The following is a 56,388-nucleotide window of genomic DNA, read 5'->3' as shown; positions in this document are numbered from 1 at the left end:
GAGGGCGGGGAGGCCGAGGAAGGAGACGGTACTGACGAGATAGATCGCGACGACGAAACGCAGGCCCAGCTGGGTGGTGAACACCGCGCGCAGGTTCGGCAGGATTTCGCGGAAGACCAGGTGCGGCAGGGACTCTCCGCCGGCGACGGCGGCCTCGATGTAGCCACTGGCCGCGATGGTGGCCGCCGCGGCGGCGAAGATCCGGGCGCAATAGGGGACGCCGAAGAGCAGCGAGACCACAATGAGCGCGGTGACGCCGCCCTGGGGCCACGCGGTGAGAACGAGCAGGATGCCGAGCACGGCCGGGAGCAGGATCACCAGATCGCCGCCCAGCTCGATCACCGCACCCGCCCGCGGGCGAACCGCCGCGATCGCGCCGAGCACCGCCGACAACACGGTGACGACCACCGCGATCACCGCCGAGACCGCCAGCAGCTGGGTGCCGCCGGTCAGCAGATGGCTCAGCACATCCCGCCCGAGCCGATCGGTCCCGAGCACCGCTCCCCCACCCGGCGTGGCGAACGGCATCCCCACCGCTCGCTCCGCCGGGTAGGGCGCGAGCAGTGGCCCCACCACCGCGACGAGCACCACCAGCCCCACCCCGGCCGCCGCCGACCACCGCCACCACCGGGCCGCGCGCATCATCGCGTGCCTCCCGAGGCCCAGGTGCGGACGAAGTCGGCAACCGCGAGCAGCACCATGATGACGATGGCCGTCAGCGCGACGACCGCGGCGACGGTGGCGGTGTCGCGATCGGCGACCGAACCCGCCAGGACCGCACCGACGCCGGGGTAGTTGAACAGTGTTTCCACGACCAATGCGCCGCCGAAGAGCATGCCGACGGAGGTGGCGTAGCCGGCGACGATGGCGGGGGCCGCGAAAGGCAGCATGTGCCGCAGCAGCACGGTGCGGGACGGAAGCCCTTCCAGCACAGCGTTCTCCACGTGCGGCGCGGTGGCGACGTCCTCGAGGGCGGAGCGCACGACCCGCGCGTTCCAGCCGATCTGCGGTATCGCCAAGGCCAGCACCGGCAGGATCAGCATCTCCGGCCCGGCCGGGAACCCCGAGCGATCGGTGATTGTGACGGCGGGCAGCCACCCGGTGGCCAGCGAGAACACCAGGATCAGCAGTGTGCCGCAGACGAATTCGGGCACCGCGACCGCGATCGTGCTGGCCGGTTGCAGCAGGCGCGCGCCGAAGGCCCGCGGGCGCATCGCCCACCAGCAGCCCAGCGCCAGCGACACCGAGACGGTGAGCGCCAGCGCGATACCGCCGAGCACCAGGGTCTGCGGGAACTTGTCCGCCAGCAGGTCCCCGACCGAGTTGCCGCGCGCGGTCTGCCCGAAGTCCCCGGTCAGCACGCCGGAGAGCCAGTGCCAGAACTGCACCGGGAGCGCGCGGTCCAGGCCGAGTTCGTGTTCCTTCGCGGCCAGTTCGCCCTGCCCGGCGTCGCGGCCGAGCGCCGAGGAGGCCGCGCTGCCGGGCAGCAGGTCCACCGCGACGAACACGATGGCCAGCAGTGCCACGAGCAGCGCGATCCGCCGGAGCAGCGGCAGGGCGAAGGTCCGCACGGCGCTCACGCCAGCCAGGCGCGTTCCAGCTGCACGCGGGCGAAGCCGCCGAGCGTCGGCAGGCCACGCACCGGCGCGGCGGCGATGTCGACGCCGTCGGCCATGCCCCACACCAGATAGCCGCCACGCTCGAATTCGATGCGCTGGATATCGCGGCAGGACTTCGTGTAGTCGTCACCGGAGGACGCCAGCGCCTTGGCGGTCGCGGCATCGAATTCCGGGTCGCGGAAGGCGGTTTCGTTGCGGTTTGTCGCCGAGGTCATCAGCTTGTCGGCGAAGAACAGCACCGAGTCGTTGGTGCCCCACGACACCGTGTAGAGCGGGGCGGTGAGCCAGGTCGTGTCGTAGAAGGCGGCGGGTTCGACCACCTGCACGTCGAGCCGGACGCCGATGTCGGCGAGCTGAGCGGCGATCACCTTCGCCGACTCGACCTCGCCCGGCACCTCGGCCTTGGTGACGAAGGGGTAGCTGCGCCCGGTGTCGAAATTCGCCTCGCGCAGCAGGGTCTTGGCCCGCTCGACGTCACGGTCGCGCCGCGCGAGCGCGGTGTCGTAGAGCGGGTCGGCGGTGCCGAGGATGTCGGCGGCGACGGTGCCGTAGCCGGAGTGCACCTGGTTGACCAGCGCGGTCCGGTCGACGCCGAGCCGCAGCGCGGTGCGCACGCGCGCGTCGGCGAACGGCCCGTCGGCCGCGCGCATGGCCACGCCGAGCATGGTGTCGTTCGCGCGCCGGACCACCTGCAGGTCACCGCGGCTCGCGGCGGTGCGGCCCGCGATCGCGCCGACATTGGAGGCGAGGTCGATCTGCCCGGCCAGCGCGGCGTTGCCGAGCGCGGTGACGCTGTCGAACATGGTCACCTCGATCGCGTCGAGCAGCGGCGGGGTGCCGTGCCACTGCTCGTTGCGGACCAGCCGGGCATTGCCGCCCTGGTAGGACTCGAGCCGGAACGGGCCGGTGCCGATGGCGGCGGCGAAGTCGGTGGTGCCCTGCGGCACGGTGAAGGTCATCAGCCGGAGCAGCAGCGGCAGCTGGGTATTGGGCGCGGCGAGGGTGAACACGACGCGGTTCGGCCCGTCGGCGACGATGTCGTTCTCGGCGACCGGCATCTTCGACGCCCCGCCGACCGAGCGCAGCCGCCGCATCGACCACACCACGTCGTCGGCGGTGACGGGCGCGCCGTTGTGGAACTTCGCGCCCTCGGCGATGGTGAACGTCCAGCGACGGTTGTCGGCGGAGGGTTCCCAGCGCGTGGCCAGGCGGGGCGCGACGGTCGGGTCGGCGCCGGGGACGGTCAGCGCGTCGTAGACGAGCGAGGCGATCAGGAAGTCGCTGTCGTTGCTGAGGTTGGCGTGCGGATCGCGTTCGATGCGGGCGGCCGTACCGAGCGCGCCGACGCGCAGTGTGCCGCCCGGCTTTGCGGGGCCGTCGGCCTCGTCGTCGCTCGTGCACGCGGCCACCAGCAGTAGTGCGGTGACGCCGAGCCCGGATTGCAGGAGCTGCCTGCGCGTGAAACCCATGGTGTTCCTCCCTCGAACCGCGTGCGCCGCACCACTTTTCCTGGCGCCGCAAACTAGGCGAGGCTAGCCTAAAACAGTCGTCGGCTGGGGAGCTTCCCGGCGACCGTCACCGAACCGCAGCACGTCATCCGGACCCCGGATGACGCCCGCTTCGACCGTTCCGGTAGAACTCTGCGTTATATGAATAGGCTATTTCTCAGCCAACACGTTAGGTAAGTCTTGCCTAATTAGAGTACAGGCACTACCTTCGCACTTCGAGTCTGAAGATCACCCGCGTTCGACCGATGCGAAGAAGGGAAGGCCGGTGAAAAGCGTTCTGTCCGAACGTATGACGCTTCACCTGCACGACATCGAAAATCGCGAGCTACCCCCCGACGCCGCCTCGGCCGTCCGTGCGCTCGCCACCGACATCCGGCACCGATTAGGTGACGAACCCCACACCGACACGCTGCACGACCCGGTCCTGCTGGCCCAGGTCGACGAGCGGGTCGGCGAACTGCCCGCCGCCGTGCGCCACGCCGTGCGACCGCCCGCCACCGCGGCGGGCGCCACCGTCGTGCGCGGCCTGCCCGTCGACGACGCCGAGTTCGGCCCGACGCCGCCGCATTGGCAGGCCGCGGCCGCGTCCGCCGCCGATCCCCGGCACACCGGCTCGCTCGATCTGGACATCGCGATGCTGCTGCTGGCGCGGTGCGCGGGCGAACCGTTCGGCTGGGCCGGCCAGCAGAACGGCAGGCTGGTCAACAACATCCTGCCCGCCGTCGGCCACGAGGACGAGCAGTCCGGCGCGAGCAGCTCCACCCTGCTCAGCCCGCACACCGAGGACGCCTTCCACGCCGCGCGCGCCAACCTGCTGATGCTGACCTGCCTGCGCAACCCCGACCGGGTGGCCACCACGGTGTCGTCGGTGCGGCAGGTCCGGCTGGCCGAGGCGGACCTGGCGGCCCTGACCGTGCCGACGCTGCCGATCCTGCCCGACGTGTCCTACGGCACCGGCTTCGATCAGCCCGCCCCCGCGCTGCCGACCGTGTGGTTCGACGAATCCGGCAGTGCCACACTGCGTTACGATCCCGCCTATACCCCGCTCGACGACGCCGACCCGGCGTTCCGGGCGGCTTATGCCCAGCTCACCGCCGAGCTCGCCCGGGTCTGCCACGCGCCCGCGCTCGCTCCCGGGGAGATCCTGCTGGTGGACAACGACGTCGCCGTGCACGGGCGGGTGCCCTTCCGTGCCCGCTACGACGGCACCGATCGCTGGCTCAAGCGGGTCAACATCCGGTTGCCCGAACGTCGCAGGCGCGCGAACGAGTCGTCCGAGAATGGGTATGGGCAAAGGGTGGTCGCGCCGTTCCGGGCGGCCATCGATCGGACGGCAGAGCGGGGCAGCACAGATGAACGAGGATCCGTTGAACAACCGTGACCGGAGCATCCCGCTGCGGGTGCTCTCGCGCAGCGACCTGGCCGACGTACCGATCACCCCCGCCGAGGTGGTCCGGGCCGTGGAGGAGGCGTATCTCGCCTTCGCGGCGGGCGAATCCGACAACCCGCGCAAGCTGAGCGTCGCCGATCCCGGCGGCTCCTCGGTGTCCTACGCGATGCTCGGACGCGACGGCAGGCGCCGGGTGGTGGCCATGAAGACCTCCTACAAGTTCGATCCCGGCCACGACCGCAGCACCAAGCGGTACTACACCACCATCACGCTCTACGACGACACCACCGGCGCGCCCATCGCGATGATGGACTGCGCCAGGGTCGGCGCGTTACGCACGCCGGCGGTCTCGGCGCTGCTGGTGCGCGAGACCGTGCGGCGCGGCGCGGAGAGCGCGCTGCTGATCGGCACCGGCACCCAGGGCCGCAACGCGCTGCCGCATCTGCTGGCGGTGAATCCGCAGCTACGCAAGCTGATGGTGTTCGGCACCCACCCGGAGGGACTGTCGGCCGTGCACGCGCACCTCGCCGACGCGGCGCCGCACGCGCTGCTCGAGGTGGTCGACGATCCGTACGCGGCGGCGGCCAACGCCGACGTGGTGCTGGCGACCGCCGGTCCCGGCACCGAGGTGGCGCTCGAATCCGCCCATCTCGCACCGGGTTCGGTCGCGGTGCTGGTCGGCTACGGGCTCGCGCCGTCGACGCTGGTCGAAGCCGATCGGGTGGTCGCGACCAGCGCCGCGCAGATGGCGCTCACCGGGACCGACATGGTCGGGCCGGACGGCACCCTGCGCAGCGTCGACGCCGAACTGCCGCAGATCCTCACCCGCGGCGCGGCCGCGCGACGCAGCGAGGACGAGAAGATCTTCGTCTACAACAGCGGGCTGGTGCTCACCGATATCGCGGTCGCGCACGCGCTGGCGGCCAGGGCCATCGCCGAGGGACGGGGTGTAGAGGTGCCGTTGTGGGACTGACGGACGACGCGTCCGGTGGCGGCGTCGGTGGTTCGTCCGCCGACGCCGCCGTCCTGCGTCGGGCGGGCCTGCCGCGGCCGGGCGGCATCGCCGATCGAGGCACGGTGCCCACGGCCGATCGGCCGACGCACTGCGCGCCGCCGATGCCCGCCCGGATCAGCGCGGTGGAACAGCGGCTGATCGATGATCCGCAGCTGCTCGGCGAGATCGCGGAGGTCGTCGGCGGGCCGTTCCATGTGCTGTTTCCCGAGCGGGTCGCGATGAATATCAACGCCTTTCACGCGGCGTTCCGCCGGGCCGAGGTCGACGGGTTCGTGTACTTCGGGAAGAAGGCGAACAAGGCGGCGTGCGTGGCCCGCGCCTGTGCCGAGAACGGGGCGGGCATCGATGTCGCCAGTACCGGCGAGCTGATCGCCGCCCTGGCTCAGGGCGTCCGCGGCGAGGACCTGATGGTGACCGGACCCGCGAAGTCCGACGAACTGCTGTGGCTGGCGGCGCGGCACCGGGCACTGATCGCGATCGACGCGCTCGACGAGCTCGATCGCCTGCGTGCCATGGAGCTGCCCGCCCGCATCCTGCTGCGGGTACTGCCCGAGGGATCGGCCAGCCGCTTCGGGCTCGACCCGATCGAGCTGGAACAGGCCGTGCAGGCGGTCGCCGGTCCGATCACGCTGTCCGGCTTCAGCTTCCATCTGTCCGGCTACGACGCCACGGCCCGGGCCGAACAGGCTGTCGCGCTGGTCGGGCACTGTCTGCGAGCACGGGCGGACGGGCACCCGGCCGACACGATCTCGATCGGCGGCGGATTCGGGGTGGACTACCTCGACGCCGACGCGTGGGCGCGATTCCAGGACTCCCTGAGCGAGAGCTGGTTCCACGCCGACCCGCCCACCGGCGGCTACTACCCGTATCACTTCCCGGTGCCCGGCGCGGACATGCTCGCTGCCGTCCTCGCCCACCACGACCTGGCAGGTCTGCTGCGCGACAACGACATCCGGCTCGCGGTCGAACCCGGCCGCGCCCTGCTGGACCGGGCGGGCAGTTCGGTCTTCCGGGTGCAGGGCGTGAAGACCCGGACCGCGCACGGCGCTCCGTACGACATCCTCACCGTCGACGGCACCAGCCTGAGCCTGTCCGAGCAGTGGTTCGCCAGCGAATACCTGCCCGATCCCGTGCTGTGGCCCGCGCACCCCGGCGACCGCACCCCCACCTGTGTCGGCGCCACCACCTGCCTGGAGTCCGACCTGCTGAGCAGGCGGCGCATCCCGCTGCCCCGCCGCGCCCGCGTCGGCGATCTGCTCGTCTACCCGAACACCGCCGGGTACCAGATGGACTCCAACGAGTCCCCGTTCCACGAACTCCCGCTCCCGCCGAAGGTCGTGCTGCGCGCTCGCGGCGACCGGTGGCGCTGGAGTATGGACGCCCGCTGATCCACCCGAGCTCCCAATCCGATGGAGGAACACCCCATGGCTCTCGTCACGCGCGTGACGGATCTGATCGGCCGCACCCCGCTGTTCGAACTCGCCGTCACCGACGCCGGAACCCGGCTGCTGCTCAAGCTCGAACAGTTCAACCCGACCGGCGCCGCCAAGATCAGAATGGCCCGTTCGATGGTGCTCGACGCGGAGCGGCGAGGTTTGCTGCGCGATGGCGGGCATATCATCGAGTCGACGTCCGGGAACACCGGACTCGGCTTGGCGGTGGTCGCGGCCGAACGTGGCTATCGATTCACCGCCGTGGTCGACAACCACGCCTGTAAGGACAAACTGCGCGCGATGCGGGCCATGGGCACCGACCTGGTGTTCGTCGCCGACGACGGTGACGACGAGCTGGCCACCTCGGCACGAGAGGATCTCGCCGAGGCGATGGCGGCCGCCCGCGACGACGCCTACTTCACCGAACAGCACAACAACGACGCCAATGCCGTCGGCTACTACGCGGTGGCCGAGGAGTTGCTGGCCGACGTCGAGCGGGTCGATATCCTGCTGTCCGCGGTCGGCACCGGCGGCTCGCTGTTCGGGACGGCCACCCGGTTGCGCGAACTCGGCGCGCCCGCCCGGGTGATCGGGGTGGAACCGGTCGGCTCCATCGCCTTCGGCGGCGAGGGCGGGCCGTACTGGCAGTCGGGCACGGGCACCCCGCCCGGCGCGACCATCGGCACCGCCGTTGACTACTCCCTGCTCGACGAGGGGGTGAAGGTCAGCGATACCGACGCCTTCGCCACCGCGCGCGCCGTCGCCAGGACACACGGTCTGCTGATCGGCGGTTCCGCGGGCGGTTCGGTGCACAATGCCTTGGCGCGGCTCGAGGAGTTCCCGGCCGGGTCGACCGTGGTGACCATCGTGTGTGACGGTGGCGAGAAGTATCTCGATACCGTGTTCGACGACGACTGGATGGCCGCGCGCGATCTGCTCGACCCCGCCGCCGAATGCGAGGTCACCACCCTGCTGCGCCGCTACTCGCCGCTGCGGCGACACGACGAACTGATGGAGGTCAGGTGAGCGCGAACGCGCGCGGGACGAATCGCGGAGTGGGTGGGTGAGCGCGCGGCCCACCGACAGCAGCGCGCTGGCCCGGCTGGCGACGCCGATCGCGCTCACCCAGCTGGCGCAGATCGCGGTCTCGACCACCAACCTGGCCCTGATGGGCACGCTCGGCGTGCGCGAGGTCGCCGCGGGCGGGCTGGCGCTGGTGCTGTTCAACCAGATCCGCACCATGTGCGTCGGGTTGATCACCGGTACCGGTAACCAGATCGCCGGGGCGATCGGCGCGGCGGGCAAGCGCGGCGACTCCGCCGACGACGAGATCCGCGGCGTGGTGCGCGCGGCGTTCGTCATCGCCACCATCGCGGGCCTGCTCGGCGGGGCCCTGCTGATCGGGCTCGGGTGGATTCTGCCCTGGCTCGGGCAGGACGAGGGCGTGCTCGCGCTCGCCCGGCCGATGATGATCGCGCTGGCGCCCGGTCTGCTGCCCTGCCTGTGGTTCCAGGTGCTGCGGCAGTACACCGTCGGCATGCAGCGCCCGCAGGCGCTGCTGCTGGTGACGCTCGGCTCGGTCGCGCTGAACCTGGTGCTCGCGCTGACCTTCATCCACGGCTGGGCGGGTATCCCCGCGTCCGGCCTGACCGGCGTCGGCATCGCGACCTCGCTGGTCTTCCTGATCACGTTCGGGGTGTTCTGGGCGATGGTCGCCCGCGACGAACGCCTCGGCCCGACCCTGCCGCGCACCCCGTGGCCGGTGCGCTGGTCGATCGTGCGCGAGGAACTGCGCCTCGGCACCCCGATCGCGCTGACCTACGGGTCCGAGGCGGGCATGTTCTCCGTGCTGGCGCTGGTCATGGGCAGTTTCGGGCCCGCCGCGCTGGCCGCGCACAATGTCGTCTACCAGATCATCTACATCGTGTTCCAGGTCGCGATCGGCATCTCGCACGGCGCGTCGATCCTGGTCAGCCATGCCGTCGCGCGCGACGAGTACAGCCACGCCAGGGCACTGGCCTGGCTGGCGCTGCGGCACGCGGGCATCGTCGCCGCGGTCACCGGCGCGGTCTACGTGGTCGCCCCAAACCTGGTGCTCGCCCCGTTCCTGGACTCCGGCGACACCGACACCATCGCGATCGCCCACACCCTGCTACTCATCGGCATCGTCCTGCAATTCTTCGACGCCGCCCAGAACATCGGCACCGGCCTCCTGCGCGGCCTCAAGGAAACCTCGGCGGGCTTCCGCCTGTCCGTGATCGGCTACTGGGGCGTCGGCCTCCCCGCCGCCCTCCTCTTCGCCTTCCCCCTGCATTTGGGCGCGGCAGGGGTCTGGTGGGGCCTCACGGCGGGCCTGGCCACCACCGCGGTGCTGATGCTGCGCAAGTACCTGTCGCTGCTCGACCGGGCGGTTGCCGAACAGCCAAGGCGCGTTCCGGCGACGCAATCGTCCTGACCGAGACTCGGCGGATGTGCGGCGCTCTCAGGTCAACGGGGTGCCGCGCAACCAGCTGGCCATCGTCTCCGCCCGCTCGTTTCGGTTGGCGAGACTGTTCTGGAACCCGGGTACCGCGTACATGAGGACGGCCCCCCGGACGGGATCGCCAGGGAATGTCGTGATGAGATTCCCGGTCTCGGCATCGCGCGTGATTTCCGGCCGGAAGAACTGATAGTTGGTCACGGACAGCCCTTCGACCGAATCGGCGAACTTGGTGTTCGCGGGCAATTTGTCGATGACGCCCTGAACGTCGGCGGGGGTGCGGTACGAGAGCAAGAAGTACGCACAGCATTTTCCGGTACCGCCCAGGCACCGCCACACCGATACCCAGTCCCCGAAGTCGATACCGTGACCGGACATCGCCTTCGGCACGATCACCTTCGATCTCGGCTCACACGAGGTACCGAGGTAACCGGCCTTCGAGTTCGCGTCCGCGGGGATCATCCGAGGAAAAGTGTTCCGTAGGAGCTCCACTGCCTGCTGGGCTTCGGCGGTATCCGCCGGAGTAACCGGCTTCGCTGTCGTCGCCGGCTTCGTGGTCGTGGTCGGGGATGCCGCATCGGCGCGCGAATCGGTCTCCAGCAGGCCGACCACAGCAAGACCGGATCCGACACCGAGGACGACGACCCCCGCGACAGCGAGCGCTACCTGCCATCGGCGAATCCTCACCACCCGCTTGGGCTCGCGGGCTGTCGATCGCGGCGTTCGCGGTCTGACCACGGGGTCGGTCGGTGCAGCGGCTCGCGGCAGCCCCTCGATCGTCGCGCGGACAGCCGACCTCGGCACGTCCACGGTGGCGGCGACAGCGGCCGCGAAGTCCCGACAGGACGGGAAGCGCTCCTCCGGTCGCTTGGCCAGCGCACGGCTGAGCACCGCGTCGAGACCCTGCGGCAAATCGGGTCGACAGGTACTCGGTGTGGGTGGGGCGAGGTGCAGATGGCCGGTGATCGTGGCGACCGGATCACCCGACTCGAAGGGAGTCCGGCCGGTCAGTATCCGGAACAGCGTGCACGCCAGCGAGTACTGGTCGGCTCTCCCGTCCAACGGCGAACCGACGAGCTGCTCCGGCGAGGCGTAGGCGAGGGTCGCGTTGATCGTCCCGGTCACGGTCAGCTGACTGGCGTCGCTACCCGCGCGGGCGATCCCGAAGTCGGAAAGAAGGGCGCGTTCGACAACGCCATCCAGGGTGGTCAGCAAGATATTGGCCGGTTTGATGTCTCGGTGGAGCACACCCATACCGTGTGCGTAATCGAGCGCGTCAGCGATATCGGAGATGATGCGCGCGGCCCGGTGCAGCGGGAGATCGGGGGCCCGCAGCTTGCTCGCGTCCGTCCCTTCCACGTAGCGCATGCTGATCCACGGCTGTCCGTCCACCGAACCACGATCGAACACGGTGACGATGCCGGGATGGTCCAGCGCCGCGATCAACTCGGCTTCGCGTTCGAACCTGCGCAACGACTCGCTGTCCGCGACGAGATCGCGGGCGAGCAGTTTCAGGGCGACGGTGCGCGGCAGGCGTGGATGCCGCGCGAGATACACCGTGCCCATCCCGCCACGACCCAGCTCCCGAAGGATCGTGTACCCGGCGAAAACACTGCCCTCTTCCAAGATCCGCCCCTCCCCGCAGCACAAACCGGGCCCACCGAGGTGCGGTGGGCCCGGTCGAAGAGTACCCGTCAGATATTGACGCCGTAGTCCCTGGCGATGCCTGCCAAGCCGGAGGCATAACCCTGGCCGATGGCGCGGAACTTCCACTCGGCGTTGTGGCGGTAGAGCTCGCCGAAGACCATGGCGGTCTCGGTGGAGGCGTCTTCGGAGAGGTCGTAGCGGGCCAGTTCGACGCCGGTGACGGCGTCGGTGACGCGGATGTAGGCGTTGCGGATCTGGCCGAAGGACTGGCCGCGGGCCTGGGCGTCGTGGATCGAGACCGGGAAGAAGATGTTGGTGATCGTCGGCGGGGTGGCCGCCAGGTCGACGTTGATCACCTCGTCGTCGCCGTCGCCGGCACCGGTCAGGTTGTCGCCGGTGTGCTCGATCGTGCCTTCCGGCGAGCGCAGGTTGTTGTAGAAGATGAAGTGCTGGTCGGAGAGCACCTTCAGGTTGGCGCCGGTCGCCAGCGCGCTGGCGTCGAGGTCGTGGTCGGCGCCGGTCGTGGTGCGCACGTCCCAGCCCAGACCCACCGCGACCTTGGTGAGATTGTCGGTCTGCTTCGACAGCGAGACATTGCCGCCCTTGGCGAGTGTGACGCTCATGGAAACCCTTCTATCTGATGATGTGTGTCAGTGCCCGTCCTCGGCCCAGGTCCGCAACGTCTCGACCCGGCCCTCCAGTGCGCGCAGTTCGGAGTCGTCGAGCACGGTGCGCTGGATGCCCCGGTCCACCGCGAAGGCCGACTGCCGGTGGTCGTCGATCACCTCGACATCGAGCTGCACGGCGGTGTAGTCCTCGGCCGACGGCATCTGCTCGGCGATCACCGACGCCCGCCCGCGCGCGCACAGCGCGACATTGCCGCCGCCCAGGATCAGCAGGGCGACCTCCGGCCGCGCCCGCAGCCTGGCCAGCGAGCCGCGATCGGACTTCAGGCTGATCAGGATTCGCCGGTCGCCGGCGCGCACCGGCCACGAGACGGGAATCGCGTGCGGCGCCGGATCGGTCGTGACCAGCACGGCGATCGTCTCCTGCGGCCACACCGGCAACACGTCGAGCTCGGGATGATCGGTCACGTAGTCCTGTTCCGCCGGATCCACTTCTGTTGCCATCTACCTCACCTCGACGATCGTCGGACATCACCGCGCCCACCGCGAACGGCGGGCCACCTCCGAGTCTAAATCGGTGTGCCACTTGCTCGCTGGCTCGCGCCGGATTGTCCGGCAGCTCTCAGCAACGTCTCAGCCGCCACCTGGGCGAACTGTCCGATTAACTGACCGATAACTCTTCCGGCCAGTACGCGCGCCACTCCGCCGCCGTCAGCGCGGCCCGCTCGCCCCGCGCGGCTTCGGCCGCGTCCTCGGCGGCGCGGATCGCGGCGGCGAAATCGATGGTGGCCTTGCGCAGTCGTTCCTCGGCGGAATCGGGGCCGCCGAGCTCGATCACGCGCAGCGCCGCTGGCACCAGATCCTCGGGCAGACCGGCCCTGGCGCTGCGCGCGCGCACCTTCTCGGCCAGGGCGAGCGCGGGCTGGGCCATGGCGATGCCGTCCAGGCAGGACCGCCGCGACTTCTCCGCGGATTTGCGTTCCTCCCAGGCCTTTTCCTGCGCGGCGATCTTGTCGGCCACCGAGGTGCCCGCGGGCAGATCGGCGTCGATCAGGTGCGGACTGCGGTGCACGAGCTTGCCCACCAGCGTCGCCGCCACCTCGTCGACGGTGAATTCGCCCGCGGCTTCGGCGATCCGGGAGTGGAACAGCACCTGCAGCAGCAGGTCGCCGAGCTCCTCCTTGATCGTCTCGTAGTCGCCCGCCTGGATGGCGTCGAGCAGTTCGTAGGTCTCCTCGAGCAGGTACGGGCGCAGCGAGTCGTGGGTCTGAGTGGTCTCCCAGCCGCCGAAATGCCAGAGCCGGTCCATCACCTCGACCGCACCCGCCAGCCCGGCCGCGACCACCGCGGTGTCGGCCGCCTCCTGCGCGCCGTCGGCCATCAGACCGGCGTCGCTTCGGTCGGCACCGAAAGATCCACCATGCCCTGGGGTTTCCCGTCGAGCGCGAGCAGCAGATCGGCGACGAACTGCAGCACGGCCACATCGCGCACCCGGTCGGCGCCGACGCTGTCGGTGACCCGCGGCAGCGGCAGCTGCACCAGGCCGCTGGCCGCGCGGTAGGTGGCGCTCGGGTAGAGCCGCTTGAGCCGGAGCTGTTTGGAATCGGGCAGCGTCAGCGGGGCGATCTTGAGTGTCGTTCCGGTGACCACGATCTCGGCCACGTCGTAGGCGCGAGCCAGCAGCCGCAGCTTGGCGACCGAGACGAGCCTGCCCACCTCCACCGGCAGCGGGCCGTACCGGTCGACGAGTTCCTCCACCACCGCGGCCAGCGCGGCGTCGTCCTGCGCGGCGGCGAGCTTGCGGTAGGCCTCGAGCCGCAGCCGGTCGCTGGCGACGTAGTCGGGCGGGATGTGCGCGTCCACCGGCAGGTCGATGCGCACCTCCTTGGTCTCCTCGGTGACGATCGGCTTGCCGTCGGCGGCCGCCCGATAGGCCTCGACGGCCTCGCCGACCAGCCGCACGTACAGGTCGAAGCCGACGCCGGCGACATGGCCGGACTGCTCGGCGCCGAGCACGTTGCCCGCGCCGCGGATCTCGAGGTCCTTCATGGCCACGGCCATACCGGCGCCCAGGTCCGAGTTCTGCGCGATAGTGGCGAGCCGGTCGTAGGCGGTCTCGGTGAGCGGCTTCTCCGGCGGGTACAGGAAGTAGGCGTAGCCGCGTTCACGGGAGCGGCCGACGCGGCCACGCAGCTGGTGCAGCTGCGAGAGGCCGAGCGAGTCGGCGCGTTCCACGATCAGGGTGTTGGCGTTGGAGATGTCGAGGCCGGTCTCGATGATCGTGGTGCAGACCAGCACGTCGTATTCGCGCTGCCAGAAGCCCTGCACGGTGCGCTCGAGCTGGTCCTCGTTCATCTGCCCGTGCGCGACGACCACCCTGGCCTCGGGCACCAGCTCACGAATCTTCTTGGCCGCCTTGTCGATCGAGGAGACCCGGTTGTGCACGTAGAAGACCTGGCCGTCGCGCATCAGCTCGCGGCGGATGGCGGCGGTGACCTGCTTGTCGTTGTAGGCGCCGACGTAGGTGAGCACCGGGTGCCGTTCCTCGGGCGGGGTGAGGATGGTCGACATCTCGCGGATGCCGGCCAGGCTCATCTCCAGGGTGCGCGGGATCGGCGTGGCCGACATGGTGAGCACGTCGACGTGGGTGCGCAGCGCCTTGATGTGCTCCTTGTGCTCGACGCCGAAGCGCTGCTCCTCGTCGACGATGACCAGGCCGAGGTCCTTCCAGCGCACGCCGGTCTGCAGCAGCCGGTGCGTGCCGACGACGATGTCGACCTCGCCCTCGGCCATTCCGGCCATGATCTCCTTGGACTCGGCCGCGTCGGTGAACCGCGACAGGCCCTTCACCGTCACCGGGAAGCCGGCGACCCGCTCGGTGAACGTCTGCAGATGCTGCTGGGCCAGCAGCGTCGTCGGCACCAGCACGACGACCTGCTTGCCGTCCTGGACCGCCTTGAACGCGGCGCGCACCGCGATCTCGGTCTTGCCGTAGCCGACGTCGCCGCACACCACGCGGTCCATCGGGACCGCCTTCTCCATATCGGCCTTGACGTCGGTGATGGCGGTCATCTGGTCGACGGTCTCGGTGAACGCGAACGCGTCCTCCATCTCCTGCTGCCACGGTGTGTCCGGGGCGAAGGCGTGACCCGGCGCGGCCTGCCGGGCCGCGTAGAGCTGCACCAGCTCACCGGCGATCTCGCGAACGGCCTTGCGCGCCTTGCGTTTCGTGTTCGCCCAGTCGGACCCGCCGAGCTTGGACAGGCTGGGCAGTTCGCCGCCGACGTAGCGGGAGAGCTGATCGAGCGATTCCATCGGCACGAACAGCCGGTCGCCGGGCTGACCGCGCTTGCTCGGCGCGTACTCGATGACCAGGTACTCGCGGCGCGCGCCGCCGATCGTGCGCTCGATCATCTCGACGAAGCGGCCGATGCCGTGCTGGTCGTGCACCACCATGTCGCCCGCCGACAGCGCCAGCGGATCGACCTGGTTGCGGCGCTTGGCGGGCAGCCGCTTGCCCTCGGTGGGGGCGGTGACCCGGTTGCCGGTGAGGTCGGACTCGGCGACGACGACCAGCCCGGCGTCGTCGAAGATCAGGCCGTCGTGCAGCGACCCGCAGAGCACCCCGACCACACCCGATTCCGGCACCGCGCCCGCCGCCAGCGCGGCCGCGGGCACCTCGGCGTCGGCGAGGCGTTCCAGGATGCGTTGCGCCGTACCGTGTCCGGTGACCACGACGACGGCGCGGCCGCCGGTGGCGACGTGCGCGCGCAGCGAGGCGAAGATGGTGGCGACCAGTTCCTCGGAACCGCGCGCGGTCGGACCGGCCAGCACGGGCAGGTTCACCTCGACCGGATCGCCGGAGCTGAGCGGGCTCAGCGACCACCACGGCAGCCCGAGTTCGTCGGCGCTGGTGTGCAATTCCGGCAGGGTGCGGTAGCCGGAGGCGGCCAGGTCCAGACCGTGCGCGCCCAGCGGCGCGTCGCTGCCGAACGAGGCCGCGGTCCAGGAGGCTTCGAGGAATTCCTCGCCGGTGCGCACGAGATCGGCGGCGCGGGTGCGGATCTTCTCCGGATCGCACAGCAGCAGGTGGGTGCCCGCGGGCAGGGCCTCGGTGAGCAGGCTCAGCTTGCCGGGTGCGAGGACCGGCAGCAGCGCCTCCATGCCGTCGACCGGGATGCCCTCGGCGATCTTGTCCAGCATCTCGACCAGGGCGGCGTCGGCGGCGTTGTCGGCCGCGACGGCGGCGGCGCGTTCCCGCACCGGCACGGTGAGCAGCAGTTCCCGGCACGGCGGCGCGACCACGGTGTCGACGGTGTGCTCGCCCAGCGAGCGCTGGTCGGCCACCGAGAACGGGCGCAGCTCGGTGATCTCGTCGCCCCAGAACTCCACGCGCACCGGATGATCGGCGGTCGGCGGGAACAGGTCGAGGATGCCGCCGCGGACCGCGAACTCACCGCGCTTGCCGACCATGTCGACCCGGGTGTAGGCGAATTCGACCAGGCGGGTGAGTAATTCGTCGAAGTCGTAGTCGGCGCCGGTGCGCAGCACGATCGGTTCGATGTCGCCGAGGCCCGCCGTCATCGGCTGCATCAGCGAGCGCACGGTGGTCACCACCACGCGCAGCGGCTCGGGGTAGACCGGGTCGTCGGGATGGGCCAGCCTGCGCAGCACCTCGAGCCTGCGGCCCACGGTGTCGGGGCCGGGCGAGAGCCGCTCGTGCGGCAGCGTCTCCCAGGACGGGAACATCGCGACCGAGGGACCGAGGATCTCGGCCAGCTCGACGGTGAGGTCGTCGGCCTCGCGGCCGGTGGCGGTGACCACCACCAGCGGCTGCTGGGCCGCGATCGTCGCGGCGACGAACGGTCGCACGGCCGACGGCGCGACCAGCTCCACCCCGGACTTGCCGACCAGGTCGGCAACCGTCCGCAGTGCGGCGTCACCCCCAGCCGCCTCGGCCAGACCGGCGAGCGGAGGACGAAGGGAGGACATGAACGCTCCTGAATACGCAGACGGGATGTTCCGGGTCGAGTCTAATCACCGGCCCCGACACGATCGGCGCACACCTCCTGACCGGCCCGGGTGCGCTCGGGCGCCACCTCCGGCGCGGCGTCGTCGGCCGGGCGCGCGTACCGTCGAGACCGTGAGTCTGGCTCAACGCGAACGCCACGCCCTGGTGGCGACAATGATCGAAGCTGGGCCGTCGGCGCCCACCCTGTGCGGTACGTGGACGGTGCACGATCTCGCCGCCCACCTGGTGGTCCGCGAGCGCAGGCCCGACGCCTCCCTCGGCATCCTGGTCAAGCCGCTCGCCGGGTACCTGGACGCGGCCCAGGACAAGATCGCCCAGCGGCCGTTCGCCGAACTGGCCGAGCTGGTGCGCACCGGGCCGCCGTGGTGGTCGCCGCTCAAGCCGGTCGACGCCTACGCCAACCTGACCGAGATGTTCATCCACCACGAGGACGTCCGCCGGGCCGAACCTGGTTGGACGCCACGGGAATTGGCGACCGCCGACGAGAAGCGGCTGTGGTCGGCGCTGCGCATGGTGGCGCGCACGGCCTACCGCAAGTCGCCGGTCGCCGTGGTGCTCGCGACGCCGGACGGCGACCGGGTGACCGCGCACCGCGCCGCGGGCCCGGAGGTCGTGCTCACCGGCAAGCCGTCGGAGCTGCTGCTGCACGCGTTCGGGCGCAACGAGGTCAGGATCGAGACCACCGGCACCGAGGACGACGTGCGCGCGGTGCTCGCCACCGACCGCAGCGTCTAGAGCACGTAGCGACGCAGACGGCGGGCGGCGAACTCGCGGAAGTAGGACAGCTTCTCCGCGGGCACGATCGAGGGCAGCAGGAAGTACCAGGCGCGTTCCATCCTGGACGCCATCTGATCCATCGACTCGGTGCCGACCGCGACGATGTGCACGCCCGCCGTCAGCTCGTGCAGCAGCAGCCCGACCACCTCGGGATCGAGGTCGGCGTGCAGATCGCCCTGGGCGATCGCCCGCTCGGCCAGCACCCGGTACGTCTCACTCCACACCTTGGCGATGTTGTCGCCCTGGGCGCCGCGATAGTCACCGATCTGGTGGGTGAGCTTGAGCATCGCCCCGACCATCGGATCGTTCATCGACAGGTCGGCCACCACGTAGGTGATGCCGATGCACGCCTCCAGCGCCGGCACCCGGGAATCGAAGAATCCCTGGCACGAACCGACCAGGCGCTCGTTGCCCTGGTCGACCACTGCCCTGGCCAGCTCCTCCTTGGAGCCGAAGTGAAAGTACAAGGCGCCCTTGGTCACATTGGACTGCGCGATGATTTCGCTGAGGCTCGCGTTGGCGTAGCCCAAACGGAGAAAGACATCGGCAGCGCCAGCAAGGACGGAGTCGCGGGTGATCTCCGCGCGCGCTTGCCTAGCCATCAGATCCGCCTGTCATCCAATAATCCAGCCATCCTGAAGTAGACCGACATCCCGAAGTTTGATCGACTTACCGCCCGGCAGCACCCAAAAGGATGGGTGAACCGTACCACCAGGCGGCTACGCGGCAGCCGAATCCTGGATTCGCTGTAGCCGCGGGCGCTATCGTCCGGTTACCCCGCCGATCCGCCTGCCTGTCCCGTATTCCATTCGGAGCTGAGCCCCGGTTCGGCTTCCAAGTGGCTCAATCCGTTCCAGCACAGGTTGACCAGATGCGCCGCGACCACTTCTTTCGACGGCGTGCGCTCGTCGAGCCACCAGGTCGCCGCGGTGGAGACCATGCCGACGAGCGCCTGCGCGTAGAGCGGGGCCAGGCTCGGGTCCAGATCGCGGCGCGCGAAGTCACCGGCGAGCAGGTGCGCGACCTGGTTGACGGCCTCGTTGAGCAGGCTCGAGTAGCGGCCGTCGGCATTCACGGCGGGCTGGTCGCGCACCAGGATCCGGAAGCCGTCGGTGCGCTCCTCGATGTAGGCAAGCAGGGCCAGCGCCACCTGTTCGAGCCGGACCCGGGAGCGGTTCTGGGTGAGCGAGGAGGTGATCATGTCCAGCAGCATCGACATCTCGCGGTCGACCACGACCGCGTAGAGCCCCTCCTTGCCGCCGAAGTGCTCGTAGACGACCGGCTTGGACACCTGGGCGCGCTGCGCGATCTCCTCGATCGATGTCGCGTCATATCCCCGTTCGGCGAACAACGCGCGACCGATCTCGATCAGCTGCTGCCGCCGTTGCGTTCCGGTCATCCTCGGTCTGGTAGGACGCCCCGACTCCGTCGACGACATGCTCCCCCGCCTCTCCGTGATTTCGGCTCACGAGATCTGTACGTGCGTTCCAGAAGGCTAACAACGGGCCGGGCGGGTGCTCGCGACAGGCGTACACAAGATTCGCCGGGTGGCGGGATCATGTGCGAGGATCATGCCGTGCCGTAGCACAGTGGTGGGCTCTCACGGCCCACTGGTGTGGCGATCCGCCGTAGTGTAATGGCAGCACCTCTGATTTTGGTTCAGATAGTTCAGGTTCGAGTCCTGGCGGCGGAGCACACGGACACAGTGACGTATCGTCGGCCCGCACCATCACCGACCGAACCCGCCACAGCACACTCGCTGACAGGCAGCCGAGGGAGATCCATGCCACCGCAGACCGCCGTCGTCGTTCTCGCCGCTGGTGCCGGGACGCGAATGCGGTCGAAGACTCCGAAAGTGCTGCACCCATTGGCCGGTCGGTCGATGCTCTCGCACGCGCTGCACGCCGCCGCCGAGATCGACCCCACCCATCTGATCACCGTGGTCGGCCACGACCGCGACAAGGTCGGCGCCGCCGTCGCCGAGGTGGGCAAGGAACTCGGCCGCGAGATCGTCTGCGCGGTGCAGGAGGAGCAGCTCGGTACCGGCCACGCGGTGCAGTGCGCGCTGGACTCGGTGCCTGCGGACTTCGACGGCGACCTGCTCGTCACCTCGGCCGACGTCCCGCTGCTGGACGGGCACACCCTCGCCGCGCTGCTCGACGAGCACCGCAGCTACGCCGAGCGCCCCGCGGTCACCGTGCTGACCTTCGTCCCCGACGACGCCAACGGCTACGGCCGGATCGTGCGCGATGTCGACGGCCAGGTCGCCGAGATCGTCGAGCACGCCGACGCCACCCCGGCACAGGCCGCGATCAAAGAGGTCAACTCCGGCGTCTACGCCTTCGACGCCTCGGTGCTGCGCACCATGATCGGACGGCTGTCCACCGCCAACGCCCAGCACGAGCTGTACCTCACCGATGTGCTCCGGCTGGCCCGCGAGGCCGGGCATCCGGTGCACGGCGCGCGCCTGGTCGACTCCAACAAGGTGACCGGCGTCAACGACCGCGTGCAGCTCTCGCAGGCGGGCGCCACCCTCAACCGGTACATCCTCGAGCGGCACATGCGGGCCGGCGTGACGATCATCGATCCGGCCACGACCTGGGTCGACGCGAGCGTGCGGATCGGGCGCGACGCCGTGCTGCGGCCGGGCACCCAGCTCTTCGGCGAGACCCACATCGGTGAGGACGCCGAGATCGGACCGGACACCACGCTGACCGACGTCGTCGTCGGCGCGGGCGCGAGCGTCGTGCGCACGCACGGCGAGCGCGCCGAGATCGGCGACAGTGCGACTATCGGCCCGTACAGCTACCTGCGGCCGGGCACCTTCGTCGGCGAGCAGGGCAAGCTGGGCGCCTTCGTCGAAACCAAGAACGCCTCGATCGGAGCGCACTCGAAGGTGCCGCACCTGACCTACGTCGGTGACGCGACCATCGGTGAGTACAGCAACATCGGCGCTTCCAGCGTTTTCGTGAACTATGACGGCGTCAACAAGCACCACACCGTGGTCGGTTCCCATGTGCGGACCGGTAGCGACACGATGTTCATCGCCCCGGTCACCGTGGGTGACGGCGCCTATACGGGTGCGGGTACTGTGCTGCGTAGAAGCGTTCCACCGGGGGCACTGGCCGTGTCGGGTGGACCACAGCGCATCATTGAGAACTGGGTGCAGCGTTACCGTCCAGGAACCGCTGCGGCGCGCGCGGCGGCGGATGCCATCGCGGCAAACGAGACGTCTGATCAGACAATCGAGCAAAAGGATGGCAACCAGCAGTGACCGCGTTCTCGATCGACAACCAGAAGAACTTGATGCTCTTCGCCGGCCGGTCACATCCTGAGCTGGCCGAGCAGGTCGCCAAGGAGCTGGACGTCGACATCACGCCGCAGACCGCGCGCGACTTCGCCAACGGCGAGATCTTCGTTCGGTTCGAGGAGTCGGTGCGCGGTTCCGACGCCTTCGTGCTGCAGAGCTTCCCGGCCCCGCTGAACCAGTGGCTGATGGAACAGCTCATCATGATCGACGCGCTCAAGCGCGGCTCGGCCAAGCGGATCACCGCGGTGCTGCCGTTCTACCCGTACGCGCGCCAGGACAAGAAGCACCGCGGCCGCGAGCCGATCTCGGCCCGCCTCGTCGCCGACCTGCTCAAGACCGCGGGCGCCGACCGCATCATCACCGTCGACCTGCACACCGACCAGATCCAGGGCTTCTTCGACGGCCCCGTCGATCACATGCACGCGCTGGTGCAGCTCTCGGAGTACATCCGCACCAACTACCCGTCCGACAACCTGGCCGTGGTCTCGCCCGACGCGGGCCGCGTGAAGGTCGCCGAGAAGTGGGCCGACTCGCTCGGCGGCACCCCGCTGGCGTTCATCCACAAGACCCGCGACCCGCTGGTCCCCAACCAGGTGAAGTCCAACCGCGTCGTCGGTGACGTCGAGGGCCGCACCTGCGTGCTGATCGACGACATGATCGACACCGGTGGTACCATCGCCGGCGCCGTCAAGGTGCTCAAGGAAGCCGGTGCGGGCGATGTCATCATCGCCGCCACCCACGGCGTGCTGAGCGACCCGGCCGCCGAGCGCCTGGCCAACTGCGGTGCCAGGGAAGTGGTCATCACCAACACTCTGCCGATCAGCGAGGAGAAGAAGTTCCCCACGCTGACCGTGCTGTCGATCGCGCCGCTGCTGGCCCGCACCATCCGTGAGGTCTTCGAGAACGGCTCGGTCACCGGCCTCTTCAACGGCAACGCTTAGCCGCCTCTCCGCGATTCTTGGCCAGACCTAGGTGCGGGGTGAGGTGGGGACGCGGCAAGCCTTCGTGCGTGGAGGGTTCGCTCGTGCCCGGTGAGTTACCCATGTTCTGACGTGATCGGTCAGCGCGCTTCGTCTTCGGACGTGGCGCGCTGACTGGTTTCGGGGCATGGTGGTGCTGTCGTAGTTCGGGACGTGGCAGGGGGTTGCATGAGTAGCGAGCCGGAGCGGCGGGTCGAGCTGGGCAAGGATCGGGTGGTGCCGCGGGTGCAGGATGCGCCTGCGCCTACCGAGCGGATGTGGACCGACGGCTTGCCGCCCGCCGAGTTGCCGCCGCCACCGCCCGCGCCCGCCGTGCCGCAGGCCGAGGCGCCGTGGGCCGGGGTCGCGCGGGCCGCGCCGCCGGTTGAACCGCTGCCGCCCGCCGTGCCGCAGGCCCAGGAGCCCTGGGCCGGGGTGGAGCGGGCCGCGCCGCCGGTCGAGTTGCCGCCGTATCCGGCGCCGCCACCGGTTGTCGGGCCGATGTTCCCGCGTCCGGCGTATCCGCCCGCCGTGGGGTATCCGGGGTATGCCCCGCCTGCCTACGGGCCGCCGCAGCCGCTGGCGCCGCGCTACGGCTATGTCGACAGCACGCCCATCTGGTCGATCATCAGCTTCTGCTGTGTGGCCGCCTCGGTGCTGGGCGGGCTGATGCTGTGTGGGCTGCCGGTGCTGGTCACCGCGCCGACCGGGATCGTGCTCGGGGTCGTCGGCCACGCCAAGGGCGAGCAGATGGGCAAGTGGGCGGCGATCGCCAACGGCGCGGTCGCCGCGCTCGCGGTGCTGCTGTTCGTGCTGTTCGTCGCGGCGATCGGCGGCGCCTGACCGGCGCGGACGATACTGGTACACCATGGACGCTTTCACTGGTTTTCCGCTGGCGGCCCTCGACTTCTACGAGGACCTGGAAGCCGACAACTCCAAGGCCTTCTGGACCGCGCACAAGCGCACCTACGACGAGGCGGTGCGCGCCCCGATGACGGCGCTGACCGCCGAACTCGAGGCCGAGTTCGGACCGGCCAAGATCTTCCGGCCCTATCGCGACGTCCGGTTCTCCGCCGACAAGGTGCCCTACAAGAACCATCAGGGCGCGGTCGCGGCCACCGCGCCCGGCGTGGGCTGGTACGTCCAGATCGGCGCGGCGGGGCTGTTCGTTGCGGGCGGCTGCTACATGATGTCGCCCGCGGCCCTGGCCACCCTGCGGGCCACCATCGACGACGACGTGCGCGGCGCCGAACTCGAGGCGATCCTGGCCACGGCCACCGCGGCGGGCTTCACCATCGACGGCGACCGCCTCAAGACCAAGCCGAAGGGCTACTCCGCCGACCATCCCCGGATCGAGCTGTTGCGGCACAAGTCGCTCACCGCGCACCGCGAGTTCGGCGCGCCCGACTGGCTGAGCACCCCGGCGGCGGCCACCGAGATCCGGCGCGCGTGGACCGAGCTGCGGCCACTGGTCGAGTGGTTCACCGGCGTCTTCGAGGGCGTCGCCCACTGACCCGGCGGGCGTGGCAGCGGTGACGGACGCCGACCGGAGGCCGATACTGGACTCATGAGCCGTGAACCACTGGACATGGACATGGGCGACGACGATCAGGCCGACGACATCGTCGAATACGAGCGGTACGTCGAGGACCCGCCGCAGGACTACGTCATCCGCAACCACGAGGCCGACGCCGACGGCTTCCTCGGCATCAACGAGGAGGTCGACGAGGAGTGGTCGGAGGCGGGCGCCGCCCGCGAGGCCATCGCGGAGGACGAACGCCCCGCCGAGGTGTCGGCGGTCCGGGTCGTCGGTGACGACGCCGTCGACGGCGACCTCTACGACGACGCGATCGACGGCGCCGAACGCGACCTCGAGGGCGACGAGAACCTGACCGACGGCGAGTACCTCGCCGACGAGCTCGACCTGTAGCCGCTCAGCGGCGCTCGGCCAGCACCAGGGCGAAGCGGTTGTCCGGGTCGGTCCAGGTGCGCGCGGTACTGAACCCGGCGGCGTCGAGTTCGGCGCGCAGGCCCTCGGGCCGGAACTTGGCGGAGATCTCGGTCCGCATCTGCTCGCCCGCCGCGAAGTCGACGGTCAGGTCCAGATCGGCGACGGTGGCCGTCATCGCCTCGGTCGCGCGCAGGCGCATCTCGATCCACTCGTGCTCGGCGTCCCACAGCGCCACGTGCTCGAACTTCTCCGGGACGAAATCGGCGCCGAGACGGTGGTTGAGCACGTGCAGCACATTGCGGTTGAACTCGGCGGTGACACCGGCCGCGTCGTCGTAGGCCGGGACCAGGACGGCCGGGTCGATCACCAGACCGGCGCCGAGCAGCAGCAGCTCACCGGGTTCGAGCACCTCGGTGATGCCGGCCAGGAACTCGGCCCGCTCGGCGGGCACCAGGTTGCCGATGGTGCCGCCGAGGAAGGCGATCATCCGGCGGCCGCCACGCGGCAGATTGTGCAGGGTGTCGGTGAAGTCGCTGACCACACCGTGCACGCCGAGCTGCGGATACTCGGCCGCGATCTCGGCGGCGGCGCCCCGCAGTGCGGAGGCCGAGACATCCTGCGGAACATAGGTTTTCAGCGACCCTTCGGCGGTGAGCGCGTTCAGCAGCAGCCGGGTCTTGGCGGCCGAGCCGGACCCGAGCTCCACCAGGACCTCGGGCCGGGCCGCCGCGGCGATCTCGCCGACGACGCGGGCCAGCAGGGCGCGCTCGGTGCGGGTGGGGTAGTACTCGGGCAGTTCGGTGATCCGCTCGAACAGCTCGCTGCCGCGCGCGTCGTAGAACCACTTGGGCGGCAGCGATTTCGGGGTGGCGGTGAGGCCGGTTCGGGCGTCGGCGCGCAAGGCCGCGGTGAGATCGTCGTCGGTGAGATGGATGTCCAGCAGCGGCGCGGTCATGAACGGACCCTTTCGGTGACGGGAAGCTCGAGAGCGGTGACGGTGCAGTGGCCGGGGGTGGCGATCACCAGCTGGTGATCGGCGATCGGCTGCCACCGCGGATCGGCGTCGTACGGTTCGGAGGAGAGCACGGTGTAGTCGTCGGCCACCAGGACCGACAGGGCATGCCAGCAGGTGGTCGCCCAGAGCTCGGTCCCGTTGCCGAGCAACAGGTTCAGCCGGGCGGTGGGCTGGTGGCGCAGGACGGCGGCGACCAGCAGGCGCAGCGCGTCGGCGGGCGAGGTGACGGGGCCGTCGGGGGTGATGGCGCCGAGCAGTCCGCGCAGCAGCACCCACAGGGCGGCGGAGTCGGTGAGCGCCTCGGCCCGCAACAGCACCTCGGCCGAACCGAACAGCGGACCCGCGGCCACCGGCACCGAACCGGCCCGCGACTCGGCGGCGGCCTGCGGCTGTGCGGCCGACGCCGGTGGCCACGACGCCCCCGTTCGATCGAATGTTGTTGGGGTGGCGAATATTTCGTCCAGATCCGCACGGACCCGCGCCAATGTCGTCCGCCAGTCGGGCACGACACCGTTGTGGCTGAAGGCCCAGTGCTCGTCGACGAACGGCGCGCACGCGGCCCGCTCCACCGGCATGCCGACCGTGGCGGAGCGCACCGCCGCGAGCACGGCGCGCGACTCCAGCTGCCCGAGTACCTCGGCCACGGCCGGGTCGGTCCAGATCGGCGCCGCGTTGCGATAGCGGGTGACCGTGTCGCGCGCGCCATCGGCCCCGCGCCACCAGGCGACGCCGAAGCCGTCGGCGTTGATCGTGCCGCCGGCCCGCATATCGGTGGGCGCCCAGGACTGCTGGTACAGCGAATGGGGGCCGCGCACGACCAGCTCGCCGACCGCCACCGGCGGGCCGACATACCCCAGGTGACGGCACATCAGCGGACCGCCGACCGGGTGTGCTCGGCATCGCCGGACTCCGACGAACCCCGCTGCCACGCGGACCGCGTCGGGCACGCGGCCGTTCCCGATCGGCGGGCCGAGCTCGGCCGCCGGTCGCCGGTGTCACCACCGCGCATCAGAGCTCGTCCTCGCGCAGGTCGCGGGCCAGCCGGAAGCCGGCGAAGATCTGCCTGCGGATCGGGTGGTCCCAGTTGCGGAAGGTGCCGCGGCACGCCACCTCGTCGGTGCCGAACGAGCCGCCGCGCAGGATCCGGTAGTCGCCGCCGAAGAAGACCTCGGAGTACTCCCGGTACGGGAACGCGCGGAAGCCCGGGTAGGCCTCGAAGCCCGAGGAGCACCACTCCCAGACGTCGCCGATCAGCTGGTGCACGCCGGTCGCCGAGACGCCGGCCGGGTAGGCGCCGACCTCGGCGGGTTCCAGGTGCCGCTGCCCGAGATTGGCCAGGTGTTCGTCGGGGGTGTCCTCGCCCCACGGGTAGCGGCGGGAGTCGCCGGTGGCCGGGTCGAACCGGGCCGCCTTCTCCCATTCGGCCTCGGTCGGCAGGCGCTTGCCCGCCCAGCGCGCGTACGCCTCGGCCTCGAACCAGCACACGTGCACGACGGGCTGACGTGGCCGCAGCGGGGTGCGCGCGCCGAACGCGACACGGGTCCACTGCCCACCGTCGCGCTCCCAGAACTGCGGCGCGACGAGCCCGGCTTCCCGCCGGTGCGCCCAGCCCCGCTCCGACCACAGCTCGGGGCGGTCGTAGCCGCCGTCGTCGAGGAAGGCCAGGTACTGCTCGTTGGTCACCGGCGCGACGTCGATGGCGAAGCCGGGCACGTGCACCGGATGGGCCGGGCGTTCGTTGTCCAGTGCCCAGGGGTCGGCGGAGGTGCCCATCAGGAATTCGCCTGCGGGAACGCGTACTTCGCCGGTAGCGGGGATCGACGCGGTGGGCGCGGGCGGCGCCGAGAGCACCGGTCCGCCGCGCCGCAGCTGATGGGTGGCGAGCATGGTCTCGTCGTGCTGCTGTTCGTGCTGGGCGATCATGCCGAAAGCGAAACCGTTGTCCACCAGTGGATCACCGGACAGATCACTGGAACCCAGCACGTCCCAGACCTTCTCGCGCACCGTGCCGACGTAACCGCGTGCCTGATCGGGATTCAGCAGGGGCAGCGCGGGCCGGTTCACGCGGGCGTGTTTGAAGGCGTCGTAGAGCTCGTCGATATCGGCCCGGACCGCCTCGCGGCCGCCGACATCGCGCACCAGCCACAGTTCTTCCTGATTGCCGATATGGGCGAGGTCCCAGACCAGCGGGCTCATCAGCGGCGAATGCTGGGCGACGAGATCGGCCTCGTCGACGCTGTCGGTGAGGACGGCGGTGCGGCGGCGGGCCCGCTGCAGGACCTCGGCGATGCGGTCGCGCATGCGGTCGCGGTCGCTGTGATCGGCGGGGGCGGAAAGGGTCACGGGATCAACTCCGAAAGGATGTGGGCGACAACGTCATCGGGCCTGCGGGCGCGGAACCTGTCACGAACCGCCCGACCCGTTGCGCGCACGCGCCACGGCGAGGGGACTGCCGCCGGTGCGACATCGGCGGGCGGCGAGCGCCAATTCCTGTGCGGCGGGCGCGGATCGGGCGTGCTGCGCGGCCAGCTCGAGCAGGTCGACCGCGACCCGGCGCACCTGCGGGTCGAGCAGGCCGGTGCGGGACGCGCCCAGCCACTCCCCCGCGGTCGGCGCGGCCAGGGCGGTCGCCTCGGCCACCACGGCGGGCGTGGACAGCAGCGCGTCGAACAGGTGGATCGGGGTGGTCCAGGTGTCGCCGGGCTGGGTGTCGAGGTAGCGCACCTCGAGGTGGCCGGCGGCCCGGACCGGCGGGAACAGGGTGGTCAGGTGGTAGTCCAGGTCGGCGGTGCCGGGGCGGCGGCCGACCTCGTCGTCGAGCGCGCCCGCCAGCCAGTCGGCGAAGGTGGCGCCGGGCGGCGGTGACCAGTCGGCGTCGCGCTCGGTGCAGCGCACGCATAGCAGCGGCACGTCCAGCGCCCAGTGCGCGTAGGCGGCGATCGGATCGGACCAGTCGGCGACCGGCGGGCGGGTGCGGGACGGGTCGAGCCGCAGCCAGGTGCGCATCCGCTGCGAGGCCCACTCCCCCGGTGGGGCGCCGTAGAGCCGGGGCGAGCAGGCGAAGGCGGCGATCAGCGCCGGCCCGAGGACGTAGAGCGCCGTCCAGCGGGCCCTGACCTCGGCGGGATCGGCACCCGCGTCGACGCTGACCTGGGTGGCCGCGGTATTGCACATCATGAGGGTGCCGAACGGTCCGACCCCGGCGAACCGGCGTTCCATGGCCGCGTAGCGGGGCAGCCGGAGCAGGCGTTCGGCCGGACGACGAGCGTCGGAGGCGAGGGATTCGATGCCGATGCCGTGGGCGGCGAGCAGGTCCCGCAAACGGGCCGCATCAGCCGCCAGCTGCTGCGTCAGCACCGCCGGATCGGCGAACGGGGCGCTGGAGAGTTCTATCTGACCACCGGGTTCGATGGTCACCCTGCTGCCGCCGGGCAGGGGTGCCGCGGCCGAGGCCGGGGCGATCGAGGTGGGTGCGTGGGGCCCGAGGGCCGCCGCCATGAGCTCGAGCGAGGGACGCGCACCGGTGGGCCCGGCGGTGAGCCACTCCAGTTCCGCGCCGATCAGCGCCGGTGGTCCCAGCTTGAAACAGACCCCGCCGACATAGGCCTCCGCCGCCGCCCTGGACGACAGTTCGCCCTGGTCGGTGGCGGAATCGGGCCACGAAGAACGTTCCAGAGTGACCGCCATGCCAACCTCCGCGTACTGGGTACCGCCGTGGAAACCGCGTGCTCGTGCAACCGACTCATTCCAGAGTAGCGATGGGCACCGACAGGAAAAGTGACGAAATGGGGAACAGCTCGGCGGCGGTAGGGTCGTCGCCATGATGGACCTCGCCGCGATCAGAGCCGACACTCCCGGACTCGCGTCCGGGCAGGTATTCCTCGACAGCGCCGGATCGTCGCTGTCACCGCGGGTGGTCACCGACACCGTGATTGCCCATCTGCGCCGGGAGGCGGAGATCGGCGGCTACCGTGCGGCAAACGAGCGCCTCGACGACCTGGCCGCGGTGAAGACCTCGATCGCGACTCTGATCGGCGCCACCGCCGACACCATCGCGCTCAGCGACAGTGCGAGCCGGTCATGGGCCGATTTCGCCTATTCGGTCGCGCTGCGTCCTGGCGACCGCATCCTGATCTCCGGTGCCGATTACGCCAGCAACGCCATCGCCGCGCTCCAGCGCGCCCGGCAGACCGGCGCGGTGGTCGAGCACATTCCCAGCGACGATACCGGCCGACTCGATACCGACGCCCTCGCGGCCATGCTGGACGAGCGCGTGAAGCTGGTCTCGCTCCAGCACGCGCCGACCAACGGCGGCCTGGTGAACCCGGTCGGCGAGGCCACCCGGATCGCCCACGAGGCGGGCGCGCTGGTGCTGCTGGACGCCTGCCAGTCGATCGGGCAGCTGCCCATCGATGTCGGCGCGCTCGGCGTCGACGCGCTCTCGGCCACCGGCCGCAAGTGGCTGCGCGGGCCGCGCGGCACCGGATTCCTTTATGTCCGTAACGAACTGGTGCGCACGATGGAACCGGGCCGCCTCGACCTGCACAGCGCGCAGTGGGTGAGCCCGACCGAGTACCGGCTGGCCCCGGACGCGTCCCGCTTCGAGTTCTGGGAGTGCGACGTGGCCGCCCGGCTCGGGCTCGGCGCCGCCGTGGACTACCTGCTCGACCTCGGCCCCGACGAGGTCTACGCCGCCGTCGCGGACCGGGCGGGCTACCTGCGCAAGGCCCTGCCCGGCGTCCCCGGGGTGACCGTGCGCGATCTGGGTACCGAGCACAGCGGGATCGTCTCGTTCACCGTCGACGGGCACGAGCCGGTCGCGCTGCGCGACCGGCTCGCCGAGCACGCCGTCACCGTGACCGTCAGCCACGCGGGCTCCACCCTGCTGGACATGACCGCGCGCGAGCTGCCCGCGATCGTGCGGGCCTCCCCGCACTATTTCGTCGACACCGACGACCTCGACCGCTTCGTCGCCGCGCTGGCCGAGATCACCCGCTAGCGCCCGAGATGCTCGCCGACGATCCGGTCGGCGAGCGCGCGCGGGTCCGCGCCGGGGGCGACGACCTCGAGGGTCCGGTTGGCGGCGACGGTGGCCATGCCGTGCACATTGGTCCACAGCAGCAGGGCCGTGCCCGCGGCATCCACGCCCGGCCGGGCCGCGGCGACCAGCGCGACGACCTGACCGTAGAGCGGCTCGGTCGTCGCACGCAGGTTCTCGCCGGCGCCCGCCAGCAGGTCGTGGCGGAACATCAGGGTGAACATCTCGGGCCGGGTGAGCGCGAAGTCGACGTAGTCGATCGCCATCCGGCGCAGCCGTTCGCGCGGGTCGTCGATGGTGGCGAGCGCGGCGAAGCGGTCGATCAGGTCGGCGAAGCCGCGCGCGGCGATGGCGGCCAGCAGCGCGCCGTGGGTGGGGAACCAGCGCCGCGGGGCGCCGTGCGAGACACCGGCGGCCCTGGCGATGGCCCGGAGCCCGAGTTCACCGAGGCCGTCGCGTTCGAGCAGGTCGACGCCGGTGTCGATCAGGCGCACACGCAACGATTCGGACATACCGGCAATTCTCACATCCGGCGGGCGACGCGCGTCCACACCTTCCGTAGACAGTGTCTACTATGGTCGAGTAGACACTGTCTACGTCGGAGGTCCTATGTGGTACCAGCTGTGCAAACACGTCCTGATCGGCCCGCTGCTGCGGCTGCTCGGCCGGCCGCGCGTCGAGGGGCTAGAGCACGTGCCGCGCACCGGACCGGTGATCATCGCGGCCAATCACCTGGCTTTCATCGACTCGCTCTACCTGGCGCTGGTGATCCCGCGCCCGCTCACCTTCCTCGCCAAACAGGAGTACTTCGCCGGCACCGGTCTGCGCGGGCGCGCCACGCGCTGGTTCTTCACCGCCGCCGGGCAGGTGCCGGTGGACCGGACCGGGGGCGACGCGGCCGCCGACGCCCTCGCGGCGGCCACCAGGATCCTCGACGCGGGCGGCGCCTGGGCAATTCACCCGGAGGGCACGCGATCGGTGGACGGCAGGGTCTATCGTGGTCGCACCGGGGCGCTGCGCGTTGCCATGGCTACAGGGGCGCCGGTGGTGCCCGTGGTGCTGGAGGGAACCGACCGCATGAACCCCCGCGGTCGGAAACTGTTGCGTTTCACCAAGGTGCGCATCAGCATCCAGCCGGCGCGGCGGTATCCGGCAGCGGTGCACCGCGCCCAGGTCAGAGTGGCAACTGACCAGCTGATGCGGGAAATTGCGCTGCAATCAGGTAGACCATATGTGGACCGCTACGCTGCCTCCTTTGCCGCCGAACGCTGATCGGCGAGGACGCTCGGTTGTCAGTCGGGGTTAACACCGGGTGGGCGGGGCGGGATTTTCTGTTGGGAGAGCACGGCCGTAACCGATCGTTGGCGTAAAGGGAGTCCGACGTTGAGCAGGTTCACCGACGAAATGTTTGCCACAGCGTTGACCAGCCACAGGGGGCTGGTCACCGGGGAGCCCGAGGCGCCGTTGCGGCAGACCTGGGGGGAAATCCACCGCGCCGCGCGGCGGATGGCGGGTGGCCTGGCGGCCGCCGGGATCGAGCACGGCGACGCGGTGGGCGTCCTGGCCGGTCTGCCCGTCGACATCGCCCCTGTCTGCCAGGGCATCTGGATGCGCGGCGCGTCGATCACCATGCTGCACCAGCCGACACCGCGCACCGACCTCGCGGTCTGGGTGCGCGACACCGAGACGGTGCTCGACATGATCGAGGCCAAGGCCGTCGTCCTCGGCGCGCCGTTCGCGGCCGCCGAGCCCGTGCTGCTGGAGCGCGGGATCACCGTGGTCAAGATCGAGGACCTGCACGACGGCCCCGACACCGACCCGGTACCGACCGGCGAGTCCGATATCGCGCTGCAGCAGTTGACCTCTGGATCGACCGGCTCGCCCAAGGCCGTCCGGATCACCCACGGCAACTTCAACGTCAACGCGCGCGCGATGTTCAATCGGGTGAAGTTCCAGCTCGACGACGACGTCATGATCAGCTGGCTGCCGCTGTTCCACGACATGGGCATGGTCGGCTTCCTCAGCGTACCCATGCAATTCGGCGCCGAGGTGGTCTGCGTGACCCCGCTGGATTTCCTGGCCAGGCCGCTGCTGTGGGCCGAACTGATCGACAAGTACCGCGGAACCGTCACCGCGGCACCGAACTTCGCCTACTCGCTGCTGGCCCGGCGGCTGCGCCAGGCCGAGCCGGGTTCGATGGACCTGTCCAGCGTGCGCTACATGTGGAACGGCGCCGAACCGGTCGACCCGGACACGATGATCGCGCTCGCGGAGGCGGGCAAGCACTTCGGGCTCAACCCGATGGCGCTGACCCCGGTCTACGGCATGGCCGAGACCACCCTGGCCGTCTCGATCCCCGACCCCGGCCACGGCATGGTGCTCGACGTCATCGACGCCGACCTGCTCGAAGCCGTCGGCAAGGCCGTGCCGGTCGCCGAGGACGGGCACCACGGCACGCCGCGCAGGCTGCCGACGCTGGGTCACCTCGTCGACGACCTGGAGGGCCGGGTCGTCGACGCCGAACGGCAGCCGCTGCCGGTGCGCACGGTCGGCGTCATCGAATTGCGCGGGCCCGCGGTGACTTCGGGCTACGTGACCGTCGACGGGTTCCGGCCCGCGCAGGACGCGGAGGGCTGGCTCGACACCGGCGACATCGGCTACCTCACCGAGGCGGGCATGGTCGTGGTGTGCGGGCGGATGAAGGACGTCATCATCATGGGCGGCCGCAACATCTACCCGACCGATATCGAGCGGGCCGCAATGCGGGTGCCCGGAGTCCGTCCCGGCAATGCCGTTGCGGTGCGCCTGGACGCGGGCGAGAAGCGCGAAAGCTTCGCCGTGGTGGTGGAATCCAACGACTACCAGGACCCCGACGAGGTGAAGCGGATGGAGCGCGAGATCGTGCACGAGGTGTTCGCCGAGGTCGGCGCCCGCCCGCGCACGGTCGCGGTACTCGGCCCCGGCGCGCTGCCCAAGACGTCGTCGGGCAAGCTGCGGCGCGCGGCCACCGCGGTCCACCTGCGCTGAACGCACTCGGCGCGCCCTGGCGAATTCGCCTGGGCGCGCCGGGAAGCCGGGGTCAGTGCAGCGAGTTCTGGGCGGTTTCCAGCCCGACCTTCAGCAGCAGTTCGACCGCGTCCGCGGCCTGCTCGACGATCACCGGGACCTCTTTGCGCTCCGGGGCCGCGAACGGCTTGAGCACGTAGTCGGCCGGATCCTGGCGACCGGGCGGGCGGCCGATGCCGATCCTGGTGCGCAGGTAGTCCTTGGTGGTCAGGGCCTGCGAGATCGAGCGCAGGCCGTTGTGGCCGCCCTCGCCGCCGCCCTGCTTGAGCCGGATCGTGCCGAACGGCAGGTCGAGCTCGTCGTGGACGACGATCACCTGATCGACGGGCACCGAGAAGAACTTGGCCAGCGCGGCCACCGGCCTGCCGGACAGGTTCATGTAGGCGCGCGGCTTGGCGATCAGGATCTGGCGTCCGTCCAGGCGGGCCTGCAGCAGGTCGGCGCCGGACTTCTTGTGCACGGCAAAACGGCCGCCGACGCGCTCGGCGAGCACGTCGGCGACCAGGAAGCCCACATTGTGGCGGGTGCGCTCGTATTCGGGGCCGGGGTTACCCAACCCGACTACGAGCGCGGGCCCGGAGGATTCGGTCATGCGCCGAACCGTAGTGCAGGAGTCTTACTCGGACTCGGGAGCCGACTCGGCGGTCTCCTCGGCGCCGGCGCCTTCGCCCTCTTCGTCGAGCTGCGCGGCCGACGGCGCGGCGATCACGTTGACGATCAGCGCCTCCGGGTCACCGGCCAGGGTGACGCCCGCGGGCAGCGCAATGGCGCCGGCCAGGATCTGGGTGCCCGCCTCGACGCCCTCGACCGAGACCTCGATGGCCTCGGGCAGCTTCAGCGCGTCGGCCTCGATGGACAGGGTGGTGGCTTCCTGGGTGACCAGGGTGCCGGAGGCGGCATCGCCGGTGACGGTGACGTTGACGTCGGTGGTGACGCGCTCGCCACGCTTGACGATCAGCAGGTCGGCGTGCTCGATGTAGCGGCGGATCGGGTGGACGACGACCGACTTGGTCATGGCGAGCTGCTGCTTGCCGTCGACGACCAGGTTCAGGATGGCGTTGGTGCCGTGCTCACGCAGGATGGCGGCGAAGGCCTTGGCGTTCAGGCTCAGGTGCTGCGGCTCGGCCTGGTGGCCGTACAGCACGGCGGGCACATTGCCGTCGCGACGGGTACGGCGAGCGGCGCCCTTACCGAATTCGGTGCGGACGGCGGCTTCGATCTGGTTCACGTCGGACATGACTGAATGCGCTCCTACGGCTCTTCCGGGCTGGTCATTGTGGCGACCCATCTGCGGGGTCAACGTCTACTCGTCGGACGAAGAACGAACGAGGACGACCGGGAAGGCCGAGCCGCGTCGATCACGGTGAGCACAACCACTGGGGGCAACTCACCCTCGCCGAGACAACCCGACAACCATACCGCATCCACATCGCCCGGAAAAACCGGGTCGGTTCGGCAGAACACCCCGTCGACCTCGCCGAACCGGCGACCTTTAGGCTCTATAAGTTGCCGACCACTGCGAAAGGTTCCGCGTTGACCGAGTCCGGAGAGAGCGCCGCCCCCACCCCGCGCGGACTACCCGCCGAGGTCGCGCGCCGCCGCACCTTCGCCGTGATCTCGCACCCCGACGCGGGTAAGTCGACGCTGACCGAGGCGCTGGCGCTGCACGCCAAGATGATCTCGGAAGCGGGCGCGATCCACGGTAAGGCCGGTCGCAAGTCGACCGTGTCGGACTGGATGGAGATGGAGAAGGCCCGCGGCATCTCGGTGAGCTCCACCGCGCTGCAGTTCAACTACCGCGCCGCCGGGTCCGACATCGACAATGTCATCAACCTGGTCGACACCCCCGGTCACTCCGACTTCTCCGAGGACACCTACCGCGTGCTCACCGCGGTCGACGCCGCGGTCATGCTCATCGACGCCGCCAAGGGCCTCGAGCCGCAGACGCTGAAGCTGTTCCAGGTCTGCCGTCACCGTGGCATCCCGGTCATCACCGTCATCAACAAGTGGGACCGCCCCGGCCAGGCGCCGCTGGAACTGCTCGACGAGATCAGCGAGCGGATCGGCCTCACCCCCACCCCGCTGTTCCTGCCGGTCGGCATCGCGGGCGATTTCCGCGGCCTGCTGCGCCGCGGCCCCGAGGGCGCGGCCGACGAGTACATCCACTTCACCCGCACCGCCGGTGGCGCGACCATCGCGCCGGAGGAGTCGCTGACCCCGGCCGAGGCCGAGGCGCGCGAGGGCGAGGCGTGGACGACCGCCGCCGAGGAGAGCGAGCTGCTCTCGGCCACCGGGCAGGACCACGACCAGGAGCTGTTCCTGGCCGGGCAGACCTCGCCGGTCATCTACGCCTCGGCGATGCTGAACTTCGGTGTGCGCCAGCTGCTGGAGACCCTGGTCGCCTTGGCGCCCGCGCCGGGCGCGCGCGCCGATGTGGCGGGCAAGGACCGCGCGACCGGCGATCCGTTCAGCGCGGTGGTCTTCAAGGTGCAGGCGGGCATGGACACCGCGCACCGCGACCGGCTGGCGTTCATGCGGATCGTCTCCGGTGAGTTCGAGCGCGGCATGGTCGTCACGCACGCGCAGACCGGCCGCCCGTTCGCCACCAAGTACGCGCTGACCGTATTCGGCCGCGAGCGCACCACCGTCGACACCGCCTACCCGGGCGATGTGGTCGGCCTGGTGAACGCGACCGCGCTCGCCCCCGGCCACACCCTGTTCGTGGACAAGAAGGTGGAGTTCCCGCCGATCCCGAGCTTCGCCCCCGAGCATTTCGCGACGCTGCGCGCGCAGAGCGCGGGCAAGTACAAGCAGTTCCGCAAGGCCATCGACCAGCTCGACTCCGAGGGCGTGGTGCAGGTGCTGCGCAACGACGCCCGCGGCGACCAGTCACCGGTGCTTGCCGCGGTCGGCCCGATGCAGTTCGAGGTCGTCACCGCGCGCATGCAGGCGGAGTTCAATGTGGAAACCCAACTGGATTTCCTGCCGTTCACGCTGGCCCGCCGGACCGACGCCGAATCGGCGCCGGAATTGGATCGCCAGCGCGGCGTCGAGGTGTTCACCCGCACCGACGGCGCGATCCTGGCCCTGTTCAGCGACAAATGGCGGCTGCAGTACATCGAGAAAGAGCACCCGAAGCTCACGCTGGAGCCCCTGGTGGCGACCGCCGACTAACTGGTCGACTGTCTGAGTCGGCCTCAGGCGGCCGGTCCGGGATTGCGCTCCACCGAGGAGATGTGGTTCTCCTGCGCGATCATGCCCCAGCGGCTCGCGGTCAGCCGCAGGCTGGGCAGGTCGCTGAGCGAGAGGACCACCTCGTAGGTGCGCTCGTACCCGGTGTGCGCGATGCGCCAGTGCCCGTCCTCGCAGCGGACGTAGCGATCGGTGTAGAAGGCCGCGCCGCGCAGGCACATGTTGTGCTCGGGGATGATCACCGTGTCGGCCAGATACCAGGTGCCGGTCGCGGTGTCGCCGTCGACATCGATCTCCGGATGGTCGCAGCGGTGCTCGGTGATGACGTGCGGTCCGAGGGTGTTGCGCAGGAAGGCCAGGAAGGCCTCACGCGACTCGAACTGCAGGTATTCGCTGTAGGTGGCGGTCGCCTCGGGGATCAGGGTGTCGGCGAACTCGTCCCAGGACTTGGTGTCGAGTGCCCGCAGATAGCGGAACTTGAGCCGGCTGAGCGCGATGAGGTCGTCGGGATGATCGGGCGGGCGCTGGACCGGCTCGGGCTGCTCGTCGTCCATCGCGTCCGCGTGCGGCACGTCGGCCATCCGGACCTCCCCCGTCTCCATCCCGGCGACCAGCGGTTCGTCGTCACCGGGCAGCAGCGGACCAGGCCGCGCCGAGGTGGGCGCGACAGGATCGTCGACGCGCACGTTCGGAGATCCGGACCCCTGCTCCATCCCTCCACGATCCCACTGAAACGAGCGCAGTGCCGGATCTGTATCTGATCGCTATCACTGCCGACACCGGAGCGTGACCTCCGGCGCCGACAGCCCGCGCTGTCTCAGCTACCCGATGGTGAAGCAGGTGCGGCAGAAGTCCTCGCCGAATTCCGACAGCCGCAGGCTCTTGCGGACGATCTTCGGCGCGCGGCCCGCCTTCTTGAGCGCGTCCTCGACCACGGGCTGCACTTCCAGCACCATGTAGCGGCTCAGCACCACCGGATCCTCGGAGGTGAAGGTCAGGCCGAGGCGATTGAGGTTGATCAGGTACGACCGCGCCCGGTCCGGGTAGCGCACGCCCGCCTGCTCGGGCACCGAGGTCAGATCGCCCTGCACCAGCTCCGAGCCGATGCCGAGCGGCCGGTTGGTGCGCACGTCGACCGAGGGCTGCGGACCGTTGAGGGCCATGAAGCGCAGGATGCGGGCCTCGTCGGGCGCGATCTCGTCGAGGATGCGGTCGTAGGCCGGGTGCACGTCCTCGGTGAAGTAGACGTCGGCCGAGCGGGCCAGCAGCGCGTCGCCGCGGCGGCGCAGGTCCTCGGTGCTGGCCGAGCGCAGGTAGGGGCCGACGGTGATGGCCTGCTGGGAGGACCCGTTGGGCGTCGGCACATAGCTGACGATCTCGCGCACCGACCCCTCGGTGACGCCGAGCGCGCTACGCGCGATCGAGCGCAGGGCATTGCCGGTGCGCTCGGCGATATCGGCCGAGGACTCGCCGTCCAGGGCCGCCTGGGCCAGCTCCTTGGTCACCTCGTAGGTGGTGCCGACCGCCCACTGACTGCCGCGCACCGCGGTGCCCGCCGCCAGTCCGGCGGCGCGGAACACCCCGCGGATCAACCGGGCTTCGTTACTGATCTGTCGCTGCTCGACGTCCGAGCTGCGCTCGACGGCGCGGGTACCGGCACGGGCCAGGTCCTGTCCGGTCCTGTCGTCTGTCACGTCCTACTCCGAAGTCTCGCATGGGAACGATCGCCCACAGATTATTGCCCGACCACGCTCCGAACACAGTGCGTACGCAGCGCGCCCCCTGAACGCGCTGGTTGTGGCCTGTCACCAAATGTGGTGGTGCTCATTGTTCCGACTCGCCAGGACGAATACGGCATTCGGGACAGGTTCTGTGACTGATGTCTCAGACACTACCCTGTGTCCTGGCACACGACGAATGGACCCAGTTCCGCAACTCACAGTAGGGTCACCGCGGCGCGGGGGTGCTAATTTTGGGTGCCGGTGAGGCGGTGATCACCGGATAACGGCAGGAGGGTGTCGTGTTGGAGAGTGCGTTCGGGTTGCATCCGACACTCCTGCTAGAAATTCTGACTATTCCTCTTTTCACAGGAATAATCGGCTACATCACGAACTGGACCGGCATTCTGATGCTGTTCCAGCCGATCAAGTTCCACGGCGTGAAGCTGCCCGGCTTGCGCGCGATCTTCCCGTACCTGCCCAAGCGGATCCAGGTGTTGCCGCTGCTCAGCTATGACGGGCGGATCGGCTGGCAGGGCATCGTGCCCTCGCGCGCGGACAAGATGGCCAGCATCGCCGTCGACAAGGGGTTGTCCAAGCTCGGCAGCGTGTCCGACTTCTACCGTGAGCTCGATCCGGAGAAGCTGGCCGAACATCTGGCCGAGGTCGCCGACGCCCAGATCAGCGACATCGTCGAGGTGATCCTGCGCCGCGAGCATCCGCAGCTCTGGTACAACCTGCCCACCCAGGTGCGCGAGATGGTGCATCAGCGGGTGCGCTCGCAGCTGCCGGAGATCCTGCGCGAACTCACCACCGAACTCGGCACCAATATCGATCAGCTGCTCGATGTGAAGCAGATGGTCATCCGCTATTTCCAGGCGCGGCCACAATTGCTCAACCAGTTGTTCCAGGTGCTCGGCGCCAAGGAACTGCGGTTCATGCAGAACTTCGGCTTCTATTTCGGCGCGCCCTGCGGTCTGCTGCTGGTGCTCGCGCTGCACACCACCGGCCTGTCGCCGCTGATCGTGCTGCCCATCGGCGGCATCATCATCGGCTGGGTGGTCAACTGGGTCGGCATCAACATGATCTTCGCGCCCGCCACGCCCAAGTGGTGGTGCCCGTGGCGGCAGGGTCTGCTGATCAAGCGGCAGCCCGAGATCACCGCCGGCTACGCCGAACTCGTCTCCACCGAGGTCGTCACCGTCGCCAACATCGGCGACGAACTGCTCAACGGCCCGCGCTCGGACCGCACCCTGCAGATGCTCGAGGACACCCTGCGCCCGGCCGCCGATCGCGCGCTCGGCCCGGCCCGGCCCGCGGTGAAGTTCATGCTGGGCAGCCGCGAGTACGACTCGCTGCAATCCACGCTCACCGCCGAGGCGATGACGATCGCGCCGATGGCCTTCGCCGACCCCGCGTTCAACGTTCAGCAGGGCAGGCAGGTCAACGAATACATCGCCCGGCAAATGTCCGCACTTTCCCCACACGACTTCGTGGACATGCTGCGGTCGGCCATCAAACAGGACGAATGGTTGCTTTTCGTCCATGGCGGCGCGCTGGGGCTCCTCGCCGGATACGCTCACATCCTGGTCTTCGGAACAGGAGTAGCGACGACATGGATATAGACGACGGGACCCCGTCCACCGAACTGGTGCGACGGACGGTACCGCCGATCGAAGCCACCGGTGACCGGCGTGGCGTGCTGCCGGTCTCGCCGGTGCGCACGGTGCGGGCGGCGACCGGTGTCGCGCGGGTCGCGCTCACCGCGGCCTCGGGGGTGACCCTGTGGACGCTCGACACCGCCCTCGGCGTGACGGTCACCGTGCTGCGCGGCAGCATCGCGGGCACCCCGCCCAAGGAAGTCCTCGCCGAAGCCGAAGGCGAAGTGCGCGACCGGCTCCGGCACGCGCTCGGCCTGCCCGTCGGCACCGAACACCCCGGCGACGGCGGCATGCCGACGCTGCGCGAACAGGGCGCCGAACTGCTGCGACTATCGGCCAGCACGCACGCCGCCCAGCCCGACGCGCACCCCGCCTACCCCGGCATCCTGGCCGAGATCACCCCCGACGAAGCGCGGATCCTGCGGTTCATGCACGTCGACGGACCGCAGCCCGCGCTCGACGTCCGCACCGGCCGCCAGCGGGCCTTCGGCGGGGAACGCCTGATCAGCGGGCTGACCCTGATCGGCGAGCACGCCGGCCTGCGCTTCCCGAACCGGGTGCCGCAGTACCTGCCCAACCTGCGCAGGCTCGGGCTCATCGAGTCCACCAGGGAGCCGGTCGGCAACCCGAGCCGCTACCAGCTCATCGAGGCGCAGGAGCAGGTGCGCGACGCGCTCAAGCGCGGTTTCGGCACCAAGGTGAGCTACCGCAGCATCATCCTCACCGAATTCGGCGCCGACTTCGTGCAGACCTGTCTGCCCGTCGTCATCACCGACGGGCAGACCGCCACCTAGGACATCAGTGGTCTTCGGCTAGTTCCAGCCAGCGTTCTTCGGCGGCTTCCTTCTCCGCCACCACCTCTTTGAGTTCGGCGCCGAGCTTCACCAGTTTGTCCGGGTCGGTGGCGGCGTCGGCCAGGGCGACGTGCAGTTTCTGTTCGCGCTCGTCGAGTTTGGCGATGCTGCGCTCGAGCCGCGACAGTTCCTTGCGGGCCGCGCGGCGGTCGGCCGAATCCGTGGTCGCCGCTGCCGGTTTCGCGGCGGCGGGCTTGGCGGCGGTGGCCAGGGTGGCGCGCTTGGTGAGGTACTGGTCGATGCCGCCGGGCAGGTTGGTGAGCTTGCCGTCACCGAAGAGTGCCCAGGTGGTGTCGCAGATGCGCTCGACCAGGTAGCGGTCGTGGCTGATGACGACCAGCGTGCCAGCCCAGTTGTCGAGCAGGTCCTCGAGCTGCTGCAGGGTGTCGATGTCGAGGTCGTTGGTCGGCTCGTCGAGCAGCAGGACGTTCGGCTCCGCCATCAGGATGCGGGTCAGCTGGAGCCGGCGGCGCTCGCCACCGGAGAGGTCGCCGACCGGGGTGCGCTGCCGGGCGGGCGTGAAGCCGAGCCGTTCGGCCAGCTGACCGGCCGAGATCTCCTTGTCGCCGAGCATGATTCGCTGCGCGACCTGCTGCACTGCCTCGAGCACCCGCATATCGGTGGGCAGGTCGTCGAGTTCCTGCCGCAGCCAGCCGATCTGGACGGTCTGGCCCTGGATGCGCTTGCCCGTGGCCGGTTCGGCGTCACCGGCCAGCGCGCGCAGCAGCGTGGTCTTGCCCGAGCCGTTGACGCCGACCAGACCGACCCGCTCGCCCGGCGCGAGCCGCCAGGTCAGTTCGTCGACCAGCACGCGGCCGTCGGGCGTGGTGAGGGTGGCGTCCTCGAGTTCGATCACCACGCGGCCGAGGCGCTTGCGCGCGAACGCGGCCAGCGAGACCGAGTCGCGCGGCGGCGGCACGTCGGCGATCAGCGCCTCGGCGGCCTCCACCCGGTAGCGCGGCTTGGAGGTGCGAGCCTTGGCGCCGCGCCGCAGCCAGGCCAGTTCCTTGCGGGCCAGATTCTGGCGGCGGGCCTCGGTGGCGTCGGCCTGCCTGGCGCGTTCGGCGCGGGCGAAGATCCAGTCGCCGTAGCCGCCCTCGTAGGTCTCCACCTTGCCGCCGACGACCTCCCAGGTCCGGGTGGCGACGGTGTCGAGGAACCAGCGATCGTGGGTGACGACGACGAGCGCGGTGCGCCGGGCGACCAGGTGCTCGGCCAGCCACTGCACGCCCTCGATGTCGAGGTGGTTGGTCGGCTCGTCGAGGACGAGCAGGTCCAGGTCGCGCACCAGCGCGGCGGCCAGCGCGACGCGGCGGCGCTCGCCACCGGAGAGGTTGGTGACCGGGGTGTCCAGGCCGAGGTCGGCGATGCCGATGCCGTCGAGCACCGAGCGCACGCGCGCGTCGGCGGCCCATTCGTGTTCGGCGATATCGGCGGTCGACAGGTCGTCGGACAGGCCGGCGAGCACGATGGAACCGATGGTGGCGCCCTCGGGCAGCACGCCGCGCTGGGTGACCACCGCCATCCGCAGGCCACCGACCCGGCTCACCCGGCCGCTGTCGGGCTGCTCCAGGCCGGTCAGCACCTCGAGCAGCGTCGTCTTGCCGCCACCGTTGAGACCGACCACCCCGATCCGCTCTCCCGCGTGCACTCCGAGCGAGACGTCGTCGAGCAGCGGCTTGATGCCGAAGCTCTTGGCGACCTGTTCGAGGTTGATCAGGTTGGACATAGGTGTTGCTCGCCCGCCTTCCGCGCGACTGTGGGGCCGTGACGAGCCTACTTGCCCGGTCGGCGGCGGTCCGATCCGCTCCGCCTTGTGCGACGAACGCCGTTCGTTTAACGTTGTTCGTAGCGAACAACGTTCGACACGAACAATGTTCTTGACCCGGAGGATTCCATGCACATCGGCCTCGGCCTCCCCATTTCCGATCCGATCACCCTGTTCGACTGGGCCCGTCGCGCCGACGACGGCCCGTTCTCCACCCTCGGCCTGCTCGACCGGCTGGTCTACGACAACCCCGAACCGCTGACCACCCTCGCCGCGCTGGCCGGCGCGACCCGCCGCATCCGGTTGCAGACCGAGGTCCTCCTGGCCCCGCTACGCGAGACCGCGCTGCTGGCCAAGCAGGCCGCCACCCTCGACGTGCTGTCGGGCGGCCGGTTCGTCCTCGGCGTCGGCGTCGGCGGGCGCGCCGACGACCACGTCGCCGCGGGCACCGAGCTTCGCACCCGCGGTCGCCGCCTCGACGCGCAGATCGGCCTGCTCCACCGCCTCTGGGCCGGTGAACCGTTCGGCCCCGACTGCGGCCCGATCGGTCCGGCCCCGCTCTCCCCCGCCGGACCCGAGCTGCTATTCGGCGGTTTCCAGCCCGCCGCGCTCGACCGGGTCGGCCGCTGGGGCGGCGGATTCCTCGCCGCCGCGCCGCCGTCCTGGGCGGGCACCCTGTTCGACACGGTGCGCCGGTCCTGGCAGGACCACGGCCGCGCGGGCGCGCCGCGGATCGTCGCCCAGGTGAATGTGGCCGTCGGCGACGACGACTTGATCGCCGACGCCCGCGCGTCCATGAGCGCCTACTACGCCTTCGCCGGCGACCGCTCGAAGTTCATGCTCGACGGGCTGCTCACCACGCCCGAGGCCATTCGCGCCACCATCGCGCGATTCGACGAGCTCGGCGCCGACGAGGTGATGCTCTACTGCTACGGCCGCGACGCCGACCAGGTCGACCGGCTGGCCGACGTCATCGGCTGACGCTCAATGCTTCCCGTGCGCCTCGGTGTCGAGCACCCGAGCCCCCGGCACCGGACCGCTGGCCGTGCGCACACTGCGGCACACGCCCGCACCGGCCAGTTCGGCCGCCACCGCGATCGCCGCCTCCTCCGTCTCGCACAGGAACGCGCAGGTGGGGCCGGATCCGGAGACCAGACCGGCGAGCGCGCCCGCCCCGACCCCGGCGCGCAGCGTGCGCCGCAGCTCGGGCTTCAGCGACAGCGCCGCGGCCTGCAGATCGTTACCGAGCAGCGGCGCGAGGGTGTGCGGATCGCCCGCGGCCAGCGCCTGCATGAGTTTCTGCGGATCGCCCAGCCGCGGCGGATCGCCCTCGGCGCGTAGTCGATCGAGTTCGCGGAACACCGCCGGGGTGGACAGGCCGTCCTTGGCCAGCGCGAGCACCCAGTGAAAGGTGTTGCGCGACAGCACCGGAAGCAATCGCTCACCGCGCCCGGTGCCGAGCGCGGTGCCACCGTGCAGCGCGAACGGGACATCGCTGCCGAGTTCGGCGGCCACCGCGGACAGCTCGTCGCGGCCCAGGCCGAGGTCCCACAGTTCGTTCAGGCCGACCAGCGCGGCGGCCGCGTCGGCACTGCCGCCCGCCATGCCGCCCGCGACCGGAATACCCTTGGCGATGGCGATCTCCACCAGCGGCGCGCGCCCGGCCAGGTGCGCCAGGCGCACCGCGGCCTTCCAGACCAGGTTCTCCCGATCGGTCGGCACCTCGGCCGCGCCCTCGCCGGTGACCCGCACGGCCAGCGAGGCCGACGGGGCGAGTTCGAGCTCGTCGGCCAGCGACAATGCCTGGAAGACGGTGGTCAGGTCGTGATATCCGTCCGGACGCAGATCACCGACTCCGAGATGCAGGTTCACCTTCGAAGGAGCGCGCACGACGACCGGGCTGGGCACAACTGACAGCACGATCACCAAGCGTAACGGGTTACACCGACGAGTACGCGCGCTGAATCCTCGCCCGGCGGGCGGGGGTTGCGCCAGATACCCATAGGGGGTATGTTCATTCCTGTCGGGGACATACCCCTGGACCGTATGATCGAAGAGCGAAGGAGTCGGCCATGGCCACCACCACCTACACCGTCACGGGGATGACCTGCGGACACTGCGTGAGCTCGGTCAAGCAGGAGATCGGCAAGATCGACGGTGTCACCAGCGTCGACGTCGACCTGGCCAGCGGTCTCGTCAAGGTCGACAGCGCGAACGAGCTGACCGAGTCCGAGGTCGCCGCCGCCGTCGACGAAGCGGGGTACGAACTGGCTCGCTGACCCCCGATTCGCGAAGTCATCCGCGGCCCGCGCCCTCCGGCGCGGGCCGCGGCGCGTTCACCAGCGGTTCATCCGTCGCGACGACGCCGCGAATCATCCACAGCGTCATCCACATCTGCACCCAGCGGCCCGCCACCGGCGGTTTTCGCGCCGGACCGGTGATGTCCGTCCGTGCATCATGATCAACTCCGCCGGCGGCGAAAACCGGTTGTCCACAATTGCTTTCACAGGGTGTGCTGGCGCGCCCCGATGAACAGCCGGTGTACTGCGGGTTCGGCTGCGCGAGCCCGCGATTCGCGGACTATCCCTGGGCGGCCAGGCGGACGAACGCCGCGGTGTCGAGCGTCTCGCCGCGGGCGGTCGGATCGATGCCGGCCGCCACCAGCCTGCGCTCGGACTCCGCGGGCGAACCCGCCCAGCCGGACAGCGCCGAGCGCAACGTCTTCCGGCGCTGCGCGAAGGCGGCGTCGATCACCTCGAACACGCGCCTGCGATGCGCCTCGTCCATCGGCCACGGCGGTTCGGCGTAGCGATCGATGCGGACCAGGCCGGATTCGACGCGCGGCACCGGCCAGAAGACCTGGGTGCCGACCGCGCCCGCCCGGCGCACCTTGCCGAAGAAACCGGCCTTGACGCTCGGCACCCCGTACACCCGGTTGCCCGGCTCGGCCGCCAGCCGGTCGGCCACCTCGGCCTGCACCATCACCAGCGACACCCCGATGCTCGGCAGCACCGCGAGCAGGTGCAACAGCACCGGGACCGCCACGTTGTAGGGCAGGTTCGCGACCAGCGCGGTCGGCTCGGCGGGCAGCTGGTCGGGGCGCACGCGCAGGGCGTCGGCCTCGACGACCTGGAGCCGGTCGGCCAGGCCGGGGGCGCGGTCGGCGACGGTCTCGGGCAGGTAGTTGGCCAGCACCGGGTCGATCTCGACCGCGACCACCCGGTCGACCACGTCGAGCAGCGCCAGGGTCAGCGAGCCGAGACCGGGACCGACCTCGAGCACGGTGTCCTTCGGGCCGACGCCCGCGGCGGTGACGATGCGGCGCACCGTGTTCGCGTCGTGCACGAAGTTCTGCCCGAGCTGCTTGGTCGGCCGGACGCCGAAGCGTTCGGCCAGCGTCCGCACCTCGGCGGGACCGAGCAGTGCGGCGCTACCGCGCGCGGGAATCTCTGGTTCGGGCACCGCTAGAACCTACCAACCCGGTCGATCGAGCAGCTCAGCGCTGCGGCGGGGCGGCATTGATCCGCGCGAGGAAGGCGTCCATCGCGGCTCGCTGCTCCGCCGACACCGAGCCGTGCGTGCCCGTGCCGGGGACGACCTGCTGATCGACGCCGTTGGCGGCGAACTGCGCGACCAGCGCCGCGTGCAGCGGGGACGGCACGATCGTGTCGGCGACGTTCATGGTCAGCAGGATCGGGGCGTCGTAGCCGCTGGTCGGCAGGGTCATGTAGGCGGCGAGGACATCGCGCAGGCCGATCAGCGGGCGGGCGAGCAGGTCGCGGGCCGACAGGCCCTTGGTCGAGGCGATGATCGCGTCCAGGCACCGGTCGCCCGCGGCGTCGACGAGCGACTTACCCAGCGGCGTGAGGTAGGAGTCCACCTCGGCCTCGGGGTGGGTGGCGCGCAGTCCGGCCAGGATGCTGACGACGAACGAGGTGGCCGCGGCCAGCACCGGGATCTCCGGCAGCTCGGGCCCGATGAACGGCAGCACCTTCTCCACGTCGGAGGCGGCGTCGACGGCGATGGTGCCGCGGAAGTCCAGCTCGGGGGCGTAACTCTGCTGCACGTGCGCGGTGCTGAGCGCGGCGTGCCCGCCCTGCGAGACACCGAGGACGCTCCAGGTGCGCGACAGCTCGGGATCGGCGGCGCGGGCGGCCCGGACCAGATCGATGGTCGCGGTCGCCTCGCTGCGCACCTCGAGATACGGGTGCGGGCCGGTCTCGAAGCGGCCGAGGCCCAGGTAGTCGGGCGCGACCACGGCGTAGCCCTGGTCGACGAAGCGCTTGATCAGCGCGTCTTCGGCGGCACGATGCTGCGGCAGCGCCGCGAGTTCGGGATCGGCCTGGCCGCCGCAGCCCGGGCCGGAGCCGGAGGTGCCATGGTCGTAGGCCAGGATCGGCCAGCCGGTGGCCGGGGCATCGCCCGCGGGCAGATACATCGCGCCGCTGGCCGGGCGCGCGACGCCCGCCGAGTCGGTCATCCAGTACTCGACGACCGACCCGCGCGCCATTCCGTGCCACCCCGCGGGCTTGCGCTCCACCGAGATGATCGAACCGGGCGCTTCGGCGGCCGCGGGCGCGAACCCGGCGGCGCACAGCGCGCTCGCGGTGACGGCGGCGACGAGCGTCGCGCGGATCGTGGTCTTCGGCAACGGATTCAGCTCTCCACCAGGCGACAGTTCCTGGACGAGTGTACAGATCAGTCGCCGGTCCGCTCGGCGCGTCGAGCGCAGGCGACCCGCGTCGTCAGCGCCGCGGCGGCGCCGCGTTGACCCGGGCGACGAACCCGTCGAGCGCGTTCCACATCCGCTGATCGAGCACGGTGTGCTCGCCGAAGCCGGTCACCGTCTCGAAATCGACGCCACCGGCCGCGAGCTGGGCCACCAGCGCGGCGTGCAGCGGCGAGGGCACGACCGTGTCGGTCGCGTTGATCAGCAGCAGGATCGGCGCGTCGTAGCCACTGGTCGGCACGGTCATGTACGCGATCAGGGCCGGACGCAGCGGCCCGTCGGAGAGCCTGCGGGCGAACAGGTCACCGAAGCCGAGTCCCTTGACGTTCCGGACGATCTCGTCGATGCACTGGGTACCGGCGGCGTCGAGGATCTCCTTGCCCCGCGGCGTGAGATACGAGTCGACCTCGGCCTCGGGATGGGTGGCGCGCAGGCCCGCCAGGATGCTGACGGTGAAGCCGGTCAGGCCCGCGGTGCCCTCGATCTCCGGGAACCCGGGGCCGAGCAGCGGCAGGACCTTCTCCACATCGGAGGCCGGGTCGACGGCGGCAATGCCGCGGAAGTCCAGTTCGGGGGCGTAGCTCTGCTGCACGTGCGCGGCGCTCAGCGCGGCGTGCCCGCCCTGCGAGGCGCCGAGGACGGTCCAGGTGCGCGAGAGTTCGGGATGCGCCGCCCGCGCCGCGCGCACGAGATCGATGGTGGCGGTGGCCTCGCTGCGTACCTCCAGGTAGGGGTGCGGGCCGGTCTGGAAGCGGCCGAGCCCGAGGTAGTCCGGCGCGACGACGGCGTAGCCCTGGTCGACCAGGCGCCCGATCAGCTCGTCCTCGGCGGCCCGGTTGGCCGGCAGCGGGGCCAGGTCGGGATCGGCCTGACCACCGCAGCCGGGACCGGAGCCAAGGGTGCCGTGGTCGTAGGCGATGATCGGCCAGCCGGTGGCGGGCGCGGCGCCCGCGGGCAGGAACAGCGCACCGCTGGCCGGACGCTCGGCGCCCGCGGAATCGGTGGTCGTGTACTCGATCACCGAGCCGCGCGCCTGGCCGTGCCAGCCCGCGGGTCGCGCTTCGGTGGCCAGGACGTCACCGGGGGCCGCCGAAGCGGGCGCGTTGGCGGCCGTCACCAGCACGGCGGCGAGGGCGGCTGCGATCGCAACGCGGCTCATGGTCTTCGGCATCAGGGGGTCACCTTTCCGGCCGATCGGCAGGCAGCAATGAACTGGACGATCGTACAGTTCGCTGAACGGTTGCTTGGACACCGCTCGCGACCTGCGTCGGAGCGGGGAAGGGAACCGGTCAGCGCGCCCGGGCCAGGAAATCGTCGATCGCGGCGATCATCGCCGGGTTCAGTTCGCAGTGTTTGCCGGTGCCGACGACCGGGGTGTAGTCCACGCCGTTGGCGGTGAACTGGGCGGCCAGCGCGGCGTGCAGCGGCGAGGGCACCGTGCGGTCGGCGGCGTTGACCAGCAGCAGGATCGGCGCGTCGTAGCCGCTGGTCGGCACGGCCATGTAGTCGGCCATCACCGAGCGCAGCGGTTCGTCGCCGAGCGATCGGGTGAGCAGCTGCCCGAGCGTCAGATCCGCGACGCGCTCGTCGATCGCGTCCTGGCACAGGGTGCCGATCTCGTCGAGGACCTGGCGGCCCAGCGGGCTGAGGTAGCTGTCGACCTGCGCGTCCGGCCTGGCCGCCCGCAGCCCGGCCAGAATGCTCACCGAGAAACCGAGCACGCCGCCGCTGACCCGATCCGGATTGCCGGGCCCGAGCAGGGTGGCCACCTTCTCGACATCGGATTCCGGGTCGATGGCGATGGTCCCGCGGAAGTCCAGCTCGGGCGCGTAGCTCGCCTGCCGGTGCCCGGTGCCGAGCGCGGCCTGCCCGCCCTGCGACATGCCCGCCGCCACCCACACCGGCGACAGATCCGAGCGCACCGAGCGCACCGCCCGCAGCAGGTCGAGGGTGGCGGTGGCCTCGGTGTCGATGCCCAGATACGGATGCGGCCCGGTGTCGAACCGCCCGAGCCCCAGATAGTCCGGCGCGACGACGGCATACCCCTGCGCCACCAGATGACGCAGGAACTCGTCCTGCCCGGCCTGCGATTCCGGCCAGGGCGCACCCGCCGGATCGGACTGCCCGCCGCAGCCGGCACCGAGCCCGGTGGTCCCGTGATCGAAGGCGACCACCGGCCAGCCACCGGCGGGCGCGTCACCCTCGGGCAGGTACAGCGCACCGCTCGCGGGCTGCGTCACCCCGCCGACACCCCTGGTCCAGTAGTCGATGACCTGCGCTCCGGACATCCCGTGGAATCCGTCGGCCTGCGGAACGACCGCGATCACGGCCCCCGGCGCCTCCGCGTGCGCGGGCGTCAGCGGCACACAGACCCCCGCACCCACCGACAACGCCACCACGACAGCCGCCCGCCGCCAGGCCGAAACCCCACGCATCACTACCCACCCTCGACTCGACGAGCCGGGACAACGCACGAGACACAGACCCGGCGAAACGAGTGCAAACTACCCTGCGAATTCCGCTGGTCAACCCGACCCGCCGAAGCAAACCCAGATCAGGCACCAACAACCCACTCAGCCAACACGCCCCGACCTCGAGGAGGGGCAGGCCGACGCAGTCGGCCGTCGCGGCCGTCCCGCCGATCAGGCGCCGTTGCGTAGACGACGAAGGAGCAAGCAACGGTGCCTGATCGGCGGGACCGGAAGGGCCGCGACCTCGAGCGCCAGCGCTCCGAAGACTCAGCTCAGGCCGAGGCGTCCCGTGCACGCGGGCCAGGCGCCCCAGCCCTGCCGGGCGCGGGTGACCTCGGCGATGGCGATCTGCTCTTCGCGGGTGGCCAGGTCGGCGCGGGGGGCGTACTTCAGGCCGCCCTGGCGTTCCCAGGTGCTCTGGTCGAACTGGATGCCGCCGTAGTAGCCGTTGCCGGTGTTGATGGCCCAGTTGCCCGTCGACTCGCAGCGGGCCAGCGCGTCCCAGATCGCGCCGTCGCGCACCGGCGGCACCTCGGTGCCCGGCTTGGCGCCCTTGCGGATGGTCTTGGGCTGCGCCGGGGTGATGACGTTGGAGTTGGTCTGCACGCGGCTGGACTCGACACCGTTGGTCAGGGTGACCGCGAAGGTCGCCTCGTGCAGCCCGGCCTCGCCCGGGTTCTCCACGACGGTGCGGCTCATGTTCATGGTCGGGTCCTCGATCACCAGTTCGGTGGGATCGAGCGGCAGGGTCTCGGTGCGCTGCTCGACGCGCTGCCGGGTGACGGTCACCTTCATGCCCTCGGTGAGCGGCGTGGTGGCGGCCGGTTCGGTGAAGTCCTGGTCTTTGAGCGGAATGCCCGCGGCGGTGAGGAATTCGCCGATGGTGGCGGCGGCCAGGCGCACGTCGACCGCGGCGGCGGCGCCGTCGACGAGCGAGACGGTGCGCGGCGAGTAGACGCTGAGCGCGGCGCCTGCCAGCGGCAGCTTCTCGGTGCGGGTCGGCACGACGTGGGTGTCGGCCGGGATCTGCATCTGCGCGAGCGCGTCGCCCGCGGTGATGCCGGTGGTCCACACCTTGCGCTCGGTGCCGTCGACCGAGACGGTGATCTCGCGGCCTCGGTTGAGCGTGATGGTGGCGCCGTCGGAGACCTTGGACCCGGCGGCGGGGGTGACGGCGTCGTGCTCGGAGAGCTCGTAGCCGGCGTCGGCCAGGATGGCTCGCACATCACGGGACATGGTGGAGAGCTCGCTGCGCTCACCGTCGACGACCAGGGCGACCGTCTTGTGGTTCACGATGGCCATCGACGCACCGACCATGAGAATCAGCAGCATGGCCGCCACCGCCGCGTACAGCAGCGGCGAGCGAGACGAGTTGATCCGCGCAAAAGCCGACATGGTTACAGAACGATAACGACAAGGTTTGCCCCAGACAACACCGTGCGCCCCGATCAGCGGGATCGCAGGTCACGATTCGATATAGACGTCGCTGGTAGATAACGACTATGACCGGCGGATGTGAGCCGAAACACGTTTATCGTCCAGCCCCCTATCGACCGGACGAATCGGGCTAGCGGATCCGATACAGCCTGCGCGCGTTCGCGGTGGTGATCTCGGCCAGTTCCGCCGGGTCCTGTTCGCGCACCTCGGCCAGCGCCCGCACCGTGTACGGCAGGCAGTACGACTCGTTGGGCGCGCCGCGATACGGGTGCGGCGTCAGATACGGCGCGTCGGTCTCGACCAGGATCTGGTCGTCGGGCACCAGCTGGGCCGCCTCGCGCAGCTCGTGCGCGTTCTTGAAACTGACCGTGCCCGAGAAACTGAGCACGTATCCCTCGGCCACGCACGCCTGCGCCATGGTCGCGTCGGACGAGAAGCAGTGGAAGATCACGGTGTCCGGGGCGCCCTCGTCGAGCAGCACCGTGAGCAGGTCGTGGTCGGCCTCGCGGTTGTGGATCATCAGCGGCTTGCGGACCCGCTTGGCCAGGTCGATGTGCCAGCGGAAACCCTCGATCTGGGTCTCGATATCGGCGCAGCCGTCGAGCTTGCCGGGCCAGTAGTAGTCCAGACCGGTCTCGCCGATCGCGACCACGCGGGGGTCGGTGGCCAGGTACTCCAGCTCGGCCTTGGCCTTGTCGTCGAGGGCGTTGGCCCTGGTCGGATGCAGCGCGACGGCGGCGTAGACGCGCGGGTCCCACTGCGCGGCCTGCACGGCCCACTGCGCGGCGGCGAGATCGTCGGCGACGGTCACCACGTGCCCGACGCCCGCCGCGGCGGCGCGGTCCACGATCGCCGTGGTCGAGGCGGCATCGGTTGCGCCACAGGCGTCGAGGTGGGTGTGCGCATCGATCAGGGGCGCGAGCGGCGGCGGAAGGGGCGGAGCCGGACGATTCTGGTTTGCCACGCGGATTACAGTAGTTGCCATCATGAGCGAGCGAAGCGAGCGGACGAGCACAGCCGCATCTGCGGTCAGGACTGAGCTGAGCGCCAGCGAGGCTCAGTCATGAGCGCACTTGAAGGCGCCGAGGCGCCCGCCTTCTACATCACCACGGCCATCGCGTACCCCAACGGTGCGCCGCATATCGGGCACGCGTACGAGTACATCTCGACCGACGCGCTGGCCCGGTTCAAGCGACTCGACGGCTACGACGTGTTCTTCATGACCGGCACCGACGAGCACGGTCAGAAGATGCAGCAGACCGCGGCCACCGAGGGCATCCCGGTGCAGGAACTCGCGGCCCGCAACTCCGACGTCTTCGAGGCGATGGACAAGGCGCTCGACATCTCCTTCGACCGCTTCATCCGCACCACCGACGAGGACCACAAGGCCGCCAGCGTCGCCCTCTGGGAGAAGATGCTCGCCAACGGCGACATCTACCTGGGCAACTACTCCGGCTGGTACTCGGTGCGCGACGAGGCCTTCTACACCGAGGAGGAGACCACCCTCCTCGACGACGGCACCCGCGTCTCGACCGAGACCCACACCCCGGTCACCTGGACCGAGGAGTCGAACTACTTCTTCAAGCTCTCCGAGTACCAGGACAAGCTGCTGGCGCTCTACGAGGAGCAGCCGGAGTTCATCGCGCCCGCGACCCGGCGCAACGAGATCGTGAGCTACGTCAAGGCCGGCCTGAAGGATCTGTCGATCTCGCGGACCACCTTCGACTGGGGCGTCCCGGTGCCCGGCCACCCCGATCACGTCATGTACGTGTGGGTCGACGCGCTCACCAACTACCTGACCGGTGTCGGCTTCCCGCACACCGATTCGGCCGCGTTCCAGAAGTTCTGGCCCGCCAACGTGCACATCATCGGCAAGGACATCACCCGGTTCCACACGGTGTACTGGCCCGCGTTCCTGATGTCGGCCGGGATCGAGCTGCCGGACCGCGTCTTCGTGCACGGGTTCCTGTACAACAAGGGCGAGAAGATGTCGAAGTCGACGGGCAATGTCGTCGACCCGCTCGCCCTGGTGTCGACCTACGGCCTGGACCAGGTGCGCTTCTTCCTGCTGCGCGAGATCTCCTACGGCCAGGACGGCAGCTACAGCAACGACGCCATCGCGGGCCGGATCAACGCCGACCTGGCCAACGAGTTCGGCAACCTGGTCCAGCGCAGCCTGACCATGGTCAACAAGAACTGCGACGCCAAGGCACCAGCGCCGGGCGCGTTCACCGAGGACGACCAGGCCCTGCTCGACCGCGCCAACGCCCTGCTGGAGCGCTGCCGCGCCGACTTCGACGCCCAGCAGATGCACCTGGCGCTGGAGGCCATCTGGCTGACCCTCGGCGAGACCAACCGGTACTTCTCCGCCAATGCCCCGTGGGCGCTGCGCAAGTCGGGCACCGAGGAAGACCTGGCCAGGATGGCCACGGTCCTCTACGTCACGCTCGAGGTGGTCCGGATCGTGGCGATCCTGGTGCAGCCGGTGATGCCGGGTTCGGCCGCGAAGATCCTGGACCTGCTGGCCCAGGACGGCCGCGCCTTCGCCGATATCGCCACTCCCCTGGTCCCCGGGATCGACCTGCCCGCGCCGGAACCGGTGTTCCCGCGCTACGTCGAACCCAAGGAGTGAGTCGCGGTGGCGCACGGCGGCTCGCCGTGCGCCACGCCGCACCTCAGTTCCAGGCGGCGAGCAGCTTGCTCGCTTCGGCGCCGAGTGCCGCCTGCAACAGCGGCCCGAAGCTGATCCGGCCGACGCCGAGTTCGGCGAGATGCGCCCTGGCCGGCGTCCCCGGCTGTGCGATCGCGTTGATCGGCAACGGCAGTTCGGTGGCGAGCCTGCGCTGGACCTCGTCGGAGTGCCAGCCCACCGGGTACAGCGAATCCGCGCCGGCGGCGGCGGCCAGCCGCAGCCGGGCGATCACCCGATCGACCCGGTCTGCCTCGTCCCCGTCCTGACGCAGGAACAGATCGGTGCGCGCGTTCACCACGACGTGCACCCCCGCCGCGTCGGCCGACGCGCGCAGCCCGCCCACCAGCTCGGCGTGCTCCTCGGGCGAGCGCAGCCGCTTGCCCTCGCTGTGCACGGTGTCCTCGATATTGAGCCCGACCGCGCCCGCGCCGAGCAGCCCCTCGATCAGCCGCGCGGGTTCGAGCCCGTAGCCCGACTCGATGTCCACCGAGACCGGCACCTCCACTGCCCCGGTCACCTGCGTGACGCGCGCGAGCAGTTCGTCGAAGGTCATCCCCTCGCCGTCGCTGCGCCCGACCGAATCGGCGACCGGATGGCTACCCAGCGTGAGCCCCGAAAAGCCTGCGGCCACAGCGACATTCGCCGACCACGCGTCCCACACGGTCGGCAGCACCACCGGATCACCGGGCTGGTGCAGTTCGAGCAGAGTCTTCGCTTTCGCGTCCAGAGAGGTCATACCCGCGATGATGCCGCACCGCGGCCGCGCGCGCCGTAGACCGAGCTAGACGCACCCCGATCGCGGCGGGCAGTTGAGCTGGACATCGAGCACGCGCGCGCCCGGCCCCTCCGCGCCGAGCCGGTCGTGTTCGTTGACGAGCTTGCACGAGCCCAGCGACAGGCACCCGCAGCCGATGCAGCCGGTGAGGTTGTCGCGCAGCCGGGTGAGCTGGGTGATGCGGTCGTCGAGGTCCTCGCGCCAGGTGGTGGACAGCGTCTCCCAATCGCGACGGGTGGGCGTGCGGCCTTCGGGGAGCCGGTCCAGCGCCGAGCGGATCTCACTGAGTGGGATGCCGACGCGCTGGGAGATGCGGATGAAAGCGACCCGGCGCAGCGTTTCGCGAGCGTAGCGCCGTTGATTGCCGCTGGTTCGACGACTCGATATGAGACCTTCACGTTCGTAGAAGTGCAACGCGGACACTGCAACTCCACTACGATCGGATAGCTGCCCGGGGGTCAGCTCCTTCGTTTGCCAATCGGCCGTCGTCATCTGCGCTCCTCCCGTTTTCGCCCTCAACAATACTTGAGGTTTTCGTGGCGTGTACGAAAAACGGGAGGACTCCGCACCCACCGGGTCTGCGGGTCTTCCGTGCCGACGCGCGCTCCGCGGATTACGGTTTCCGCATGGGAACCGCCCCCGACTCACGCCTGGCCGTCACCTCCGAGGTCGGCACGCTCCGGACGGTGCTGCTGCACCGCCCCGGCGACGAACTGCGCAGGCTCACCCCCAGCAACAACGATCAGCTGCTGTTCGACGGCATCCCCTGGGTCGAACGCGCGCAAGCCGAGCATGATTCCTTCGCCGCCCTGCTGCGCGAACGCGGCGTGGAAGTCCTGCTGCTGTCGGACCTGCTCGCCGAGACGCTCGAGGTGAGCGGCGCGGCCAGGATCCAGGGTATCTCCGCCGCCGTCGACGCCCGCAGGCTGGGCCACGGCCTGGCCGACCAGCTCGCGGCCGAGCTGCGCAAGGTCGAGGCCCGCGAGCTCGCCGACATCCTGATGGCCGGGATGACCTTCGACGAGCTGCCGTTCGGCCCGGACACCACCTCGCTGGTGCGCCGGATGCACCACGGCGGCGACTTCGTCATCGACCCGCTGCCCAATCTGCTGTTCACCAGGGACTCCTCGTTCTGGGTCGGCCCCAAGGTCGCGATCACCTCGCTCGCGCTGCCCGCCCGCATCCGCGAGACCTCGATCACCGATCTCGTCTACGCCTTCCACCCGCGCTTCCTCGGCGTGCGCCGCGCCTACGAATCGCACACCGCGCCGATCGAGGGCGGTGACGTGCTGCTGCTCGCGCCGGGCGTGGTCGCGGTCGGCGTCGGCGAGCGGACCACCCCCGCCGGCGCGGAAGCGCTGGCGCGCAGCCTCTTCGACGACGACCTCGCGCACACCGTGCTGGTGGTGCCGATCGCGCAGAACCGCGCGACCATGCACCTGGACACCGTGTGCACGATGGTCGACACCGACGCGGTGGTGATGTATCCGGGCGTGCGGGAAACCCTGCGGGCCTTCACGATCCGCCGCGAGGACGGCTTCTCCGGCCGCGGCGACCTGGACCGGATCAGCATCACCGGACCCGAACCGTTCCTGCCCGCCGCGGCCGCCGCCATGGGCATCGCGAACCTGCGGGTGATCGACACCGGCCGCGACGGGCCGACCGCCGAACGCGAGCAGTGGGACGACGGCAACAACACGCTGGCGCTCGCGCCCGGCGTCGTGGTGGCCTACGAGCGCAACGAGATGACCAATTCGCGGCTGACCGACGCCGGTGTCGAGGTGCTCACCATCCAGGGCTCGGAGCTGGGCTCCGGCCGGGGCGGTCCGCGCTGCATGTCCTGCCCCCTGGCCCGAGACGAGGTGTGAGCGAGCGTGTTCCACGTCGAGCTGTCCGCCGATTCCGCCCAACCGCCCTACGAGCAGTTGCGCATGGCCGTGATCGAACAGGTCCGCGCGGGCACGCTCACCGCGGGCACCAAGATCCCGACCGTGCGCGCCCTGGCCGCCGACCTCGGCATCGCGCCGAACACCGTCGCCCGCGCCTACCGGGAACTCGAAGCCGACGGCGTGCTCGAGACCCGGGGCCGCCAGGGCTCGTTCATCGCCTCCTCCGGTGACCCCACCCGGGACATCGCGGGCCGCGCCGCCGTCGACTACGTGGCGACCATCCGGCGGCTGGGCCTGCCCGACGCCGACGCCGTCACCTTCGTCCAGCGCGCGCTGG

General features: G+C 70.2%; 51 protein-coding genes and 1 tRNA gene (2 of these 52 only partly in view). 23 read left to right on the top strand and 29 right to left on the bottom strand.

What is annotated here, in order from left to right:
- The 3 genes in view from ACFYWJ_RS10155 to ACFYWJ_RS10145 are tightly spaced (each overlapping or abutting the next) and all read right to left on the bottom strand, a layout consistent with a single transcriptional unit that may run on beyond the window.
- Positions 1–645, bottom strand: partial view of an ATP-binding cassette domain-containing protein gene (locus ACFYWJ_RS10155; protein ID WP_355273295.1) — the beginning only. Its footprint begins 1,866 nt before the window's first position; only the first 645 of its 2,511 coding nucleotides appear in the window; its start codon is at positions 643–645; its stop codon lies off the left edge, out of view.
- The gene (locus ACFYWJ_RS10150; RefSeq protein ID WP_355273298.1) at positions 642–1,580 is read right to left on the bottom strand and encodes an ABC transporter permease; all 939 of its coding nucleotides are present in this window, start codon (positions 1,578–1,580) and stop codon (positions 642–644) included. The genes ACFYWJ_RS10155 and ACFYWJ_RS10150 overlap by 4 nt, the downstream gene beginning before the upstream one ends.
- Positions 1,577–3,088, bottom strand: a complete 1,512-nt coding sequence (locus tag ACFYWJ_RS10145) for an ABC transporter substrate-binding protein (protein WP_355273301.1) — start codon at positions 3,086–3,088, stop codon at positions 1,577–1,579. Before ACFYWJ_RS10145 ends, ACFYWJ_RS10150 begins: the two co-directional genes overlap by 4 nt.
- Positions 3,089–3,416: 328 nt before the next feature.
- Between ACFYWJ_RS10145 and ACFYWJ_RS10140 the strand changes: the two genes are divergently transcribed.
- From ACFYWJ_RS10140 to ACFYWJ_RS10120, 5 genes are read left to right on the top strand one after another with little or no spacing between them, the layout of a single operon-like run.
- The gene (locus ACFYWJ_RS10140) at positions 3,417–4,508 is read left to right on the top strand and encodes a TauD/TfdA family dioxygenase (RefSeq protein ID WP_355273303.1); all 1,092 of its coding nucleotides are present in this window, start codon (positions 3,417–3,419) and stop codon (positions 4,506–4,508) included.
- The gene (locus ACFYWJ_RS10135; RefSeq protein ID WP_355273306.1) at positions 4,480–5,490 is read left to right on the top strand and encodes an ornithine cyclodeaminase family protein; all 1,011 of its coding nucleotides are present in this window, start codon (positions 4,480–4,482) and stop codon (positions 5,488–5,490) included. The genes ACFYWJ_RS10140 and ACFYWJ_RS10135 overlap by 29 nt, the downstream gene beginning before the upstream one ends.
- Positions 5,481–6,920 carry a Y4yA family PLP-dependent enzyme gene (locus tag ACFYWJ_RS10130; protein WP_355273309.1) on the top strand — a complete coding sequence of 480 codons (1,440 nt, stop codon included), beginning with the start codon at positions 5,481–5,483 and terminating at the stop codon, positions 6,918–6,920. Before ACFYWJ_RS10135 ends, ACFYWJ_RS10130 begins: the two co-directional genes overlap by 10 nt.
- A gap of 36 nt (positions 6,921–6,956) precedes the next feature.
- Positions 6,957–7,991: a cysteine synthase family protein gene (locus ACFYWJ_RS10125; protein WP_355273312.1), complete on the top strand. Its 1,035-nt coding sequence runs from the start codon at positions 6,957–6,959 to the stop codon at positions 7,989–7,991.
- A 37-nt stretch (positions 7,992–8,028) separates the two neighbouring features.
- Positions 8,029–9,420, top strand: coding sequence for an MATE family efflux transporter (locus tag ACFYWJ_RS10120; RefSeq protein WP_355273315.1), 1,392 nt, complete (start codon positions 8,029–8,031; stop codon positions 9,418–9,420).
- Between the two features lie 27 nt (positions 9,421–9,447).
- Here ACFYWJ_RS10120 and ACFYWJ_RS10115 read toward each other — a convergent pair whose 3' ends face one another.
- The 5 genes from ACFYWJ_RS10115 to mfd all read right to left on the bottom strand — a co-directional run bounded on the left by ACFYWJ_RS10115 (position 9,448) and on the right by mfd (position 16,709).
- Positions 9,448–11,070: a serine/threonine-protein kinase gene (locus tag ACFYWJ_RS10115; RefSeq protein WP_387164609.1), complete on the bottom strand. Its 1,623-nt coding sequence runs from the start codon at positions 11,068–11,070 to the stop codon at positions 9,448–9,450.
- A 68-nt stretch (positions 11,071–11,138) separates the two neighbouring features.
- Entirely contained in the window at positions 11,139–11,714 is a 576-nt protein-coding gene (locus ACFYWJ_RS10110; RefSeq protein WP_355273318.1) for a TerD family protein, read from the bottom strand.
- 27 nt (positions 11,715–11,741) lie between these two features.
- On the bottom strand, positions 11,742–12,221 hold the full coding sequence (locus ACFYWJ_RS10105) for a hypothetical protein (protein WP_355273321.1): 480 nt from the start codon (positions 12,219–12,221) through the stop codon (positions 11,742–11,744).
- A 157-nt stretch (positions 12,222–12,378) separates the two neighbouring features.
- Complete coding sequence (locus ACFYWJ_RS10100; protein ID WP_355273323.1) at positions 12,379–13,098, bottom strand: MazG family protein; 720 nt, start codon at positions 13,096–13,098, stop codon at positions 12,379–12,381.
- On the bottom strand, positions 13,098–16,709 hold the full coding sequence (gene mfd / locus ACFYWJ_RS10095) for a transcription-repair coupling factor (protein WP_355273325.1): 3,612 nt from the start codon (positions 16,707–16,709) through the stop codon (positions 13,098–13,100). The genes ACFYWJ_RS10100 and mfd overlap by 1 nt, the downstream gene beginning before the upstream one ends.
- Before the next feature lie 151 nt (positions 16,710–16,860).
- On the opposite strand from mfd, the gene ACFYWJ_RS10090 reads away from it, so the two are divergent.
- Positions 16,861–17,484: a TIGR03085 family metal-binding protein gene (locus ACFYWJ_RS10090; protein WP_355273328.1), complete on the top strand. Its 624-nt coding sequence runs from the start codon at positions 16,861–16,863 to the stop codon at positions 17,482–17,484.
- Here the strand turns inward: ACFYWJ_RS10090 and ACFYWJ_RS10085 are convergent.
- Positions 17,481–18,128: a TetR/AcrR family transcriptional regulator gene (locus tag ACFYWJ_RS10085; RefSeq protein WP_355273331.1), complete on the bottom strand. Its 648-nt coding sequence runs from the start codon at positions 18,126–18,128 to the stop codon at positions 17,481–17,483. The genes ACFYWJ_RS10090 and ACFYWJ_RS10085 overlap by 4 nt on opposite strands.
- A 170-nt stretch (positions 18,129–18,298) precedes the next feature.
- Complete coding sequence (locus ACFYWJ_RS10080; protein WP_218716036.1) at positions 18,299–18,925, bottom strand: TetR/AcrR family transcriptional regulator; 627 nt, start codon at positions 18,923–18,925, stop codon at positions 18,299–18,301.
- A gap of 223 nt (positions 18,926–19,148) precedes the next feature.
- Between ACFYWJ_RS10080 and ACFYWJ_RS10075 the strand changes: the two genes are divergently transcribed.
- The 6 genes from ACFYWJ_RS10075 to ACFYWJ_RS10050 all read left to right on the top strand — a co-directional run bounded on the left by ACFYWJ_RS10075 (position 19,149) and on the right by ACFYWJ_RS10050 (position 23,725).
- Positions 19,149–19,219: transfer RNA gene (locus ACFYWJ_RS10075), tRNA-Gln, on the top strand.
- Positions 19,220–19,309: 90 nt separating this feature from the next.
- Positions 19,310–20,800 (top strand): bifunctional UDP-N-acetylglucosamine diphosphorylase/glucosamine-1-phosphate N-acetyltransferase GlmU, encoded by a 1,491-nt coding sequence (glmU, locus tag ACFYWJ_RS10070; RefSeq protein WP_355273335.1) that lies wholly within the window; start codon positions 19,310–19,312, stop codon positions 20,798–20,800.
- Positions 20,797–21,777 (top strand): ribose-phosphate diphosphokinase, encoded by a 981-nt coding sequence (locus ACFYWJ_RS10065; protein WP_110039788.1) that lies wholly within the window; start codon positions 20,797–20,799, stop codon positions 21,775–21,777. The genes glmU and ACFYWJ_RS10065 overlap by 4 nt, the downstream gene beginning before the upstream one ends.
- 207 nt (positions 21,778–21,984) lie before the next feature.
- Positions 21,985–22,638 (top strand): hypothetical protein, encoded by a 654-nt coding sequence (locus ACFYWJ_RS10060; protein WP_355273338.1) that lies wholly within the window; start codon positions 21,985–21,987, stop codon positions 22,636–22,638.
- Between the two features lie 25 nt (positions 22,639–22,663).
- Entirely contained in the window at positions 22,664–23,308 is a 645-nt protein-coding gene (locus ACFYWJ_RS10055) for a DUF2461 domain-containing protein (RefSeq protein WP_355273341.1), read from the top strand.
- Between the two features lie 54 nt (positions 23,309–23,362).
- Entirely contained in the window at positions 23,363–23,725 is a 363-nt protein-coding gene (locus ACFYWJ_RS10050; protein ID WP_355273343.1) for a hypothetical protein, read from the top strand.
- Positions 23,726–23,729: 4 nt separating this feature from the next.
- On the opposite strand, the gene egtD is transcribed toward ACFYWJ_RS10050, so the two are convergent.
- From egtD to egtA, 4 genes are all read right to left on the bottom strand, one after another.
- Positions 23,730–24,701, bottom strand: coding sequence for an L-histidine N(alpha)-methyltransferase (egtD, locus tag ACFYWJ_RS10045; RefSeq protein WP_355273345.1), 972 nt, complete (start codon positions 24,699–24,701; stop codon positions 23,730–23,732).
- Positions 24,698–25,630, bottom strand: coding sequence for a class II glutamine amidotransferase (locus ACFYWJ_RS10040; protein ID WP_355273348.1), 933 nt, complete (start codon positions 25,628–25,630; stop codon positions 24,698–24,700). The genes egtD and ACFYWJ_RS10040 overlap by 4 nt, the downstream gene beginning before the upstream one ends.
- 139 nt (positions 25,631–25,769) lie before the next feature.
- Positions 25,770–27,062 carry an ergothioneine biosynthesis protein EgtB gene (egtB, locus tag ACFYWJ_RS10035; protein WP_355274609.1) on the bottom strand — a complete coding sequence of 431 codons (1,293 nt, stop codon included), beginning with the start codon at positions 27,060–27,062 and terminating at the stop codon, positions 25,770–25,772.
- 102 nt (positions 27,063–27,164) lie between these two features.
- The gene (gene egtA, locus ACFYWJ_RS10030; protein ID WP_355273350.1) at positions 27,165–28,448 is read right to left on the bottom strand and encodes an ergothioneine biosynthesis glutamate--cysteine ligase EgtA; all 1,284 of its coding nucleotides are present in this window, start codon (positions 28,446–28,448) and stop codon (positions 27,165–27,167) included.
- 133 nt (positions 28,449–28,581) lie between these two features.
- Here egtA and ACFYWJ_RS10025 point away from each other — a divergent pair, with 133 nt between their 5' ends.
- A complete protein-coding gene (locus tag ACFYWJ_RS10025) occupies positions 28,582–29,760 on the top strand; it encodes an aminotransferase class V-fold PLP-dependent enzyme (protein ID WP_355273352.1) in 1,179 nt (392 codons plus the stop codon).
- On the opposite strand, the gene ACFYWJ_RS10020 is transcribed toward ACFYWJ_RS10025, so the two are convergent.
- Positions 29,757–30,311 (bottom strand): TetR/AcrR family transcriptional regulator, encoded by a 555-nt coding sequence (locus tag ACFYWJ_RS10020; RefSeq protein ID WP_355273355.1) that lies wholly within the window; start codon positions 30,309–30,311, stop codon positions 29,757–29,759. The genes ACFYWJ_RS10025 and ACFYWJ_RS10020 overlap by 4 nt on opposite strands.
- Positions 30,312–30,408: 97 nt before the next feature.
- Between ACFYWJ_RS10020 and ACFYWJ_RS10015 the strand changes: the two genes are divergently transcribed.
- Both ACFYWJ_RS10015 and ACFYWJ_RS10010 read left to right on the top strand, forming a co-directional pair.
- The gene (locus ACFYWJ_RS10015) at positions 30,409–31,071 is read left to right on the top strand and encodes a lysophospholipid acyltransferase family protein (RefSeq protein WP_355273358.1); all 663 of its coding nucleotides are present in this window, start codon (positions 30,409–30,411) and stop codon (positions 31,069–31,071) included.
- A 111-nt stretch (positions 31,072–31,182) separates the two neighbouring features.
- Positions 31,183–32,826 (top strand): fatty acyl-AMP ligase, encoded by a 1,644-nt coding sequence (locus tag ACFYWJ_RS10010; protein ID WP_355273360.1) that lies wholly within the window; start codon positions 31,183–31,185, stop codon positions 32,824–32,826.
- A gap of 52 nt (positions 32,827–32,878) precedes the next feature.
- Here the strand turns inward: ACFYWJ_RS10010 and pth are convergent, their stop codons facing one another.
- The gene (pth, locus tag ACFYWJ_RS10005; protein WP_355273363.1) at positions 32,879–33,457 is read right to left on the bottom strand and encodes an aminoacyl-tRNA hydrolase; all 579 of its coding nucleotides are present in this window, start codon (positions 33,455–33,457) and stop codon (positions 32,879–32,881) included.
- A 24-nt stretch (positions 33,458–33,481) separates the two neighbouring features.
- A complete protein-coding gene (locus ACFYWJ_RS10000; RefSeq protein WP_355273366.1) occupies positions 33,482–34,102 on the bottom strand; it encodes a 50S ribosomal protein L25/general stress protein Ctc in 621 nt (206 codons plus the stop codon).
- Positions 34,103–34,398: 296 nt separating this feature from the next.
- Between ACFYWJ_RS10000 and ACFYWJ_RS09995 the strand changes: the two genes are divergently transcribed.
- Positions 34,399–36,039, top strand: coding sequence for a peptide chain release factor 3 (locus tag ACFYWJ_RS09995; RefSeq protein ID WP_355273368.1), 1,641 nt, complete (start codon positions 34,399–34,401; stop codon positions 36,037–36,039).
- 23 nt (positions 36,040–36,062) lie between these two features.
- On the opposite strand, the gene ACFYWJ_RS09990 is transcribed toward ACFYWJ_RS09995, so the two are convergent.
- Both ACFYWJ_RS09990 and ACFYWJ_RS09985 read right to left on the bottom strand, forming a co-directional pair.
- Positions 36,063–36,611, bottom strand: coding sequence for a nuclear transport factor 2 family protein (locus ACFYWJ_RS09990; protein ID WP_355274612.1), 549 nt, complete (start codon positions 36,609–36,611; stop codon positions 36,063–36,065).
- A 267-nt stretch (positions 36,612–36,878) separates the two neighbouring features.
- Positions 36,879–37,751 carry an Abi-alpha family protein gene (locus tag ACFYWJ_RS09985; RefSeq protein WP_355273370.1) on the bottom strand — a complete coding sequence of 291 codons (873 nt, stop codon included), beginning with the start codon at positions 37,749–37,751 and terminating at the stop codon, positions 36,879–36,881.
- A gap of 434 nt (positions 37,752–38,185) precedes the next feature.
- On the opposite strand from ACFYWJ_RS09985, the gene ACFYWJ_RS09980 reads away from it, so the two are divergent.
- Together ACFYWJ_RS09980 and ACFYWJ_RS09975 are read left to right on the top strand one after the other, a co-directional pair.
- Entirely contained in the window at positions 38,186–39,400 is a 1,215-nt protein-coding gene (locus ACFYWJ_RS09980) for a hypothetical protein (protein ID WP_355273373.1), read from the top strand.
- Positions 39,391–40,230, top strand: coding sequence for an Abi-alpha family protein (locus ACFYWJ_RS09975; RefSeq protein ID WP_355273375.1), 840 nt, complete (start codon positions 39,391–39,393; stop codon positions 40,228–40,230). Before ACFYWJ_RS09980 ends, ACFYWJ_RS09975 begins: the two co-directional genes overlap by 10 nt.
- A 4-nt stretch (positions 40,231–40,234) precedes the next feature.
- Here ACFYWJ_RS09975 and ACFYWJ_RS09970 read toward each other — a convergent pair whose 3' ends face one another.
- The gene (locus tag ACFYWJ_RS09970) at positions 40,235–42,019 is read right to left on the bottom strand and encodes an ABC-F family ATP-binding cassette domain-containing protein (RefSeq protein ID WP_355273377.1); all 1,785 of its coding nucleotides are present in this window, start codon (positions 42,017–42,019) and stop codon (positions 40,235–40,237) included.
- A gap of 168 nt (positions 42,020–42,187) precedes the next feature.
- On the opposite strand from ACFYWJ_RS09970, the gene ACFYWJ_RS09965 reads away from it, so the two are divergent.
- Positions 42,188–43,039, top strand: coding sequence for an LLM class flavin-dependent oxidoreductase (locus tag ACFYWJ_RS09965; protein ID WP_355273380.1), 852 nt, complete (start codon positions 42,188–42,190; stop codon positions 43,037–43,039).
- A 3-nt stretch (positions 43,040–43,042) separates the two neighbouring features.
- Here ACFYWJ_RS09965 and ACFYWJ_RS09960 read toward each other — a convergent pair whose 3' ends face one another.
- Positions 43,043–43,978, bottom strand: coding sequence for a 4-(cytidine 5'-diphospho)-2-C-methyl-D-erythritol kinase (locus tag ACFYWJ_RS09960; RefSeq protein WP_355273383.1), 936 nt, complete (start codon positions 43,976–43,978; stop codon positions 43,043–43,045).
- A 152-nt stretch (positions 43,979–44,130) separates the two neighbouring features.
- Here ACFYWJ_RS09960 and ACFYWJ_RS09955 point away from each other — a divergent pair, with 152 nt between their 5' ends.
- Complete coding sequence (locus ACFYWJ_RS09955) at positions 44,131–44,337, top strand: cation transporter (RefSeq protein WP_355273385.1); 207 nt, start codon at positions 44,131–44,133, stop codon at positions 44,335–44,337.
- 301 nt (positions 44,338–44,638) lie between these two features.
- Here the strand turns inward: ACFYWJ_RS09955 and rsmA are convergent, their stop codons facing one another.
- The 6 genes from rsmA to ACFYWJ_RS09925 form a co-directional block, all read right to left on the bottom strand.
- The gene (gene rsmA, locus ACFYWJ_RS09950; protein WP_355273388.1) at positions 44,639–45,520 is read right to left on the bottom strand and encodes a 16S rRNA (adenine(1518)-N(6)/adenine(1519)-N(6))-dimethyltransferase RsmA; all 882 of its coding nucleotides are present in this window, start codon (positions 45,518–45,520) and stop codon (positions 44,639–44,641) included.
- Between the two features lie 34 nt (positions 45,521–45,554).
- On the bottom strand, positions 45,555–46,709 hold the full coding sequence (locus ACFYWJ_RS09945; RefSeq protein ID WP_355273390.1) for a lipase family protein: 1,155 nt from the start codon (positions 46,707–46,709) through the stop codon (positions 45,555–45,557).
- A 94-nt stretch (positions 46,710–46,803) separates the two neighbouring features.
- A complete protein-coding gene (locus tag ACFYWJ_RS09940) occupies positions 46,804–47,958 on the bottom strand; it encodes a lipase family protein (protein ID WP_355273392.1) in 1,155 nt (384 codons plus the stop codon).
- A gap of 118 nt (positions 47,959–48,076) precedes the next feature.
- Entirely contained in the window at positions 48,077–49,222 is a 1,146-nt protein-coding gene (locus ACFYWJ_RS09935; RefSeq protein WP_355273394.1) for an alpha/beta fold hydrolase, read from the bottom strand.
- A gap of 303 nt (positions 49,223–49,525) precedes the next feature.
- Positions 49,526–50,653, bottom strand: a complete 1,128-nt coding sequence (locus tag ACFYWJ_RS09930) for a transglycosylase family protein (RefSeq protein ID WP_355273395.1) — start codon at positions 50,651–50,653, stop codon at positions 49,526–49,528.
- Between the two features lie 172 nt (positions 50,654–50,825).
- A complete protein-coding gene (locus ACFYWJ_RS09925) occupies positions 50,826–51,680 on the bottom strand; it encodes a TatD family hydrolase (RefSeq protein ID WP_355273396.1) in 855 nt (284 codons plus the stop codon).
- Between the two features lie 78 nt (positions 51,681–51,758).
- Between ACFYWJ_RS09925 and metG the strand changes: the two genes are divergently transcribed.
- Entirely contained in the window at positions 51,759–53,327 is a 1,569-nt protein-coding gene (gene metG / locus ACFYWJ_RS09920; RefSeq protein ID WP_355273399.1) for a methionine--tRNA ligase, read from the top strand.
- Between the two features lie 43 nt (positions 53,328–53,370).
- Here the strand turns inward: metG and ACFYWJ_RS09915 are convergent, their stop codons facing one another.
- Positions 53,371–54,123, bottom strand: coding sequence for an isocitrate lyase/phosphoenolpyruvate mutase family protein (locus tag ACFYWJ_RS09915; RefSeq protein WP_355273401.1), 753 nt, complete (start codon positions 54,121–54,123; stop codon positions 53,371–53,373).
- Between the two features lie 45 nt (positions 54,124–54,168).
- A complete protein-coding gene (soxR, locus tag ACFYWJ_RS09910; RefSeq protein WP_218717207.1) occupies positions 54,169–54,654 on the bottom strand; it encodes a redox-sensitive transcriptional activator SoxR in 486 nt (161 codons plus the stop codon).
- Between the two features lie 134 nt (positions 54,655–54,788).
- Here soxR and arcA point away from each other — a divergent pair, with 134 nt between their 5' ends.
- Positions 54,789–56,030, top strand: a complete 1,242-nt coding sequence (arcA, locus tag ACFYWJ_RS09905) for an arginine deiminase (protein ID WP_355273403.1) — start codon at positions 54,789–54,791, stop codon at positions 56,028–56,030.
- Between the two features lie 6 nt (positions 56,031–56,036).
- Positions 56,037–56,388, top strand: the 5' portion of a protein-coding gene (locus tag ACFYWJ_RS09900) for a GntR family transcriptional regulator (protein ID WP_355273406.1). 8 nt of this gene lie beyond the right edge of the window; only the first 352 of its 360 coding nucleotides appear in the window; the start codon lies at positions 56,037–56,039; the stop codon falls past the right edge of the window.

It is taken from the genome of Nocardia sp. NPDC003269 (assembly GCF_042888005.1).
GTDB lineage: Bacteria > Actinomycetota > Actinomycetes > Mycobacteriales > Mycobacteriaceae > Nocardia.
The sequence above is the reverse complement of the archived record's forward strand: the minus strand, read 5'-3'. Positions and strand labels throughout refer to the sequence as shown.

Bases quoted from the DNA above. Each gene is read 5' to 3' on its own strand.
- ACFYWJ_RS09975 (WP_355273375.1), top strand. From the start codon at position 39,391: ATGGATATAGACGACGGGACCCCGTCCACCGAACTGGTGCGACGGACG.
- ACFYWJ_RS10040 (WP_355273348.1), bottom strand. From the start codon at position 25,630: ATGTGCCGTCACCTGGGGTATGTCGGCCCGCCGGTGGCGGTCGGCGAG.
- soxR (WP_218717207.1), bottom strand. From the start codon at position 54,654: ATGACGACGGCCGATTGGCAAACGAAGGAGCTGACCCCCGGGCAGCTA.
- ACFYWJ_RS10145 (WP_355273301.1), bottom strand. From the start codon at position 3,088: ATGGGTTTCACGCGCAGGCAGCTCCTGCAATCCGGGCTCGGCGTCACC.
- ACFYWJ_RS09990 (WP_355274612.1), bottom strand. From the start codon at position 36,611: ATGGACGACGAGCAGCCCGAGCCGGTCCAGCGCCCGCCCGATCATCCC.
- mfd (WP_355273325.1), bottom strand. From the start codon at position 16,709: ATGTCCTCCCTTCGTCCTCCGCTCGCCGGTCTGGCCGAGGCGGCTGGG.
- ACFYWJ_RS10015 (WP_355273358.1), top strand. From the start codon at position 30,409: ATGTGGTACCAGCTGTGCAAACACGTCCTGATCGGCCCGCTGCTGCGG.
- ACFYWJ_RS10020 (WP_355273355.1), bottom strand. From the start codon at position 30,311: ATGTCCGAATCGTTGCGTGTGCGCCTGATCGACACCGGCGTCGACCTG.
- ACFYWJ_RS10060 (WP_355273338.1), top strand. From the start codon at position 21,985: ATGAGTAGCGAGCCGGAGCGGCGGGTCGAGCTGGGCAAGGATCGGGTG.
- ACFYWJ_RS09955 (WP_355273385.1), top strand. From the start codon at position 44,131: ATGGCCACCACCACCTACACCGTCACGGGGATGACCTGCGGACACTGC.
- ACFYWJ_RS10110 (WP_355273318.1), bottom strand. From the start codon at position 11,714: ATGAGCGTCACACTCGCCAAGGGCGGCAATGTCTCGCTGTCGAAGCAG.
- ACFYWJ_RS10055 (WP_355273341.1), top strand. From the start codon at position 22,664: ATGGACGCTTTCACTGGTTTTCCGCTGGCGGCCCTCGACTTCTACGAG.
- ACFYWJ_RS09940 (WP_355273392.1), bottom strand. From the start codon at position 47,958: ATGCCGAAGACCATGAGCCGCGTTGCGATCGCAGCCGCCCTCGCCGCC.
- ACFYWJ_RS10085 (WP_355273331.1), bottom strand. From the start codon at position 18,128: ATGGCTAGGCAAGCGCGCGCGGAGATCACCCGCGACTCCGTCCTTGCT.
- ACFYWJ_RS09965 (WP_355273380.1), top strand. From the start codon at position 42,188: ATGCACATCGGCCTCGGCCTCCCCATTTCCGATCCGATCACCCTGTTC.
- ACFYWJ_RS09980 (WP_355273373.1), top strand. From the start codon at position 38,186: ATGCTGTTCCAGCCGATCAAGTTCCACGGCGTGAAGCTGCCCGGCTTG.
- ACFYWJ_RS10025 (WP_355273352.1), top strand. From the start codon at position 28,582: ATGATGGACCTCGCCGCGATCAGAGCCGACACTCCCGGACTCGCGTCC.
- pth (WP_355273363.1), bottom strand. From the start codon at position 33,457: ATGACCGAATCCTCCGGGCCCGCGCTCGTAGTCGGGTTGGGTAACCCC.
- egtB (WP_355274609.1), bottom strand. From the start codon at position 27,062: ATGCGCGACCGCATCGCCGAGGTCCTGCAGCGGGCCCGCCGCCGCACC.
- egtD (WP_355273345.1), bottom strand. From the start codon at position 24,701: ATGACCGCGCCGCTGCTGGACATCCATCTCACCGACGACGATCTCACC.
- ACFYWJ_RS09970 (WP_355273377.1), bottom strand. From the start codon at position 42,019: ATGTCCAACCTGATCAACCTCGAACAGGTCGCCAAGAGCTTCGGCATC.
- ACFYWJ_RS09925 (WP_355273396.1), bottom strand. From the start codon at position 51,680: ATGGCAACTACTGTAATCCGCGTGGCAAACCAGAATCGTCCGGCTCCG.
- arcA (WP_355273403.1), top strand. From the start codon at position 54,789: ATGGGAACCGCCCCCGACTCACGCCTGGCCGTCACCTCCGAGGTCGGC.
- ACFYWJ_RS10135 (WP_355273306.1), top strand. From the start codon at position 4,480: ATGAACGAGGATCCGTTGAACAACCGTGACCGGAGCATCCCGCTGCGG.
- ACFYWJ_RS09935 (WP_355273394.1), bottom strand. From the start codon at position 49,222: ATGCGTGGGGTTTCGGCCTGGCGGCGGGCGGCTGTCGTGGTGGCGTTG.
- ACFYWJ_RS10140 (WP_355273303.1), top strand. From the start codon at position 3,417: ATGACGCTTCACCTGCACGACATCGAAAATCGCGAGCTACCCCCCGAC.
- ACFYWJ_RS10100 (WP_355273323.1), bottom strand. From the start codon at position 13,098: ATGGCCGACGGCGCGCAGGAGGCGGCCGACACCGCGGTGGTCGCGGCC.
- ACFYWJ_RS09915 (WP_355273401.1), bottom strand. From the start codon at position 54,123: ATGACCTCTCTGGACGCGAAAGCGAAGACTCTGCTCGAACTGCACCAG.
- ACFYWJ_RS10080 (WP_218716036.1), bottom strand. From the start codon at position 18,925: ATGACCGGAACGCAACGGCGGCAGCAGCTGATCGAGATCGGTCGCGCG.
- ACFYWJ_RS10105 (WP_355273321.1), bottom strand. From the start codon at position 12,221: ATGGCAACAGAAGTGGATCCGGCGGAACAGGACTACGTGACCGATCAT.
- ACFYWJ_RS10125 (WP_355273312.1), top strand. From the start codon at position 6,957: ATGGCTCTCGTCACGCGCGTGACGGATCTGATCGGCCGCACCCCGCTG.
- ACFYWJ_RS09930 (WP_355273395.1), bottom strand. From the start codon at position 50,653: ATGTCGGCTTTTGCGCGGATCAACTCGTCTCGCTCGCCGCTGCTGTAC.
- egtA (WP_355273350.1), bottom strand. From the start codon at position 28,448: ATGGCGGTCACTCTGGAACGTTCTTCGTGGCCCGATTCCGCCACCGAC.
- ACFYWJ_RS10050 (WP_355273343.1), top strand. From the start codon at position 23,363: ATGAGCCGTGAACCACTGGACATGGACATGGGCGACGACGATCAGGCC.
- ACFYWJ_RS10000 (WP_355273366.1), bottom strand. From the start codon at position 34,102: ATGTCCGACGTGAACCAGATCGAAGCCGCCGTCCGCACCGAATTCGGT.
- glmU (WP_355273335.1), top strand. From the start codon at position 19,310: ATGCCACCGCAGACCGCCGTCGTCGTTCTCGCCGCTGGTGCCGGGACG.
- metG (WP_355273399.1), top strand. From the start codon at position 51,759: ATGAGCGCACTTGAAGGCGCCGAGGCGCCCGCCTTCTACATCACCACG.